The organism is Streptomyces sp. NPDC037242, from assembly GCF_055604165.1.
In genome coordinates this window covers 56,006-110,648 of sequence record NZ_JBVJUY010000027.1, presented here as the reverse complement: position 1 = coordinate 110,648, position 54,643 = coordinate 56,006, and the positions used below count along the sequence as shown (strand labels likewise).

Below are 54,643 nucleotides of genomic sequence, written 5' to 3'. Positions count from 1 at the left end.
CGCGGTCGTCGTCCCAGTGCCGGCGTTCCAGTGTCTTGCCCACGGCCGTGGCGATGTCCACGTCGTCGAGGTTCAGTTCGGCGGCCCGGGCGTCGAAGCGGGAGATCTCCATGAGGTCCTCGACGAGCACGGCGAGTTTGCCGGTCTCGGCGCTGATCAGGCGAAGGGCCTTGGCGGTGTCGGGATCGAGGTGCTCGGCGTCCTCGTCGAGCACCTCGGTGACGGCGAGCATCCCGGCGAGCGGGGTGCGCAGTTCGTGGGAGACGTCGGAGGCGAAGCGGCGGGCCCGGACCTCTGCCTCCCGGAGCTCGCTCACCGACTGTTCGAGGGCGCGGGCCGTCTCGTTGAAGGTGCGGGCGAGTCCGGCGAGTTCGTCGGCGCCCCGGACCTCGATACGGGTGTCGAGGCGGCCCCGGCCCAGCCGCTGGGCGGCCCGGCGCATCTCCCGTACCGGCCGCAGTACGCTGCGCGCGGCCAGCAGGGCCGGGATGACGGCGATGGCGAGGCCGGGTACGGCTCCCTGCTGGGCGGCGTCGACCATGGCGGCGACGGTCCGCCTCTCGTCGATCAGCGGCATGCTGGCGAAGAAGACGGCCCCCGTGGGCTCGCTCACTCCCGCGTGGGTGAAGACGGCCGCGACGCCCACGGTGAGGTACGGCGTGCCGCTGCGGTCGTCGACGCGCTGGAAGGCCCCGTGCTGGCTGCTGCGCACCTTCGCGCGGAGTTCGTCGGTGATCACGGTGGAGGTGGGCTGGGCGAAGTTGGAGGAGACCCGCAGGGTGCCGTACTCGGCGAAGACGTTCCACGGGTGCGGTTTGCCCCGCTTCGCGAGGTCGACGACGATCCGCTTCAACTCCTGCTGGTCGACGGGCAGGTGGATGGCCTGCTGCTCGACCTGGTCCCGCAGGGTGCTGACGGCGGTGTCCTGGCTCTGTCTGAGGACCGCGGTGCGCGCCTGCTGATAGGTGAGCGCGGCGGTGGTCACGGCGCAGATCGCGGCGACCAGCAGGAAGGCCGCGATCAGCCGGGTGCGCAGGCCCAGGGGGGCTATCCGTCTCACCACGCCTACAGGGGGCCGAAGCGGTAGCCGAAGCCGCGCACGGTCTGGATGTAGCGCGGGCCGGAGTCGGGGTCCTCGATCTTGTGGCGCAGCCGGCGGACGCAGGCGTCCACGAGCCGGGCGTCGGCGTGGTAGCTGTGCTCCCACACGTACTCCAGGAGCTGCTGGCGGGAGAAGACCTGCTCGGGCGAGGCCGACAGGTGCAGCAGGAGCTTGAGCTCGCTGGGGGCCAGCGCGATGCGCTCGCTGTTCTTGGCGACGGTGAGCCCGGAGCGGTCGATGGCGAGTTCGCCGTGGAACTCGACCTCGGGACGGCCGACCGAGGTGTCGCTGAGGCGGCGCAGCACCGCCTTGATCCGGGCCTCTATGACCTCGGTGCGGGCGGGCTTGACGATGTAGTCGTCGGCGCCGGCCTCCAGGCCGACGACTATGTCGAAGTCGTCGCCGCGGGCGGTCAGCATGATGATCGGGACCTGGCTGGTCTCGCGTATTCGGCGGCAGACCTGGACCCCGTTCATGCCCGGCAGCATGAGGTCGAGGAGGACCAGCTCGGGGTGGAAGCCGGCCATCAGGGCGAGTCCGTCCTCGCCGGTCTCGGCGGCGCTCACCTCGTGGCCGCGGCGGCGCAGGCCGAGGCCCACCCCCTCCCTGATGGAAGGGTCGTCCTCGATCAGCAGTACGCGTGGCATCCGGTCAGTATCCCAGCATGTTCCGTGGCACCCCTCACACTTGCGGCCGGTCTTCGGCGGGCCCCCGGCCCGCCCTGCGCCGCAGGGAGTCCAGCAGGTCGGTGATCTCCGTCAGGCGCAGCGGCCCGGCGAGGAGGACGACGACGACCGCGAGCGCGGCGGTTCCCGCCCCGACCGCGGCGAAGTTCCCGAATCCGTCGGCGGCGCGCGCCGCGGCGTACCCGGCGGCCGCCGCGGGCAGGCAGGCGATCAGCAGCCGGATGTGGGTGCGCAGGGCCGTGGCCCGGCGCTCGGTACGGGTCCCGGTGCGCGGGCCGAGCCGCCGGGCGAGGGTGTACGCGGTCACGGCCGCGCCCGCGAACAGCGCGACGGAGTACGCCGCGGCCATGCCGGTGACGGCCCAGCGCGCGGGCAGCAGCAGGTACGCGGCGGCCGAGAGCGCGGCGTTCAGCGCGGCGATGACCAGGTTCAGGAAGAACGGGGTCCGGGTGTCGGACAGGGCGTAGAAGCCGCGCGAAAGGACGTACTGCGCGGAGAAGGCGATCAGGCCGGGCGCGAAGGCGATGAGCATGCCCGCCATGACCTCGATGTCGGCGGCTCCGGTGCGCCCGTACTCGAAGACGCTGCCCATCACCCAGGGGGCGAGGGCGGCGAAGAGCGCGGCGGCCGGGATGACGAGGGCGGCGCTGGAGCGCAGCGCGTAGGAGACGTCCCGGCGCAGCGCGCCGAGCTCGCCGTCGGCGGCGGCGGCGCTCATCCGCGGCATCAGGGCGGTGACCAGGGAGACGGTGATGATGCCCTGCGGGACGATCCACAGCTGGTAGGCGTTGCTGTAGGCGGTGTAGCCGGCGCCGCCGGTGAGGCCGTCCAGGGTGGCCTGGCGTCCGGTGGTGGTGGAGAGCCGGGTGACGACCCAGTACGCGATCTGGTTGGTGAGGACGAGCATGACCAGCCAGCCCGCGTTGCGCAGCGGGCGGGCGAGGCCCTGGCCGCGCCAGTCGAAGCGCGGGCGCCAGCGGAAGCGGGCGGCGCGCAGCGAGGGGATCAGGGCGAGGGCCTGGATGACGATGCCGGCGGTGGTGCCGAGGCCGAGGAGCCGGGTCTCGCCGGCGGTCAGGCCGTCCGCCGTGTCGTGGGAGACGTAGAGGAAGAGCCCGAAGACGCCGATGATCACGAAGTTGTTGAGGACCGGGGTCCACATCATCGCGCCGAACCGGCCGCGGGCGTTGAGTACCTGGCCGAGGAGGGTGAACAGCCCGTAGAAGAGGATCTGCGGGAGGCAGTACCGGGCCAGGGCCACGGTGGTGCTCGCCTGGCTCCCCGTGTAGGGGGTGTACGCGGAGACGATCAGCGGCGCGGCCAGCACGGCGACGGCGGTGAGCGCGACGAGCGCCACGGTGCACGCGGTCAGCAGCCGGTCGGTGTAGGCGGCACCGCCGTCCTGGTGCTGCTTGGCCGCCTTGACCAGCTCGGGCACGAAGACGGCGTTGAGGGCGCCGCCGATGAGCAGCATGTACAGGATGTTCGGGACGGTGTTGGCGACGGCGTAGCTGTCGCCGAGCAGTCCGGTGCCCAGTGCGGCGACGACAACCGCGGAGCGGACGAAGCCGGTGGCGCGCGAGACGATGGAGCCGGCGGCCATGAGCGCGCCGCTGCGCAGCACCGAGGTCTTTCCCGGTGCTGCGCCCTGTCCGGCCGAGGGGCCCGTCTCGGCCGGTCTGGTGTCGGTCGTGGTCACCGGCGGGCCAGGTACGCCTGGAAGGCCTTGTAGAGCGCCGTGTTGGCGTATCCGTCCATCGGGGTCTCCCACTCGCCGAGCGTTTCGACGACCTGTCCGCCGGTGCCGAGCTTCCAGCGCAGCAGCCCGAAGGATCGGTCGTCGGGGTCGAGGGTGGAGGGTACCCCGCGCATGTCGTATTCGTCCGCTCCGAGGGCATGTGCGTCACACATCATCCGCCACTGCAGGGCGTTGCTGGGGCGGACCTCGCGGCGGTGGTCGGCGGAGGCGCCGGTCTGGTACCAGACCCTGCGCCCGGCCACGATCATGGTGTGGGCGGCGAGGATCTCGCCCTCGTGGATGCCCAGGTAGAGCCGCATCCGGCCGGGCTCCTCGGCGTTGAGGACCTCGTACTGGCGCTGGTAGTACTCCAGGGAGCGGCCGAGCCTGAAGCCGTCGCGCTCCTCGGTGATGCGCAGCAGCCGGTAGAACTCGGGGAGGTCGGCGGCGCTGCCGAGGACCGTCTCGACGCCGGACTTTGTGGCCTTGCGCACATTGCGCCGCCACTCCTGGTTGAGACCGGACCACAGGTCGTCGAGGGAGCGCCCGGCCAGCGGTACGCGGAAGACGTGGCGGGGCTGGGCGTCGCCGTCGTCCTCGCCGCCGCAGCGCTTCCAGCCGCGGGTGCGCAGGCGGTCGGCGAGGGCCGCGCCGACGGGGTCGACCTCGGTGGCGAGCACGTCGGACAGCTGGCGGCCGGGTCCGGTGCCGGCCTTGACGGCGGCGGCGTCCCAGCGGCGGTAGGCGGGCGTGGGACCTATGCGGACGGCGAAGGCCCCGGCGCCCTTCAGGTGGCGCATGAGCGGGGTCAGCCACAGGTCGATCTGCGGGTCGGCCCAGTCCGCGACGGGCCCTTCGGGCAGGTAGGCGAAATATTTGCGGGTTCCCGGGAATTGGCGATAGAGAACGAGCGCGGCACCCGCCATCCGCCCGCTCGGGTAGTGCCATCCGACCCTTTCCGAGCGCCAAAGGTCCTTGACCTGGGCCCAGGACGGGTACTGGAGGAAACTCGCCCTCCCGTGCCGCGAGAGGAATCCCTGGTACTCCGAGACGGACAGGGAACGCACCTTCAGCTCCTGGTCCTGGTGCCGCTGGGTGGGGTTCACGAGCAGTGCACACACGGCTGATCGGCCTTCCTGTACGTCCGGAACGGGGGATGCACAGGACTCTCACAGGTGTCCATGACCGATGTGAGCGGCGATTGTGACCGGACGATGACCGTTTCGCTGCGGTCCATGTCACAACCGAAAGGAGGAACTCATCGGCGGATTCTGCAACCTAGAGTCGTACCGTTCGCATCTACATTTGCGAACGATCATTACTTGGAGGGGTTTTCGTTGAGCCGCACACGCCGTAACGCACTGCCGCGCCGCCGGAGCCGCCACGCCCTGGTGGCGGGCACCGCACTTCTGGCCGCCGCTCTGACCGCCTGCGGCGGCGGTTCGGGGAGCGCGGACAACGGGTCCAAGTCGGAGATGAAGCAGAAGCAGAAGCCCGACATGGCGATATCCGTGAACCTCACGGGTGATCAGGTCAAGGCGGGCGAGCCGGTCAAGGTGACGATCGCCGACGGCAAGCTGGCGCTGGTGAAGGTGACGGACGCCAAGGGCGGGGAGCTGGCGGGCCAGATATCCGCCGACGGCAAGACCTGGACCTCCGAGCGCAACGCCTCGCCGGGCACCGACTACAAGGTCGACGCCCAGAACACCGACAGCCAGAGCGCGAACGCCCAGTTCAAGACCGGGGCCGCCGACAAGGTCAACAAGATCAAGATCAACGTACCCAAGGGCAGCACGGTGGGCGTCGCGATGCCCGTCTCGATCGTGTTCGACAACCCGGTGGCGAACAAGGCCGAGGTCGAGAAGCAGCTGAAGGTCACCACCTCGAACAACACCGAGGGCTCCTGGGGCTGGTTCAAGGACTACTCGGGCAGCGACCGGGTGGACTGGCGGCCGAAGGAGTACTGGAAGTCGGGCACCGACGTGAAGGTCGACCTGAACCTGAACGGCGTGGACTCCGGCAAGGGCGGCGGCCTCTTCGCCCGCGACTACAACACCGAGTTCAAGATCGGCAAGGACCGCCGGATGGAGGTCGACCTCGACTCGAAGAAGATGTCGGTGAACGAGGGCGGCCAGGTGGTCAAGACGATCCCGATCTCGGCGGGTACGCCGGGCGGCCAGAAGGCCTCCTGGTCCGGGAAGATGGTGCTGATGTCGAAGGAGGGCACCATCCGGATGGACTCCCAGACGGTGGGCCTGGGCGACTCCTACGACAAGATGGTCGACTACTCGATGCGGCTGACCTGGTCGGGCATGTACGTGCACGCGGCGCCGTGGAACACCGCCAACTTCGGCCGCGCCAACACGAGCTCGGGCTGCGTGGGCATGAGCGACGCCAACGCCGCGGACTTCTACGGGCAGGTGCAGGTCGGCGACCCGTTCGAGGTCGTCGGCGGCGGCTCGAAGGGCAACGCCCCGCTCGGCAACGGCTACGGCGAGTGGAACAAGTCCTGGGACGAGTGGAAGCAGCTGAGCGCGGTGGCCGGCGGCGGCGCCCAGACCGGCTGACTATTGTTCAATCGTTACCAGTGCGTAACTTACTGATGGGTTACCCCCAGTAAGCCCCTCCCGTTACCGTCGGGTCACTTTGACACCCGGCGCACGCGAGGAGCGATTGATGGTCCGCACCACCGTCCGCACCACCACGGCAGCGGCGTTGGCCGCCGTGCTGGCCGCAGCCGCCCTGGGCCTGGCCCCCCACCAGGCCCAGGCGGCGCCCACGGCCGCCGCCTCCGCCGCTTCCACCACCTCCGCCGCTGCCGCCGAACTGCGCTTCCACGACATCCCCGGCTCCGGCGGCATCACGCTCAAGGGCAACGTCTTCACCCCCGCCGGCGCCGAGCCCGGCCGCACCTACCCGGTGATCGTGCTCCCCACCAGCTGGGGCATGCCGCAGATCGAATACATCGCCCAGGCCAAGAAGCTCGCCGACTCCGGCTACGTCGTGGTCAGTTACACCTCCCGCGGCTTCTGGCTCTCCGGCGGCGAGATCGAGACCGCCGGGCCGAAGGACATCGCCGACGTCTCCGCCGTCATCGACTGGGCCCTCGCCCACACCCCCGCCGACCCGGACCGCATCGGCCTGGGCGGAGTCTCGTACGGCGCCGGGATCAGCCTGCTGGCCTCCGCGCACGACCCGCGCATCAAGGCCGTGGTCGCACTCAGCGGCTGGGCCGACCTCATCGAGTCCATCTACTCCGGCCGCACCCAGCACCTCCAGGCCGCCGGGCTGCTCGGCGCCGCCGGCTACCTCACCGGCCGCCCCGGCCCCGAACTCCAGCGGCTCCTCGGCGACTTCCTCGGCTCGAACCTGGACCGGGAACAGCAGATGATCGACTGGGGCAAGCAGCGCTCGGCCTCCGAGCAGGTCGACCGGATCAACTCCAACGGCGCCGCGATCATGCTCGGGAACGCCTGGGGCGACACCATCTTCCCGCCCAACCAGTACGCGAAGTTCTTCGAGCGGCTGACCGGCCCCAAGCGCCTGGAGTTCCGCCCCGGCGACCACGCCACCGCCGAGGGCACCGGCCTGCTGGGCCTGCCCAACGACACCTGGACCAACGCCCACCGCTGGTTCGACCGCTACCTCAAGGGCGAGCGCAACGGCGTGGACACCGAGGCCCCGGTGCAGATCAAGTCCCGCAGCAACGACGGCTACGAGGGCTACGCCGACTGGCGGTCGGTCGGCTCCGGCGGCGCCGAGAGGCTCGCCCTCGCCGACAGCGAGCACCTCTTCGCCAATGTCGACTCCGGCGCCGACGGCGGGATCGTCCTCCTGTCCAACGTCCTCGACCAGTTCGCCAAGGCTCCCCCGATCGCCTCCATCCCCCTCCTCCCCCGCGCCTTCGCCGCCGTCTGGCAGTCGCAGCGCTACGACGAGGAGCGCCGGGTGCGCGGCACGGTGAAGCTGCACACCACCGTCACGCCCACCAAGGCGGACGGCACCTTCGTCGCGTACCTCTACGACGTCGGCCCGCTCGGCATCGGCAAGCTGGTCACGAACGCCCCGTACACCTTCCACGGCAAGGCCCCCGGCCAGTCCTTCGGCGTGGACCTGGAGCTCTTCTCCACCGCCTACGACGTGCCCGCGGGGCACCGGCTCGCCCTGGTCGTCGACACCGTCGACCCGCTCTACATCGAGCACAACCCGACCGGCGCGCAGCTGACCTTCTCCTCGCCGCGCTCCGATCCGAGCTACGTCTCGGTGCCGCTGCGCGAGCAGTGATCCACGGCCGCTGCCGGGCGGGTGGCTCTCGGAGCTACAGGAGGGTGCCCGGCAGCACCGTGCCCGGTTCGGCCGGGGCGACTTCGACCGCCTCGGTCTTGGGATTGCGCCGCTGCCGCCGGGCCACCCAGGTGGCGAACCAGGACAGGAGCATGCACATCCCGATGTAGATCGGGGAGATGATCATCACCACGGGGATGAACGGCAGGTCGTAGTCGAGGTTCGAGGCGATCAGCTTGCCCGCGTGCAGGAACTCCTCGTAGGTGATCAGGAAGCCCAGCGAGGTGTCCTTCAGCGCCACGACCAGCTGGCTGATGATGGTGGGCATCATCGCCCGGACCGCCTGCGGGGCGAGGACGTGGGTCATCACCTGGGTCTTGCGCATGCCCAGGGCGAACGCGGCCTCGCGCTGGCCCTTCTCGACCGAGTTGACGCCCGTACGGAAGACTTCCGCGAGCACCGAGCCGTTGTACAGGGTCAGGCCCGCGACCAGCGCGGGCAGCGGCTGCACCTTCAGCGCGACGAAGATGAAGAAGATCATCACCAGCACCGGCATGGCCCGGAAGAACTCCACGCACAGCGTCGCCAGCCAGCGCAGCGGCCGGTGGACCGACAGCCGGCCCGTGGCGAGCACCGCGCCGAGCACGACCGAGAGCACCGAGGCGTACGCGAAGGCCTTGAGGGTGTTCCACAGGCCCTTGAGCAGGAGTTCCTGGATGCCCTCGTACTCGAAGGGGCGCCACTTGGCGGCGGTGAACTGGTGGGTGTCGAAGAGCAGGTAGAGGAGCCAGGCGACGAGGGCGAGGATCACCACCGTCGAGGCGATGCCGTACAGGAAGTGGCGCTGCCGGGCCCGGGGTCCGGGCAGGTCGTAGAGGGCGGTGGACTGCATGTCCCCGTGGAGCGCGTGCGCGGTCATCGGGCGACTCCGAAGCGCTTCTCCAGCACGTTGAAGAGCGCGCTGATGGACAGGGTGATGATCAGGTACCCGACGGCGATCCAGACGAAGGTCCAGATGATGCTGTAGCCCAGCTCGTTGAGGGTCTTGTACGTGCCCAGCAGCTCGGTGACGCTGAAGGCGCCCGCGATGGCCGAGTTCTTCGCGAGGGCGATCAGCGTGGAGCCGATGGGCGGGATCACCGAGCGGAAGGCCTGGGGGAGCACCACCGTGCCCAGTGTCTGTCCGAAGGACATGCCGAGGCTGCGGGCCGCCTCGCCCTGGCCCTTGGGCACCGTGTTGATGCCGGAGCGCAGGGCCTCGCAGATGAAGGCGGAGGTGTAGCAGCCGAGCGCGAGGACCGCGAAGAGCTGGAAGGGCAGCACGAGCCCGAAGCGCGGCAGGCCCAGCAGGACGGCGAAGAAGAGGAGGGTCAGCGGGGTGTTGCGGAGCACGGCGACCCACACGGTGCCGAAGACGCGGAAGGAGCCGACGGGGGCCACGCGGAAGGCGGCCATCAGGAATCCGAGGACCAGGGCGAGGAGCGAGGCGTAGACCGTCAGCTCGACGGTGCCGAGGAAGCCCTTTCCGTAGAGCGAGAAGTTCTTGGTGAGTACGTCCATGGCGGTGCGCTCTCCCCTCAGCCCGCCGGGTAGCGGTCGATGGCGGGCGGTTTCGGGGCCGGCACGCCGGACAGGCCGAGCGTGGCCCCGAAGGCCTTCTTCCAGTTGCCGTCCTTCTCGTTCTCCGCGAGGGCGTCGTCGAGGGCGAAGCGCAGCGCGTTGTCGGAGCGCGGGACGCCGATGCCGTAGGGCTCCTCGGAGAAGGGCCGGCCGACCACCTTGAGCTCATCGGGCACCTTGGCGGCGTAGCCGAGGAGGATGGAGTCGTCGGTGGAGACGGCGTCCACCTGGTAGGTCAGCAGGTTGTCGACGCAGACCGAGTAGGTGTCGTAGGCGACCAGGACCGCCCGGGGGAACTCCTTCTGGAGCCGCTGGTAGGGGGTGGAGCCGGCGGCCGAGCAGACCTTCTTGCCGGCGAGGTCCTCGGGGCCCTTGATGTCCTTCTCGTCCTTGCGCACGAGCAGTGACTGTCCGGCCAGGAAGTAGGGGCCGGCGAAGCCGACCTGCTTCTTGCGGTTGGCGTTGATCGTGTAGGTGCCGACGTAGTAGTCGATCTGGCCGTTCTGCAGCGCCGTCTCGCGGTTGGCCGAGGCGATGGTCTTGAACTCGATCGTCTTGGGGTCGAAGCCGAGCGAGGCCGACATCATCTTGGCGATCTCGATGTCGAAGCCGGAGTAGCGGCCGCTGGCGGGGTCCTTCTCCCCCATGTACGGCTGGTCCTCCTTGGCGCCGACCACGAGGTGGCCGCGGCGCTTGGCCTTCTCCCAGGTGCGCGACTGGGGCAGTTGGAAGCCGGTGTCGACCTTGTACACCGGCAGGTCCTCGGGCTGGGGGCCCTTGACCGGGGGGCTGCCGGACTTTCCGCAGCCGGTGAGGGCGCCGAGGAGCGCGAGGACGAGGAGGCAGGCGGGCAGGAGCGGGCTGCGTGTGCGGGTCATCGGGCCGGCCCCCTCAGTGCTTGAGGATCTTGGAGAGGAAGTCCTTGGCCCGGTCGCTCTCGGGGGCGGTGAAGAACTCCTCCGGGGTCCGGTCCTCGACGATCCTTCCGTCGGCCATGAAGACGACGCGGTTGGCCGCGGAGCGGGCGAAACCCATCTCGTGCGTGACCACGACCATGGTCATGCCCTCGGTGGCGAGCTGCTGCATGACCTCCAGCACCTCGTTGATCATCTCCGGGTCGAGTGCGGAGGTGGGCTCGTCGAAGAGCAGCGCCTTGGGGTTCATGGCGAGGGCGCGGGCGATGGCCACGCGCTGCTGCTGGCCGCCGGAGAGCTGGGCGGGGTACTTGTCCGCCTGGCCGGCGAGGCCGACCCGCTCCAGGAGCTCCCGGGAGCGCTTGTCGGCCTCTTCCCTCTTGCGCTTCCTGACTTTCATCTGCGCGAGGGAGATGTTGGCGAGGACCGTCTTGTGCGCGAAGAGGTTGAAGGACTGGAAGACCATCCCGACCTCGGCGCGCAGCTCGGCCAGCTCCTTGCCCTCCGCGGGGAGCGGGCGTCCGTCGAGGGTGATCGTGCCCGACTCGATGGTCTCCAGCCGGTTGATGGTCCGGCAGAGCGTGGATTTGCCGGAGCCGGAGGGGCCGATGACCACTACCACCTCCCCGCGGCCGACGGTGAGGTTGATGTCTTGGAGGACGTGCAACTGTCCGTAGTGCTTGTTGACGTTCCGCAGCTCGATCAACGGATCGACGGCCATAAGCTGCCCTGCCCACTTGTCGGTGTGTCGAGGTCAGCGCAAACTATCCAGCCGGGAAGGGCACTTCGCCTCGACACGCCCTAAAGGCCACATAAAGCCCACGGGGTGATGAGATCAGCCCTCCGAGGCCTCGGCGTAGGCCTGGCTCAGCTCCGGCGATCCCGTCATGGCCCAGGAAACGCCCGACTCCACCACGTTCAGCTCGCGCCCCGAGGCCAGTCGGATCATCGGCTGACCGTTGGGCCAGACCTGCCAGGCACTGCCCGGGATGGTGCGGATGATCACGGTCCCGAGGTAGAAGCCCGCGTCGTTGCCGAGCCACGGCACCACCTCGGGGTCGCGCCGCCAGCGCGGCATCAGCTGGTCGAGCGCCTCCAATGAGGCCGGGCTCCCGTCGAGTTCCAGCCCGGCCCTCCTCGCCTGGTCGCGCAGCATCTCGCACTCGGAGAACAGCTCGTTGATGCCCTCGGGATCATCCGCGAGGGCGGCGGCGAGCCCCGCACCCAGTTCCGTTTCGTGCCGGTTCAGCCAGTTGGCCAGGAAAGGGATGTTCATACCGCCCAGCCTGGCACCAGGATCCCCCGCTGGCCACAGGACGCGCCTGGATCGGCCGGCGGGGATCATCGGCCCCATGCCGTGTCTAGGGGGTGTCGAGGTCGAGGTCCACGACGACCGGCGCGTGGTCGGATGCGCCCTTGCCCTTGCGCTCCTCGCGGTCGACGTACGCGTCGGTGACGGCCTTCGCGAACGGCGCGTTGCCGTAGACCAGGTCGATGCGCATGCCCCGGTTCTTCGGGAAGGCGAGCATCCGGTAGTCCCAGAAGGTGTACGGACGGTCGTACTTGAGCGCTCGCGGCATGACGTCGGAGAGCCCCGCGGCCCGCAGCGCCTCCAGGGCGGCCCGCTCGGCCGGGGTGACATGGGTGGCGCCCGCGAAGACCGCCGGGTCGTAGACGTCCTCGTCGGTCGGGGCCACGTTGAAGTCGCCGAGCACGGCGAACGGGCGCGGGCCGGCCGCGTCTTCCGCGACCGCGGCGGCGAGGGAGCGGAACCAGTTCAGCTTGTAGCCGTAGTGGTCGTGCTCGACCTCGCGGCCGTTGGGCACGTACACCGACCAGACGCGCACCCCGCCGCAGGTGGCGGAGATCGCGCGGGGCTCCTGTACGCCCTCGTAGTCCGGGCCGTCGGGCAGCCCGAGCATCACCTCGTCCAGGCCCACCCGGGAGATCAGCGCCACGCCGTTCCACCGGCCGGTGGCGTTGACGGCCGCCTCGTAGCCCAGCTCGCGCAGCTCGGCGTGCGGGAACTGCTCAGCGGAGCACTTGGTCTCCTGGACGCACAGGACGTCGGTGCCGGAGCTCTCCAGCCAGGCCAGCAGGCGCGGCAGCCGGGCGGTGATCGAGTTGACGTTGAACGTGGCGATACGCATGCGTCCCAACCTACCGCCCGGCACCGACAGTCACAGGTCCGTGGAGTCCCCCGCGGTGAGTCGGCCGTGGTCGGCGCCCGAGAGGGCGCCCAGGGCGCCGTCGTAGATGGGCCGGGCGATGTCCGAGAGGTAGGCGTCGTGGATGTCGATGGCCCGGCGCGGCTTGACCTCGCGGACGTAGTCGATCACCTCGGAGACCTTGTTCCAGGGCGCGTGCACCGGGATCATCAGCGTGTCCACGGGGGTCCCGGGCACGGTCAGCGCGTCCCCGGGGTGGAAGAGCGAACCTTCCACGAGGTAGCCGACATTGGTGACCCGCGGGATGTCCGGGTGGATCACCGCGTGCAGTTCTCCGTGCACCTGGACGTCGAAGCCGGCGGCGGTGAAGGCGTCTCCGTGGCCCACGGTGTGCACCCGGCCCGGGTAGGCGGGGGCGATCCGCTCGGCGACGCTGCGCAGCGTCCACAGCGCGGCCGCGGGGTTCGCGTCGAGGGCGGCGCGCAGGCGGCCCTCGTCGAAGTGGTCGGGGTGCTCGTGCGTGACCAGCAGGACGTCGGCCCCCAGGCCCGCGTCGGATTCACTGAAGACGCCCGGGTCGATGACGAGCACGCGCCCGTCCTTCTCCAGTTGGACGCAGGAATGCAGCCGCTTCGTGAGCTTCATGATCCCAGGCTAGACGGCTACGGGGTCGCGGTGGAGACCACGTACACCCTGGGGTTGTCGGGGTCGGTGAGGTCCACCGTGATGTCCCGCGTGGGCCGGGGGTTCTCCGGGTCCAGGGTGGTCCCGTACCAGGAGTGCTTCGGGCTCCAGCTCCAGCCCGCGACCGCGGCGTCGTGCGCGGAGATCGAGACCCCGCGGGTCAGCTCGGCCCGGCTGGAGCCGACGTCGTCGAGGAAGTCCTCCAGCAGGGCCGGGGTCACCGCGAACTGCACGTACAGCCGGCTGGTGTGCCAGTTGTTGGTCTCCAGGAACCCGACCCGCCAGGCCTTCGGCGGGATGGGGACCTCGTAGATGCTGCGCTGCACCTTCGACGGCCAGGCCGTGCGCACCTTGGCGGCGCCGACCTTGGCGGCCTTGTCGCGTCCGCTCTGGCGGCTCTGCTGCGCGGAGACGGCCAGGTAGCCTGCCGGGACGCCGACCAGCAGCAGGATGATGATCGCGGTGACCCAGCGGCGCCGGACGACGTGCTTGCGGTCCTCGGCGGGCCGCGCGGAGGCGCCGTCGTCCGGTGCGGAGGCCTGGCGGGGCAGCATGGGGGGCGGTGTCACTGCTGGTCCTGATCCTTGGGGTCCGTGGCGGCGGCCGGGCCGGTGGCGTCGCGCCGGCCCAGCTGCGCGTAGCGCTCGTAGCGCTCGACGCGCCGGCGCGTGGCGCGGCGGAAACGGCGGGCGACGAGCCGGGCGAGGTCGGCGGCGCCGACCATGCCGGCCTCCGGGCCGAGCTGTGCCTTGGCGATACGGGCCTCGGGGCGGTAGCCGCGGCCGGTGAGGTGGCGGCGGAAGGCGTCCCGGGCGGGGCCGATCAGCAGGTCGTCGGCGGCGCTGACGCCGCCGCCGATGACGAAGCACGACGGGTCGAGGGCGGCGGCGAGGTTGGCGATGCCGACGCCGAGCCACTGGCCGATGTCCTGGAGGAGCTCGACGCACATGGCGTCGCCCTCGCGGGCCAGCTCGGTGATGAGCGGCCCGGTGATCTCGTGGACGTTGCCGCCGACCCTGGCGATGATGTTGTACGCGACCGGGGAGTCGGCGGCGGCCAGCTCGCGGGCCTCACGGACCAGGGCGTTGCCGGAACTGTACTGCTCCCAGCAGCCGCGGTTGCCGCAGGGGCAGCGGTGGCCGCCGGGGACGACCTGCATGTGCCCGAACTCGCCGGCCACCCCGTAGCGGCCTCGCTTGACCTGGCCGCCTTCGAGGATGGCCCCGCCGATGCCGGTGCCGAGCGTGATCATGACGAGGTGGTCCTCGCCGCGCCCGGCGCCGAAGCGCCATTCGGCCCAGGCCGCGGTGTTGGCATCGTTGTCGACCATGACGGGGACCGCGAGCCGGGACTGGAGGGCGTCGCGCAGCGGCTCGTCGCGCCAGGCCAGGTGCGGGGCGAAGAGCACGCGGGAGCGGTCGGCGTCGACCCAGCCGGCGGCGCCGATGCCCACGGCGTGCACGTCGTGCCGGTCGGAGAGGTCGAGGACCAGCTCGACGATGGTGTCCTCGACGACCTTGGGGCTCTTGGACTTGTCCGGGGTCTCGGTCCGGATCTTCTCCAGGATGACGCCGTCGGCGTCGACGACGCCGGCCATCACCTTGGTGCCGCCGATGTCGATGCCGACGGTCGGGACGCGCGGGGCGGTCAGGTGCGACCGGCGCTCACGGGTCCCGATGGTCCGCAGGACGGTGCCTCGCGCCGCCCCCCGGTGGGCGAGCGTGAAGTCCCGGTACGTGCTCATCGAGTCGTGTCGTCCCTCATGGTTCGGTGGTGCCGGAAACGGCCTCAGGCCCTGATTCTGCCACTCGCTCCAGTTCGTGGCTCAGCTCGTCCAGCTCCGATCCACCCGCCATCTGGCGGGTGAGCTCGTCCAGCGTGATCGAATCGCGGGTGTGGCCGCCCGCCATCGTGCCGCGCTTGAGGAGGACGAAACGGTCCCCGACCAGGTAGGCGTGGTGCGGGTTGTGCGTGATCAGGACCACGCCGAGGCCCGCGTCGCGGGCGGCCGCGACGTACTTGAGGACCACGCCGGACTGCTTGACGCCGAGGGCGGCCGTCGGCTCGTCCAGTACGAGGACCTTCGCGCCGAAGTAGACGGCGCGGGCGATGGCCACGCACTGCCGCTCGCCGCCGGACAGGGTGCCGATGGGCTGGTCCACGTCGCGCAGGTCGATGCCCATGCGCAGGAGCTCGGCGCGGGTGGTCTCGCGCATGAACTCCACGTCGAGGCGGCGGAAGGGACCGCGGCCCTTGGTGGGCTCGGAGCCGAGGAAGAAGTTGCGCCAGACGGGCATGAGCGGGACGACCGCGAGGTCCTGGTAGACGGTGGCGATCCCGTGGTCCAGGGCGGCGCGCGGGTTGGCGAGGTCCGTCTCCTCGCCCTCGATCTCGAAGGTGCCGGCGTCGTGCCGGTGCAGCCCCGCGATGATCTTGATGAGGGTGGACTTGCCGGCGCCGTTGTCGCCGAGGACGCAGGTGATCTCGCCGGCCGAGACCTCCAGCGAGACGCCCTGCAGGGCGCGGATGTTGCCGTAGTACTTGCTGACCTCGGTCAGCTTCACCAGGGCCGTCACTTGCTCGCCTCCGCCCGCTTGCGGACCCATGCGTTGAGCAGCGTCGCGAGCAGGAGCATCGCGCCGAGGAAGAACTTGAACCAGTCCGGGTTCCACTGGGCGTAGACGATGCCGTTGCTGGTCATGCCGAAGATGAACGCGCCGACCGCCGAGCCGATGGCGGAGCCGTATCCGCCGGTCATCAGGCAGCCACCGATGACGGCCGCGATGATGTACAGGAACTCGTTGCCCACGCCCTCGCCGGACTGGACCACGTCGAACGAGAAGAGGATGTGCTGGCCGGAGATCCAGGCGCACAGGGCGACGCCCATGTAGAGGCCGATACGGGTCTTCACGACCGGCACGCCGGTCGCGCGGGCCGCGTCCGCACCGCCGCCCACTGCGAAGATCCAGTTCCCGGCGCGGGTGCGCAGCAGGATCCAGGTGGCCACCGCGACCAGGACCAGCCACCACAGGATGGTGACCTTGAGGGTGACCGTGCCGATGTTCCACTGCGAGGCGAAGAGCGCCCGGGCGGAGGAGAAGCCCTCCATGTCGGCGATGGTCTTGGTGGAGACCGAGCCGCTGATCAGCTTGGTGAAGCCGAGGTTCAGGCCGGTCAGCATCAGGAAGGTGCCCAGCGTGATGATGAAGCTGGGCAGCTTGGTGCGGGTCAGCATGAACCCGTTGAAGAAGCCGACGGCCAGCGTGACCAGCAGGGACACCAGGACGCCGACCCAGACGTTGGCGGTCATCTGGTAGCTGAACATCGAGCTGAGCAGCGCCGAGGTGGTGACCATGACACCGGCGGACAGGTCGAACTCGCCGCCGATCATCAGCAGCGCCACCGGGACCGCCATGATCCCGATGGTGGAGGCCGAGTACAGGACGGTGCTCAGGCTGGAGGCGCGCAGGAAGCTGTCGGCCGCGAAGGAGAAGAAGACGAAGACGGCGGCCGCGCCGACGACCGCGCCCAGTTCGGGGCGGCCCAGCAGGCGGCGCACCAGCGAGGCGGGGGCGAGCCGTTCGTCGACGGCGGAGGCGGTGCTCATCGGCTGCCCCGCTTGATGTACTCCTCCAGCTTGGCTGCCTCGGCGGCGGTGACGATCTGCGGTCCGGTGAGCACCGGGCGGCCGCCGCCGAGCACGTCGGCGTTGTAGCGGTAGAGCCAGAGCAGGTCGACCGCCTCGTAGCCCTGGAGGTAGGGCTGCTGGTCGACGGCGAAGCCGAGGGCGCCGGACTTCAGGTCGCGGGCGACCGAGGCGTTGAGGTCGAAGGTGTCGACCTCGGCCTTGCTGCCCGCGGCGTCCTTCGCCTTGACGGCGGTGGGGGCGAAGGGCGCGCCGAGGGTGAGGATCGCGTCGATGGACGGGTCCGCCTGGAGCTTCGCCTGGAGGGAGGCCTGGACGGAGGGCATGTTGGTGCCCTCGACGTACAGGTTCTCCATGGTGCCGCCGAAGGCCTTCTTCGCTCCGGCGCAGCGCTGTTCGTGGCCGACGTTGCCCTGCTCGTGCAGGACGCACACGGCGTGCTTCTTGCCGCGCTTGGTGAGCTCGGCGCCGACCGCCTCGCCGGCGACCTCCTCGTCCTGGCCGATGTGGGTCAGGGCTCCGTATTCGGCGGACTGGGCCGAACCGGAGTTGACCGTGACCACCGGGATGCCGGCCTTGACGGCCTTGGCGATGACGTCCTTGAGGGCCTCGGGCTTGGCGAGGCTGACGATCAGCCCGTCGACCTTCTGGTCGATGGCGTTCTGCACGAACTGCGCCTGCTGCTGTGCCTGGTCGTCGTGGGCGTAGACGAAGTTGATGTTGTCCTTCGCCGCGGCCTCCTTGGCGCCCTTCTGGACGATGTCCCAGAAGGTGTCGCCGTCGCCCGCGTGCGTGACCATCGCGAAGGTCCAGCGCGGTGTGGAGACCGCGGGGCGTCCCGCCGCGGCGGCCTTCGCCCGATCCTCGGCCCGCTTGCCGCCCGTACTGCTGCAGCCCACGAGGGAGGCTCCCAGTACCGCCGCGAGCACGGCGCCCACGACGCGTACCCCTGTCCGAACCCTAGCCACGTCTGCCGCGCCTTCCCTTGTCCTGCCGCACTTGCCGGTCTTGAGATGTCCGGCCTTGAGAAATCCGGTCTTGAGAAATGGGTGCATTCCGTTTCCAGCCGCCCAGTATCCGTCACAGTGGACCATGCAAGGCCATCGGGGCCATCGCGAACCATCGTGGCCTTCGGTGGACAGAGCCGGGCAGATTGACAGCTCCCCCGGACGGGGCCACGTTGAGTGCATGCGCATCGGGCTCATCGGGGCGGGCCGGATCGGGTCCTTCCACGCGGCGGCGCTGGCCCGCCACCCGGAGGCGGGCTCGCTCCTGCTCGCGGACGCCGACCCCGCGCGGGCGGCGCGCCTCGCCGACCGGCTCGGGGCCACCGCCGCGCCCACGGTGGAGCAGGTCTTCACCTGGGGCGTCGACGCGGTGGTGGTGGCCTGCTCGACCGACGGGCACGCGGAGCTGGTCGTACGGGCGGTGCGCGGCGGGCTGCCGGTGTTCTGCGAGAAGCCCGTGGCCCCGGACCTGGCCCGGACCCTGTCGGTGCTGCGCGAGGTGGCGGCCGCGGGCGGGGTGCTCCAGATGGGCTTCATGCGGCGCTTCGACGCCGGCTACCGCACCGCGCGGGAACTGGTCCGTTCGGGTGCCCTGGGGCGGCTGCACACCGTACGGACGATGACCGCGGACCCGGCGCCGCCGAGCGCCGAGTACCTGGCTACCTCCGGCGGGCTGTACCGGGACTGCCTGGTGCACGACTTCGACATGGTCCGCTGGGTGACCGGGCACGAGGTGGTGGAGGTGTACGCGGCCGGTTCGGACGCGGGGCCGGTGCGCTTCCGCGAGACGGGCGACATCGACACGGCGGCGGCCGTGCTCACGCTGGACGACGGAACGCTGGTGACGGCGACCGGGACGCGCTGCAACGGGGCCGGCTACGACGTCCGGATGGAGCTGGCCGGGGAGCTGGACCAGGTGTCCGCCGGACTGGACGACCGTACGCCGATCGCCTCGACCGAACCCCAGGGCCCGCCCCCGGCGAGCAAGCCGTGGACGGGGTTCCTGGAGCGGTTCGGTCCCGCGTACGAGGCGGAGCTGACGGCCTTCGTCCGACTGGTCCGCGGCGAGGGCCCCAACGCGTGCGACGGCCGGGAGGCGCTCGCCGCGCTCCGGGTCGCGGAGGCGTGCGAGCTGTCGCGGCGGGAGCGGCGCCGGGTACGCCTGGAGGAGCTGCCGGATCTGCGCGACCCGGGGCTCCCCGACCGGTAAGTGCGCGGGCATGGGGGCCACAGTAGGCCGCCGATCACCGGGCGAGGGCGGTTTTCGACAATCTGTTCAGGCGGCTGCGCGCCGGCCCCAGGCGGTGCCGGCGAGGACCAGGACGACCCCCACGAGTCCGGCGGCCCCGAGGTGCTCCCCGCCGATCGCGATGCCGGCGGCCGCCGCCCACAGGGGTTCGGTGCCCAGCAGCAGGCTGACGCGGGAGGGTGAGGTGCTGCGTACGGCCCACATCTGCACGAAGAAGGCGAAGAGGGTGCAGAAGACGGAGAGGAAGGCGAGGCCCGCCCACTCGGCGGCCCCGAAGTCCGCGGCCACCGACCAGGGCGAGGCCCCCGTCCCCGGCAGGGCGGCGAGTACGGCGAAGACCAGGACGGCGCTGGCGAGCTGGACGGTGGTCAGGGAGAGGGAGTCGGCGTCCTGGACGGCCTTGGTCCGAGACATCAGCAGGACGTGCAGGGTCCGGGCCAGGGCCGCGCCGAGGATGAGCAGGTCGCCGAGGCTGGGGGCGGTGAACCCGGCGCCCTGGGTGAGCAGCACGACTCCGGCCACGGAGACGGCGGCGGCGCCGAGGAAGCCCGCCGAGGGGGCCGTACGCCGCACGGCGGCCTCGGCAAGCGGGGTGAAGATCATGGTCAGGCTGATGATCAGCCCGGCGTTCGTGGCGGAGGTGTGGACGACCCCGTAGGTCTCCACCAGGAAGATCCCGCCGAGTACGAGCCCCAGCACGCCCGCGCCCCGCAGCTGGGCGGGGGTCAGGGCGCGCAGCCGGCGGCGGCCGGCGATCACGAGGACGGGCAGCACCAGCGCGAAGCGCAGGACGAGCACGGCCACCACGGTGTGGGCGGCGGTGATGCCCTTGGCGGCGAGGTAGCTGCCGCCCCACACGACGGCCACGGCGAGGACGGGCAGATCGGCGAGCCAGCCCCTGCGGGGAGCGAGCGCGGGGGCGGGGCCTGCGACGGCGGACGAGGTCACCGGGGGTCCTCCAACGGCGGGAAGCGGGTGGAGGCGTCGGCGGCTCGCACGGGGTGCGGATCACGCTACCGGAGCATGATCACGCCGGTCGAGGGGATTATCCCTTCGGCGGGGACCGCCCGGGTCATTCGAAGGTGCCGAAGGCGGCGCGACCGGCCGGCCGGTAGGTTTGGACGGCCGTTCCGCTCGCCGTGGTGCGCGAGGCGACCAGTTCGCAGGCCGTCGGCAGGCCGCCGGTGGGGAACAATCGCCGCCCCGCCCCGAGGAAGACGGGGAACACCAGCAGGTTCAGCTCGTCGACCAGGTCCCGCGCCAGCAGCCACTGCGCGAGCAGACCGCTGCCGTGCACTTGGAGCTCGCCGTCGAGCGCGTCCTTGACCCGCATGATCTCGCCTTGCAGCTGCTCCCCGTCGATCACCGTGGTCCCGGCCCACCCGGGCTCCTTCAGGGTGGCCGAGGCCACGTACTTGGGCAGTCCGTTGAGCCTGCTCGCGATCGGGTCCGCCGGGTCGGTGACCTTCGGCCAGTAGCCCGCGAAGATCTCGTACGTCCGGCGGCCGAGGAGGAAGGCCCCGGCCCGGTCGAAGACCTCGGTCATGAACTCCCCCATGCCCTCGTCGGCGAACGGCACCAGCCAGCCGCCGTACGCGAACCCGCCGCTGGGGTCCTCGTCGGGCCCGCCCGGGGCCTGCATCACGCCGTCGAGGGTCAGGAAGGTGGTGAGGGTCAGCTTGCCCATGGTTCCGCGCTCCTTGGTCGGTACGTCCTGTCCACGGGTTCAGACTCCCGGGAGCGCCCGGACTCATCGGTGCGGCGCGCGCGAACCCGCGGGCCGATTCCGGCCGGCGCGCAGAAACCCGTACCGGCGTACGGCGTTAGAAGAGTGGACCGGCGCGTGCGCCCGCGCACGGCGTGGTCCCGACGACGCAGGTACGCATACGAATGCGCATACGAGTACGAGGAGCGAGATGACGGACCCGACGCAGGCCTTACGGGGCCGGGCGAGACTGGCAGGCCGTTGTCGGCGGATCACCGAGGACCCTGCGTTCGGGATGACCGTCTTCGCCGTGATCATGCTCAACGCGGGGCTGATGGGGGCGGAGACGTACCACGGGCTGGCCGAGTCGCACCAGCAGGCCCTGCGGGCCCTGGAGGAGTGCTGCCTCGCCCTGTTCACCCTGGAGATGCTGCTCCGCCTGGGCTCCTACGCGGACCGGCCGAAAGCATTCTTCCGGGATCCCTGGAACATCTTCGACCTGCTGATCGTGGCCTCGGCGTTCGTGCCGCTGCTGCGCGAGAACACCACCGTGCTCCGGCTGCTGCGCCTCGCCCGGGTGTTGCGCACCGCCCGCTTCCTCCCGCACCTGCGCATCCTGCTGGTCGCGGTGGGCCGCAGCCTGCCGGGCACCGCCAGTTTCCTCTTCGTCGGCGCGCTGGTGCTGTACGTGTACGCCATGGTCGGCTGGGTCTGCTTCGCGCAGTCCGATCCGCAGCACTTCGGCTCGATCGGACGGGCGGGACTCACCCTGTTCCTCCTCACCACCCTGGACGGCCTGACCGACGCCGTCCGCGCCGGGTTGCAGATCTCCCGGCTCAGCATCCTGTACTACGCCTCCTACGCGCTGCTCGCTTCGTTCGTGCTGGTCAACGTCCTGATCGGGGTGGTACTCAACTCCCTCGACGAGGCGCGGGAGATGGAGGCCGAGGAGGCGCGGGCGCGCAAGCGGGCGCAGGACCCCGGCGGCCCCGCCGAGGAGGTCCGGGACCGGATCGCCGCGGCGCGCCTCGCCCTGGACGCGCTGGAGGCCAGCCTCGACGGCGCCCCGGCCGCGGCGGCCGGGGAGCGGCGGCTCGAACCGGCCGGGCACAGCGGGTAGCGGGCGGGCGGGCCGCCGGGGGCGGCGCTCCCGCGACGCGCCGATGGGGCGCACCGGAATCCGGTGCGCCCCATCGGCGGTTCGCAGGCCCGGGGGTGTCGGCCCCCGGGCCGGGCGGAGGGTGGCGTCAGCCGCCCAGCTCCTGGTGGCGGGCGGCGAGCGCGGCGGCGCCCGTCTCCGTCAGCGAGCCGTACAGGCGCAGACGGGAGAAGCCGCCGTCCGGGAAGATGTCGATCCGGACGTGCGTGCCGACCGCCGGGGCGTCCAGCACGAAGCGGTGGTTGGTGTCGGGCTGCAGGCGGGTGCGCGGCAGGAACTCCGTCCACTCGCCCTCCTCGCCGGTCTTGACGGAGAGGGAGGCCCAGCCGGCCGAGTTGCCCTTGAGGTACGCGGTGTCGATCTCGACGGCGCGGATCTCGGACTCGGCGACGAGCTGGTAGCGGATCCAGTCGTTGCCGTTGTCACGGCGGCGGGCGGTCTCCCAGCCGTCGTCCATCTTGCGGGAGCGGCCCGGGTTGATGGTGTTGGTCGGCGGGGAGTAGAAGCGGTTGGAGGCGTCCTGGACGGAGCCGCCGTTCTCCAGCGCCACCACGTCGAAGGAGCCGAGCGCCGCGAGCCACTTCGGGTCGGGCAGGACCTCGCCGTAGACGCGCAGGCGGGCGATGCCGCCGTCGGGGTGCTGGTTGACGCGCAGGTGGGTGAAGCGCTGTTCGACGGTGACCTCGAAGCCGTTGGCCGCGTGGCCGCCGACCGGGGTGCGCGCGACCAGCGTCGTCCACTTGACGTCGTCGCCCTGGAGCTCCTCCGGGGTCGGCGCCAGGGCGCCCTCCCAGTTGGTGCCCTCGATGGAGACGGCCTGCGGCATGTTGCCGCGGAAGTGGGCGGTGTCGACGACGATGCCGCGGATCACGCCGGGGGCGCCCAGGCGTACGAGCGCCCAGTCGTGGTCGTCGGCGGTCGGCCAGGGCTGGGTGGCGGAGACGCCACGGCGGCGGCGGGTCTCCCAGCCGTCCATGATCTTGCCCTTGTGGCCGAAGTGCTCGGGGTCGAAGTGTCCGGCCTCGGCGATGAGGAGGTTCTCGCGCTGGGCGAAGAACTCGTCGTTGGCGGCGATGACACCGGCGCCCAGCTCACGGGCGGCGAGGTTGGCGTACTGGGTGAACGGGAAGTCCGCGGTGCGGTAGTCCGCGTACGGGTCGCCGCCCCCGTACGGGTTCGCGTTGCCGGTGAAGGATTCAATCGCCACTGTCAGTTCTGCCTTTCGAGAAGTCGGCCCGTGGGCTCGGTCGGGGTGCCGTGGTCGGCGATCTGCGTTCCGCGCAGCCAGGTGGACTTCACGACGCCGTGCAGGGTCTTGCCCGCGTACGCCGTGACCTGGTTGCGGTGGTGCAGTTCCGCGGGGTCCACGGTGAAGGTCTCTTCGGGGGCCAGGACGGCGAAGTCGGCGTCGCGGCCGGCCTCGATCGCGCCCTTCTGCGCCAGTCCTGCGAGGGCTGCCGGGGCGGCGGACATCCAGCGCACGACGTCCTCCAGGCTGTGGCCGCGCTTCTTCGCCTCGGACCAGATCGCCGGGAGTCCCAGTTGCAGGGAGGAGATGCCGCCCCAGGCGGTGGCGAAGTCCGCCGTCTTCAGGTCGGCCGTGGAGGGCGAGTGGTCGGAGACGATGCAGTCGATGGTGCCGTCGGCGAGCGCGTCCCACAGCAGGTCCTGGTTGGCGGACTCGCGGATGGGCGGGCAGCACTTGAACTCGCTGGCGCCGTCCGGCACTTCCTCGGCCGTCAGGGTGAGGTAGTGCGGGCAGGACTCGACGGTGATCTTGACGCCCTCGGCCTTGGCGGCGGCGATCAGCGGCAGCGCGTCGGAGGAGGACAGGTGCAGGACGTGGACGCGGGCGCTGAGCCGCTTCGCCTGGGCGATCAGGTTGCCGATGGCGGTGTTCTCGGCGTCGCGCGGGCGGGAGGCCAGGAAGTCGGCGTACTTCGGGCCGGGGGTCTGCGGCGCGGACTCCAGGTGGTGCGGGTCCTCGGCGTGCACGATCAGCAGGCCGCCGAAGCCGGTGATCTCGGCGAGCGAGGTGGCCAGCTGCTCCTGGTCGAGCTCGGGGAACTCCTCCACGCCGGAGGGCGAGAGGAAGGCCTTGAAGCCGAAGACGCCGGCGTCGTGCAGCGGGCGCAGGTCCTTGACGTTGGACGGCAGGGCGCCGCCCCAGAAGCCGACGTCCACGTGCGCCTTGGCCCGGGCCACGTCCTGCTTGACCACGAGGTTGTCGGTGGTGGTGGTCGGCGGCAGGGAGTTGAGCGGCATGTCGAGGATCGTGGTGATGCCTCCGGCCGCGGCGGCGCGGGTGGCCGTCCAGAAGCCTTCCCACTCGGTGCGGCCGGGGTCGTTCACGTGGACGTGGGTGTCGACCAGGCCGGGGAGGAGCACGTCGTCCCCGAAGTCCTCCAGCCGGGCTCCGGCCGGCACCTCGGCCTCGTACGGCAGCACGGCCGCGATCTTCCCGCCGGCGACGGCCACCGAAGCGGCGCGCGTCCCCTCGGGGGTGATGACGCGCGTCGAGCGCAGTACCAGTTCCACAGCCAGGTCGGACACCGGAACCTCCCCATCTACTTCCACAGAGCGAAATTCAACGTTCTGTTGACGGAGTCTTCCCGCGGATCCGGGGCCAGTCAAGAGCGCCCGGACGGACCACCGACGCGCCTTCATCGCAATTGGATGTTTCCACAGGATGGAATTAAGATTTCGCTCTACAGAATGTAGCTACCACCACCGGAAACCGAACGGCCAACTTCCCGAGGCCGTCCGCCGCCGGACAAACCGCCTCTGACCGGCGGAGACGACGGTCCCCGGCTCTAGGGCCGACGCCGACCGACCGGTAGGCTGCTTGCTTGCCTGCCAGCACCGAAAGGACCGCGCCGTGCCGACGTCCAGCGCCAGCACCACCGACGCTTCCGCCAAGCCCACCGCCGCCAGCGGTGGCGTCCAGTCCCTTGAGCGCGCCTTCGATCTGCTCGAACGCATGGCCGATGCCGGGGGCGAAGTCGGCCTCAGCGAGCTCTCCACAGCCAGCGGCCTGCCGCTGCCGACGATCCACCGTCTCATGCGCACCCTCGTGGCGTGCGGCTACGTCCGCCAGCAGCCCAACCGACGGTACTCCCTCGGACCCCGGCTGATCCGCCTCGGCGAGTCCGCGTCGCGGCTGCTGGGCACCTGGGCCCGCCCCTACCTCGCCCGCCTGGTCGAGGAGACCGGCGAGACCGCGAACATGGCACTGCTCGACGGGGACGAGATCGTCTACGTCGCCCAGGTGCCGTCCAAGCACTCCATGCGCATGTTCACCGAGGTCGGGCGCCGCGTGCTCCCGCACTCCACCGGCGTGGGCAAGGCCCTGCTCGCCTACACCCCCGCGGACGAGGTACGGGCCCTGCTCGCGCGCACCGGGATGCCGGCCGCGACCGAGAAGACCATCACCACGCCCGAGGGCTTCCTGGAGGCCCTGGAGCAGGTGCGCAAGGTCGGCTACGCGGTCGACGACAACGAGCAGGAGATAGGAGTTCGCTGCCTCGCCGTGTCGGTGCCGAACTCGCCGACCGCCGCCGCGATCTCCATCTCGGGCCCGGCGGGCCGGGTCACCGAGGCCCTGACCGACTCCATCGTGCCGATCCTCCAGGGCATCGCGGACGAGCTGTCGGTGGCCCTGCAGAGCCAGAACCCGGCGTAGGTCCGTACGTACGAAGGCCCCGGCCCCTCCCGCTGCGGAAGGGGCCGGGGCCTTCGTACGTACGGGACTCAGACCGCCGGGACGGCCCGCGCCGCGGTCTCGGTCTCGGTCTCGGTCAGGCGGCCGTCCGTCATGGTCACCGTCCGGTCCATGCGCTCCAGGTGGGCGTGGTCGTGCGTGACCAGGACCGTGGCGGTGGCGCGCTCCCGGGTGAGGGTGACCAGCAGGTCGAGCACCGCCGCGCCCCGCTCGTGGTCCAGGGCGCTGGTCGGCTCGTCGACCAGCAGCACCCCGGGCTCGTTCATCAGGGCGCGCGCGATGTTGACGCGCTGGCGCTGCCCGCCGGAGAGCTGGTGGGGGCGCCTGTCCGCCTTGTCGGCCAGGCCCACCGCGTCCAGCAGGTCCAGGGCCCGGCGGCGCAGGACGCGCGGCGGGCGGCCGGAGAGGTGCGCCATCACCAGGAGCTGCTCGGCGGCGGTGAGGGAGGCCAGCAGGTTCGGCTGCTGGAAGACGATGCCGATCTTCTCCCGGCGCAGGGCCGACTTCTCGGCCGCGCCGAGCCGCGCGGTGTCCTGCCCCGCGACGACCACCCGCCCGGAGTCCGGGGTGACCAGGGTGGACGCGACGGCGAGCAGGCTGGACTTGCCGGACCCGGAGGGTCCTATCACCGCGGTCAGCGTGCCCGCGGGGACCTCCAGGCACACGGAGTCGAGGGCGGTCAGCCGGCTCTCGCCGTCCGGGTAGGTGAGCGTGACGTCGTGGACGAGCAGGGTCATCGGACGCTCCCGAGGGCGGTCAGCGGGTCTACGGCGGTGATGCGCCGGATGGACAGGGCCGCGCCCAGCGCGCCGAGCGCGATCATGATCGCGGCGGGCACCAGCACGGTGGCGGCGTCGAGCACGAAGGGGACGTCGCCCCCGCTGATCAGGGCTCCGAAGCCGGCCGCGAGCGCGGTACCGGCCCCGGTGCCGATCGTGAGCATGACCACCGCCTGGCCGAGGGCGTCCTTGAGCAGGTAGCCGGTGGAGGCACCGAGTGCCTTCAGGACGGCGATGTCCCCGCTGCGCTGGATCGTCCACACCGTGAAGAAGGCCCCTATGACCAGGGCCGAGATGGCGAAGAGGAAGCCCCGCATCAGCTGGAGCGAGCCGTTCTCGGCCTGGTAGGAGCCTATGGCGCCGAGCGCCTCGTCGACGGTCTGGGCCTTGGTGCCCGCGGCCCGGTCCGCGGCGGCGAGGTCCACGCCGCTGCCGGACACGGCGACCACGGTGGCCAGCGTGTCGATGGAGGTGCCGGGGTTGCCGATGCGCTGCCAGTCGTTGAGGTCCATCCAGACGACCGGGGTGTGGCTGTAGGAGGCGCTGCCGGACACGGCGGCCACGGTCAGTTCGAGCGTGCCCGCCTTGAGCTTGGCGCCCGCGCCGAGGCCGCCGAGCTCCTTGGCGGCCTTCTCACTGAGGACGACCTGGCCCTGGGTGAGGCCCGCGCCCCGCGGGGCGAGCTTCCCCGCCGGCTCCACGCCGAAGAGGGAGACGGCCGCGGTGCGCTCACCCGAGACGGCGTTCGTCGTACGGATGCCGAGCGGTTCGGCGGACTTCACCCCGGGCTGCTGCCGCCAGGCGAGCCAGGCCTTCTCGGGCACCTGCGAGTTGGTGAAGGACACCTTCTGGTCCCCGGTGGGCGCGGCGAAGGCGAAGCGGGTGGCGGGCAGGCCGGTGATGGCCGAGATGTTCTCCCGGGCCAGGCCGGAGGTGAGTCCGGACAGCAGGCCGACCAGCAGCGTGATCAGCAGTACGACCGAGCCCATGAGGGCGAAGCGGCCCTTGGCGAACCGTAGATCTCTCCATGCGACGAACATGTCCCCCACCTTGGTCCTCCGCGTGGACGCAAGGCATCGCGCCACGGTAGCGATCCTCGTATCGAAGGACCCATGCGGACATCAAACTTTCGATTGACCGGGGGTGGCCTGGGCCCACTTACGCTGGTCAGGTCATGACTGCTCCGGATGCCCGTCCCACCCGCCCTGCCCGTCCCACCCGTCCCACCGGCCCCGACCGGCCCGGCCGCCCGCTGACCCCCGTCTCGCGCGTCCTGCGGCTGTGCCTGCACGCGCTGCTGTTCGGGCTGCTGGCCCTGGCCGCCGGGCGGGCCGTCGCCGACTCCGCGCCCCGGCCGGGGTGGGTGGTCGCCGCGTGCGCGGTGCTGGCCGCCGTGTACCTCGCCGGGGTGCTGGCCCCGGTGGTGCACCGCTCGCCGCGCGCCGGGGCCGTGTGGCTCGCCGGGCTCGGCGCCGCCTGGGGCGCGCTGCTGGTGGTCTCCCCCGACGGGCTGTGGATCGCCTTCCCGCTGTACTTCCTGGAGCTGCACCTGCTGCGGCTGCGCTGGGGCGTCGCCGCCGTCGCCGTGACGGCCTGCGCGGCCATCGGCGGCTTCCTCGCGCACAGCAGCGCCGTGACCCCCGGGGCCTTCCTCGGGCCGCTGCTCGGCGGGGCCGTGGCGGTGGCGACCGTACTGGGCTACCAGGCGCTGTACCGGGAGAGCGAGCGGCGGCGCGAGCTGATCGAGGAGCTCATCACCACGCGGGCCGAGCTCGCGGCGGCCGAGCGGGGCGCCGGGATCCTGGCGGAGCGCGAGCGGCTGGCCCGGGAGATCCACGACACCCTGGCCCAGGGCCTGTCCTCCATCCAGTTGCTGCTGCGTGCCGCCGAGCGGGGGCTGGCGCCCGACGCTCCCGCGCTGGAGCACATCGGCCGGGCCCGGGAGGCCGCCCAGGAGAACCTCGCCGAGGCACGCAGGTTCGTACGGGCCCTCACGCCGCCGGACCTGGAGCACGGGTCGCTCGCCGCCGCCCTGGAGCGGCTGTGCACGGCGGCGCCCGGGCCGCGGGTCCGCTTCTGCCTGAGCGGCCCGCCGCGGGTGCTGCCCACCCCGTACGAGGTGGCCCTGCTGCGGATCGCGCAGTCCGCCCTGGCCAATGTGGTGCGCCACGCCCGGGCCGGGCGCGCCGAGATCACCCTGACCTTCATGGACGCCTCGGTCACCCTGGACATCGTGGACGACGGGACCGGCTTCGACCCCGGCTCGGCGCCGTCCGACGACGACGGAGGCGGCGGCGGTTTCGGCCTGCCGGCGATGCGTTCGCGGGCGGAGACGCTGGGCGGGCTGTTCACCGTCGAGTCCGCCCCGGGCCAGGGCACCGCCGTGGCCGTCACCCTTCCGCTGCCCGTGGAGGCCCCCTGATGACGATCCGGCTGCTCCTCGCCGACGACCACCCGGTGGTCCGGGCCGGGCTGCGGGCCGTCCTGGACACGGAACCGGACTTCGCGGTGGTCGCCGAGGCCGCCACCGCGGAGCGGGCGGTGGAGCTGGCCGCCTCCGAGCCGGTGGACGTGGTCCTGATGGACCTCCAGTTCGGCTCCGGGATGCACGGATCCGCGGCCACCCGCCTGATCACCGCCTCGGAGCGGGCCCCGCGGGTGCTGGTCCTGACCACCTACGACACCGACGCGGACATCCTGGCGGCGGTGGAGGCGGGCGCCTCGGGCTACCTGCTCAAGGACGCCCCTCCGGAGGAGCTGGCGGCGGCGGTCCGCACGGCCGCCGCGGGCCAGTCGGCGCTCGCGCCGGCGGTGGCGCTGCGCCTGATGGACCGGATGCGGACGCCCGCGGAGGCGTTGACCAAGCGCGAGCTGGAGGTGCTCCAGCTGGTCGCGGACGGCCTGTCGAACCAGCAGATCTCCAAGGAGCTCTTCCTGAGCCAGGCCACGGTCAAGTCCCACCTGGTCCACATCTACGCCAAGCTCGGCGTCGACTCCCGCACGTCGGCCGTGGCCGCGGCCGCCACCCGCCGCCTGATCCGCACGCCGTAGGGCCGCCTTGATGGGCTAGGGGGCGTCTGACGGATGCCCGCGGCGTCGCGGACACCCGGCAGACACCCGCTAGGCCACCCAGTGCGGGCGGTCCACCGCCGACGGCAGCGGGACCCCGTCGTGGAAGGCGCTCGCGAGGCGCCGTACTCCCTCGTCCAGCCGGTCGGCGGGCAGGGTGAACGGGATCCGCAGCCGGTGTTCGAAGGTTCCGGGGTCCACCCCGAACCGGGCCCCGCGGCCGAGGTGCACCCCGGCGGCCGAGGCCCGCTCGGCCAGGGCGGAGCTGACCGGCTCGCCCAGGTCGACCCAGAGCGAGAGCCCGCCCGGCGGGAGCTGCCAGGACCATTCCGGGGTGTGCCGCTGGAGCGACCGGACCAGGGCCTCGCGCTGGACGCGCAGCTGTGCGAGCCGCGCCGGCAGGGACCGGTCCAGGGCCTCCATCAGCGGGAGCGCGACCACCTGGTCGAGGACCGAGCCGGTCATGTCGGCCGAGACCCGTACGGCCGTCAGCTCGGTGATCATCTTCGCGGTGGCCCGGATCCAGCCCACCCGCAGGCCGCCCCAGTGGGTCTTGCTGAGCGAGCCGATGGTGATGACGTGCTCCGCGCCGCCGCGCGGGGCGAGCGAGGCCAGGGGCGCGGGCGCGGGGACGTCCAGCGCGATGTCGGCGATGGTCTCGTCGACCACCAGCCAGGCCCCGGTGGACCGGGTCGCGGCGAGCAGCCGCAGGCGCTGCTCCGGCGGCATCAGCGCGCCCGTCGGGTTGTGGAAGTCGGGGATCACGTACGCCAGCCTGGGCACGGTCTGGCGCAGCGTGGACTCGGCGATCTCCATGTCCCAGCCCGCGTCGGAGACGGCGATGGACGCGGTGCGCAGCCGGGCGTGCCGCAGGGCGTCGAGGGCGTTGGCGTAGGTGGGGTTCTCGGTGACGACCCGGTCGCCGGGCCGGCAGAGCAGGCTGACGACCAGCGAGAAGGCCTGCTGGGCGCCGGCGGTGACGAGGATCTGCTCGGGGCGCGTGGGCAGTCCGCGCCGGGTGAACCGGTCGGCTATCGCGGTGCGCAGGTCGGGCAGGCCGAAGGGGTGGTAGCCGGGGTTGCGGGCGAGTGCGGGCAGCCGGGGCGCGGCCCAGGCGAAGGCCTCGGCGAGGCTGCCGTCGGGGGCGCCCATGGCGGCGATGGCGAGGTCGATGCCGGGGTCGCCGTCGGGCCGGCCGCCGGTGCCGCCGCCGAGGATGGCGGGCGAGCCGACCGGCAGGTGGCCGTCGGGGAGCTCGGTCCAGGTGCCGGAGCCGCGGCGGCTGCGGACGTAGCCGCTCTCGCGGAGCAGGTCGTAGGCGCCGGTGACGGTGGCCCGGCTGGCTCCGACCGCCTCCGCCAGCTCGCGTTCGGCGGGGAGCCGTACGTGCAGGGGGATCCGGCCGTCCAGGACCAGGGTCCGCACGGCGTCGGCGAGGCCGCGGTAGCCGGGGCGCGCCAGCACCTCGGCGGGGAGCAGCGCCGCGAGCTGGCGGCTGCCGATCGTCCTGTCCGCCGTATGGACCACTCGCCCGTTTGCCATGCCAACCTCCCCCGATTGGCTCTGCCAGCCAGGCCAATCAAGGTCCAGACTCGCTGCATTGGCCCTCGATTGGCAAGGAGATGCGGACGTGTTCACCGACCGTGACGAACGAGCCCTGCTGGCAGCCGCCGAGAACCGGATCGCCGCGCCCCTGCGGATCGGGGCCGCGCTGGCCGCCGTACGCCGGGTCCTGACGCGGGCTTCGGCGCAGGAGCGAGAATCGGTGGCATGCCAGCCCACACCTCTCCCCCTCCCGCCCCCGCCGCTGCGCCCGTGATCGCCGGCCTGCTCCTGGCGGCCGGCGGTGGCCGCCGGCTCGGCGGGCGGCCCAAGGCCCTGCTCCCCTACCGCGGCCGCCCGCTGGTCGAGAACGCCGTACGGGTGCTGCGCGAGGCCGGCTGCGGCCCGGTGCACGTGGTGCTCGGCGCCTCGGCGGCCGAGGTCCGCGAGCGCGCCGACCTGAGCGGGTGCGTGGTGACCGACAACCCGGACTGGGCCGAGGGCATGGGCTCGTCCCTGCGGGTCGGCCTCGCCTCACTGGCCGGTACGGGCGCCCGCGCGGCCCTGGTGTCGCTGGTGGACCAGCCGGGCATCGGGCCGGCGGCGGTGGCCCGGGTCCTGGAGGCGTACCGCTCCCCGGCGAGCCTGGTGGCGGCGGCCTACGAGGGGGAGCGCGGGCATCCGGTGCTGTTCGGGGCGGACCGCTGGGCGGACATCGCGGCGACGGCCACGGGTGACAAGGGCGCGCGAGTGCACTTGAGCACACACGCGGCGGAGCTCACGCTGGTCGAGTGCGGGGACGTCGCGGAGGCTTTCGACATCGACACGCCGCCCGACCTGGCACGTCTGGCTTGAGCGGGACTCGGGTCCGGCCTGAGCAGGGCGTAACGGGCATGGCACTGAGGGCCACCGGGCATCGGAATCTGTCGACCCGGAGAATCTCGATATCAACAAACCATTGAACTTCCACCATGAGGAAATTACTATCCACTGGTCAGAAGCGCCCTGAACCCCAAGACGGCGCCCGCGACCGTATCCCGGAACTCTCCACACCCGACGGCACTGCGTGCCGTCTCGCGCGAGCATTCCCCCGCGGACGCAAGGCACCGCCGCTGAAGGAGTGACAGATATGTCCGCACCAGCGCCGTCCCCGCTGGCCATCGTCGACGCCGAGCCCCTGCCCCGGCAGGACGAAGTCCTCACCGATGCGGCCCTCGCCTTCGTGGCCGAGCTCCACCGGCGGTTCACCCCCCGCCGCGACGAGCTCCTCGCCCTCCGGGCCGAGCGGCGCGCCGAGATCGCCCGCACCTCCCACCTCGACTTCCTCCCGGACACCGCACAGGTCCGCGAGGGCGACTGGAAGGTGGCGCCGGCGCCGGCCGCGCTGAACGACCGCCGCGTGGAGATCACCGGTCCGACGGACCGCAAGATGACCATCAACGCCCTGAACTCGGGCGCCAAGGTCTGGCTCGCAGACTTCGAGGACGCCTCGGCTCCCACCTGGGAGAACGTGGTCCTCGGCCAGCTCAACCTCATCGACGCCTACGAGCGCCGCATCGACTTCACCGACCCCCGCTCGGGCAAGTCCTACGCCCTCAAGCCCGCCGAGCAGCTCGCCACCGTCGTGATGCGGCCGCGCGGCTGGCACCTGGAGGAGCGCCACCTCCAGGTCGACGGCCGCTCCGTGCCGGGCGCGTTCGTGGACTTCGGCCTGTACTTCTTCCACAACGCCCAGCGCCTGATCGACCTCGGCAAGGGCCCGTACTTCTACCTGCCGAAGACCGAGTCGCACCTTGAGGCCCGCCTCTGGAACGAGATCTTCGTCTTCGCCCAGGACTACGTCGGCATCCCGCAGGGAACCGTCCGCGCGACGGTCCTGATCGAGACCATCACCGCCGCCTACGAGATGGAAGAGATCCTCTTCGAGCTCAAGGACCACGCGGCGGGCCTGAACGCGGGCCGCTGGGACTACCTCTTCTCCATCGTCAAGAACTTCCGTGACGGCGGCGAGAAGTTCGTCCTGCCGGACCGCAACGCGGTGACGATGACCGCCCCCTTCATGCGGGCGTACACCGAGCTGCTGGTCAAGACCTGCCACAAGCGCGGCGCGCACGCCATCGGCGGCATGGCGGCCTTCATCCCGTCCCGCAAGGACGCCGAGATCAACAAGGTCGCCTTCGAGAAGGTCAAGGCCGACAAGGACCGCGAGGCGGGCGACGGCTTCGACGGCTCCTGGGTCGCGCACCCCGACCTGGTGCCGATCGCGATGGCCTCCTTCGACGCGGTCCTCGGCGACCGGCCGAACCAGAAGGACCGGCTGCGCGAGGACGTCGCCGTGGCCCCGGGCGACCTGATCGCGATCGACTCCCTGGACGCCCGGCCCACCTACGAGGGCCTGCGCAACGCCGTCCAGGTCGGCACCCGCTACATCGAGGCCTGGCTGCGCGGCCTGGGCGCCGTCGGCATCTTCGGCCTGATGGAGGACGCGGCCACCGCCGAGATCTCCCGCTCGCAGATCTGGCAGTGGATCAACGCCGGCGTCGTCTTCGAGAACGGTCTGACGGCCACCGCGGACCTGGCCCGCAAGGTCGCCGCCGAGGAACTGGCCGCCATCCGCGCCGAGGTCGGCGAGGAGGCATTCGCGGCCGGAAAGTGGCAGCAGGCCCACGACCTCCTGCTCCAGGTCTCCCTGGACGCGGACTACGCGGACTTCCTCACCCTCCCTGCGTACGACCAGCTCATCGGCTGAGACCCCACCCCCGGCTGAATCGCACAGCAGCCGGAGACCGACAGCTCCGCCCCCGCGGCCCAAGGCCCCGGGGGCGGAGCTGTATTCGCGTACGGGAACTCCTGGGCGCAGGGCGGGATTCGCCCGGCGCCCGTCATGGGATAGCCGCGGTATAGGCACTCGAAGAACCCTCGGACTCGACCACGGGGCCACTCGGTGGCCGAACGACCGATCGGTTGTTACTTGTTCGTAACTTGCCTGTACCTAGCGGTAACAAGCGGCGGCGTGTCACCTTTCCGGTTGCCACCGGCCGGAGGTACCCCCACTTCCCCAGCCATGCGGCGGAGTTGTTCCCGACTCCCGCATGGCCAACAGCAGGAGTTCCGCAGTGATCGGATTCCGCAACGACAGCAACAGCCCGACCCGCAGTCGAGTGCGACGACTGGCCGGGGCCGGGATGGTCGTACCGCTCGCCGTCAGCGCGCTGCTGGCCGGCGGGGCCGGCACTTCCGCCGCCAGCCCCGGGACGGGACCCACGGCCGTGGTGTCCATGGGCGACAGCTACATCTCCGGCGAGGCCGGGCGCTGGAAGGGCAACAGCCTCACCAACACCGGCAACCGGACCGGCACCGACCGGGCATGGGTCAGCGGCAGCACCTACGACCCCGGCAAGGTGTACGGGACCACCGTCGGCGGGTGCCACCGCTCGGACTCCGCCGAGGTGAAGAGCGCCGGGCCCATCGCCGATGTCGCCGTGAACCTGGCCTGCTCCGGGGCGACTTCGGAGAACGTCTTCCGCGCCTCCAACGGCGGCGTCGCCTACAAGGGCGAGGCCCCGCAGGCCGACCAGCTCGCCGCCGTGGCCGCGAGCCACAACGTGAAGGTCATCGCGCTGTCCATCGGCGGCAACGACCTCGGCTTCGCCGACATCATCAAGGACTGCGCGCTCGACTTCATCATCTGGAACTCCTACTGCTACGACGACCAGCAGGAGGGCGTCGACGCGAAGATCGACGCCGTGATGGGCAAGGTCGGCAAGTCCGTGGACGAGATACGGACGGTCATGCGCGGGGCAGGCTACAGCGACTCCTCGTACCGCATCGTGCTGCAGTCCTACCCCTCGCCGATCCCGCGCGGGGCGGAGAACCGCTACACGCAGAGCGACTGGAGCCGCCTGAACACCGGCGGATGCCCGTTCTGGAACCGTGACTCGGACTGGGCGCGGGACTCGCTGGTACCGCAGCTCGCGAACCGCCTCAAGGGGGTCGCCGCGAGCAAGGGCGTCCAGTTCATGGACCTGCGGGACATGATGCAGGGGCGCGAGGTGTGCGCCAAGGCGAGCAAGCAGGTCACCACCTCGGCGCCCGCGTCGGCGCAGACGAGCGAGTGGGCGCGCTGGATCGACAGCAGCGAGACCCAGAGCCTGATCCAGGAGTCCATGCACCCGAACTACTTCGGGCAGCTCGCGGCGGGCCGCTGCCTGGCGCTGGTCACGGCCCAGCCGGCCACGTCCAGCTTCGGCTGCAAGAACACGCCGGGCACCGACCAGACGGGCATGTTCCTGACGCCCGTCGGCTAACCGTCCGCTTCGGCGGCGCGACCCTGTCGCGCCGCCGAAGCGACGCTGGGCCCGGACGCCGGACCCGGACGCAGGATCTATCCGTCCAGCACGGACAGGACGTTGCCCGCCGGGTCCTTGAACCAGGCGATGTTGGGCATCTCGCCGTCCCCGTGGACGATGCCCTTGGCGTCCATCTCGAAGCCCTCGTACCGCTCGAAGCCGACACCGCGCGCGCCGAGCTTGTCGACGGCCCGCTCCACGTCCGCCACCTGGAAGTTGAGGATCGTGAAGCTCGCGGGCTCGTGGTCGTCCTTCGGGTAGACCAGGACCTTGGTGTCGCCCGCGAGGTGCAGGAACAGCATGCCCTTCTCCTCCGAGACGCGCAGGCCGAGGGTGTCGCCGTAGAACTCCTTGGCCCTGCCGATGTCGTCGACCGAGAATCCGCTGAATGCCTTGGCGTCTTCGAACATGACCATTCCTTCGGTCGGACGCGCCCCCGCTACCATCCTCCCCCCAGCCGCGCCGCCCGGCGACCGGAAAATCCGTGGGCCGGGGCGGCGCCGGCTGACATGCTCTGGCCCATGGCAGCCCGTACCGCACGTCCCAGTCTCTACATCTCCGTCGACATCGAGGCCGACGGACCGATCCCCGGACCGTATTCGATGATCAGCTTCGGGGCCGCCGTCGCCGGGCGGCAGGACGGCGCTTCGTATACGGCCGCCGATCCCGAACAGCGTACCTTCTACCGGGAGTTGCGGCCGATCAGCGAGGAGTACGTGCCCGAGGCGCTGGCCGTGAGCGGCCTGGACCGGGACCGGCTGCTGCGCGAGGGCGCCCACCCGGCGGCGGCGATGGCGGAGTTCCGCGCCTGGGTACGCAAGGTGTCCGCCGGGGCGCAGCCCGTCATGTGCGGATACCCGGCCTCCTTCGACTGGACCTTCCTGTACTGGTACTTGATCCGGTTCGGCGGGGACAGCCCCTTCGGCCACTCCGGCTGCCTGGACATGAAGACCCTCTACGCCTCCAAGGCGCGGGTCCCGCTGCGCGCGGCCGTCAAGGGCCGGATGCCGCGCCAGCTCCTCTCCCGCCGCCCGCACACCCACCACGCGCTGGACGACGCGATCGAGCAGGCCGAGCTGATGAGCAACCTGATGCTCTGGGACCCGCAGGCCGACACCGGGGCCTGATCCGGCCACGCTGCCTGGAGCGATGCGGCGGTGCGTACGCCACACCCGCAGTGGGTGGCGTACGCACCGCCGCACGATCCGCACCTCCGGGCGCCGGAGCGCCGGTCAGTGCACCGGCACCGGATCCGGGCCGACGGCCGCGGCCGCGCCCTTCTTGGCGCCGAGGTGGTTGAAGGCCAGGTTCAGCACGATGGCCACCACGCAGCCGGTGCTGATGCCCGAGTCGAGGACGACGAGCAGGTCCTTCGGGAAGGCGTGGTAGAAGTCCGGCGCGGCGATCGGGATCAGGCCGATGCCCACCGAGGCGGCGACGATCAGGGCGTTCTCGCCCCGCTCCATGGCTGCGCCCGCCAGGGTCTGGATGCCGCTGGCCGCGACCGAGCCGAAGAGGACGATGCCCGCGCCCCCGAGGACCGGCAGCGGGACCACGCCGATGACGGAGGCGGCCATCGGGCACAGGCCCAGCAGGATCAGGATGCCGCCGCCGGCGGCGACGACGAAGCGGCTGCGGACCTTGGTCATCGCCACGAGCCCGATGTTCTGGGCGAAGGCGCTGCACATGAAGCCGTTGAACAGCGGGCTGAGCGCGCTGCCGAGGGTGTCGGCGCGCAGGCCGCCCTCGATGATCTTCGCGTCCGCCGGACGGCCGACGATCTTGCCGAGCGCCAGGATGTCGGCGGTGGACTCGGTCATGCAGACGAGCATGACGATGCACATCGAGACGATGGCGGCGACCTGGAACTGCGGGGCGCCGAAGTGGAACGGGGTCGGGAAGCCGACGAGGGACGCGTTGCGCACGGCGTCGAACGAGGTCATGTCCAGCGGTATCGCGATGAGCGTGCCGGCGACCAGGCCGAGCAGGATGGAGATCTGCTGGAGGAAGCCGGTCAGGAACTTGCGCATCAGCAGGACGATCACCAGGGTGACGGCGGCCATGCCGATGTTCTTCATCGAGCCGTAGTCGGTGGCGGTCGGGGTGCCGCCCTGCGACCAGTTGAAGGCCACGGGCAGGAGCGAGACGCCGATCAGGGTGATGACCGTGCCGGTGACGACCGGCGGGAAGAAGCGGACGAGTTTGCCGAAGTAGGGGGCTGCGAAGAAGCCGATGGCTCCGGCGACGATGATCGCGCCGAAGATGACGGGGATCGCGTCCGCCCCCTCCCCCTTGCCGATCGCGATCATCGGGGTCACGCCGGCGAAGGAAACGCCGTTGACGAAGGGGAGCTTGGCGCCGATCTTCCAGAATCCGAGGGTCTGGAGGAGGGTGGCGAGTCCTGCGGTGAAGAGCGAGGCGCCCATCAGGAAGGCGGTCTCGGTGGCGGAGAGTCCGACGGCGGGGCCGACGATCATGGGCGGGGCAACGACACCCGCGTACATGGCGGCCACATGCTGGAGACCGCTCGTGAACATCTTCAGAGGAGGCAGGGTCTCATCGACCGGGTGCTTCTCCTCCGGTACTGCGACAGCGTCTTTGCGAAACCTGGGCGCCATGGCCACGGCTTCCTCCGGTCGGGTAACACGTCGGCAGGGACGTGGGTGTCTTGGAGGTGGTGCGAAAGCTGTGCGAGTCGGGCTCTTGTTCAGTTGTGAGGGCATGCGGAAACGACTCGCCCGAGTCGTTTCGTCAAAGGCGTTCCGTCAGAGGCGTTTCGGCAGAGGAGAGCAAGCAGTGGCACGAGTCACCGCTCCCGGGGGCGCCCTCGGATTTCCTCAGGCGCTACCCGGGAACAGCTGCCGCGGACCCCGCTCGGGTCCGCGGCCGCCGGCCGGGGGCCGTCCCCCCCGGCCGGACTCACTGGGATCAGGCCTGCGCGGAGATCCGCGCGAGGCGCTGGGCCTCTTCCCGCGTGGACACGGCGATGGCGTCCTCGTCGGCGAAGAGCAGTCGGTTGTTCTCGACGATCTGCTTGCCGTTGACGAACGAAGCCGTCACGGGGGCCGCGGCGCCGAAGACCAGCGCGGTGACCGGGTCGGCGATCGAGGAGTGCAGGAACGTGCTCAGGTTCCACATCACCAGGTCGGCGCACTTGCCGACCTCCAGCGAACCGATGTTGTCGGCGCGGCCGAGGACCTGGGCGCCCCCGTACGTACCGAGGCGCAGGGCCTGGCGGGCGTTGAGCGCGCGCTCGCGGTGGACCGGGTTCAGGCGGTTGATCAGCAGCGCGTTGCGCAGCTCGGTGTGCAGCTCGCCGGACTCGTTGGAGGCGGTGCCGTCCACGCCGAGGCCGACCGGCACGCCGGCGGCCAGCATGTCCGGGACGCGGGCGATGCCGGCGGCCAGACGGGCGTTGGAGGACGGGCAGTGCGCGACACCGGTCTTGGTACGGGCGAACGCGGCGATGTCGGAGTCGTTCATGTGGACGCTGTGCGCCATCCACACGTCCTCGCCGAGCCAGCCGGTCGACTCGAAGTAGTCGGTCGGGCCCATGCCGAACAGTTCCTTGCAGAACTGCTCTTCCTCGACGGTCTCGGAGCCGTGCGTGTGCATGCGCACACCCAGGCGGCGGGCCAGCTCGGCGCCCTGCTTCAGCAGCTCGGTGGAGACCGAGAAGGGGGAGCACGGGGCGACGGCGACCTGGGTCATCGCGTCGAAGGAGGCGTCGTGGTACTTCTTCACGGTCGCCTCGGTGTCGGCGAGCGCACCTTCGAGGGTCTCGACCGCGTGGTCCGGCGGCAGGCCGCCGTCCTTCTCGCTGCGGTCCATCGAGCCGCGGGCGAGGGTGAACCGTACGCCCATCTCGGACGCGGCGCGGATGATCGAGCCGGAGAGGTCGCCGGAGCCCTTGGGGAACACGTAGTGGTGGTCCATGGCGGTGGTGACGCCGCCCTTGGCCATCGCGGCGAGCGAGCCCTGCGCGGCGGTGTAGGTCATCTGCTCGTCGATGCGCGCCCACGTCGGGTACAGCGCGACGAGCCAGTTGAAGAGGTTGTGGTCGGTGGCCAGACCGCGGGTGATCCACTGGTAGAAGTGGTGGTGGGTGTTGACCAGACCGGGGGTGACGAGGTGACCCGTGCCGTCGATGCGGCGGACCACGTTGTCGAGCTTCTCGGGGGCTTTGCCCGCACCGATCGACTCGATCTTGTTGCCGGCGACGACCACGTAGCCCGAGGCGTACTCGGTGTCGTTCGCGTCGACGGTCGCAATCGCACAGTTCTCGATGACGATGCGCTCTACGGCGCTGTCATGGGCTGCCGATGCTGCCATGGGACTTCCTCGTGCTTTCAGTGGCGGTGCGGGCACGGCAAAGCCCTGGGGATTTGAGTGCCGGAGCCGGGGGCCTTGACAGCTGACAGTACTGCCGCCCCGTGCGTTGCGTCCGGGTGCCGATTCAGGAAGTTGAGGGTGTCGCGCGTCCCGGGGCCACTGCGGAGCCCCGGGACGCGCGTGCCGCGTCAGAGGTTGGTCATGTCCACGGGGATACGGGCGTCGACGCCGTCGCGGAGGACCGTCGCCTCGATCAGACCGTACGGGCGGTCCGCGGCGAAGTAGACCTCATTGTCGTTCTTGAGGCCGAAGGGCTCGAGGTCGACCAGGAAGTGGTGCTTGTTCGGGAGCGAGAAGCGGACCTCGTCGATCTCCGAACGGTGGTTGATGATGCGCGAACCCATCTGGTACAGGGTCTGCTGCAGCGACAGGGAGTAGGTCTCCGCGAAGGCCTGCAGCATGTGCTTGCGGGTCTCGGCGTAGGACTTCTCCCAGTTGGGCATCCGCTGCTCGTCGTCCGACCAGTTGAAGCGCCAGCGAGCCGACACCTGGGTGGCCAGGATGCGGTCGTAGGCCTCCTTCAGCGTCGTGTACTTGTCCTTCACGTAACCCCAGAACTCGGAGTTCGTGGAGTTCATGACGACCAGGTCCTTGAGGCCGGAGATGACCTCCCAGTTCTGACCGTCGTACGTGATCTGGGTGACGCGGGTCTCCATGCCCTGGCGGACGAAGGAGTGGTTCACCTCGTCGGAGCCGATGAACTTGGAGTTGGCGTCCGAGGTGGCGATCCGGGACCAGGAGTACTCCTCGATCCGGATGCGGGCCTTCTGGATCGGCTCCTGGCTGTTGACGAACCAGCGCGCCAGGTGGATGCCGAACTGCTCGGCCGACTCGATGCCGTACTCCTTGGCGAACGCGTACACCGTGTTCTTGGTGGTGTCCGTCGGAAGGACGTTGGCGTTCGAGCCGGAGTAGTGGACGTCGTCCATGTCGCCCGAGAGGGCGACCGAGACGTTCAGGTCCTTGATGTGGTGCGTGTCGCCGTCCCGCGTGATCTTTACGACGCGGTTCTCTGCTTTGCCGTACTGGTTCTGGCCCAGAATCGTGGCCATGCTAGCTCCCTCGGTAAACGGAGTAGCCGAACGGGTTGAGCAGCAGCGGTACGTGATAGTGCTCGCCCGGGTTCACCGCAAAGGTGATGGTGACCTCGGGGAAGAACGCACCGCTGTCCCTTACGCGGGGGGCGTCCTGCTGCGCCTCGGCTTGCTTCTTGGAGAAGTACGTCTCGGTCTCGAAGTCGAGGCGTACGTGGGTGGTGCCTTCCGGCAGGGCCGGCAGGTCCTTGCAGCGCCCGTCCGCATCGGTGGCGGAGCCGCCCAGGGCCGCCCACTCGCCGTCCAGGCCCGTACGGGCCGACAGCGAGATGGCGACGCCCTCGGCGGGCTTGCCGATGCTGGTGTCCAGGATGTGCGTGGACACCGAATTTCTCGGCGATGCCGCGGTCTCAGTGCTCATGCTCACGCTCCTTCTGCGAGTTCCACGAGGCGGGTAAGGCGGATCTTGTTGATCTTGACGAGCTCGCCGCGGGCGATTTCGCGCTCCTGCTCCGGCGAGTGGTCGATCCGGACCTTGACCGCGTCCCGCATGAACTCACCGGTCGCACCGGTGGCGCAGATGAGGAAGACGTGGCCGAACTTCTCCTGGTAGGCCAGGTTCAGTTCCAGGAGCTCGTTCTTGAGCTCCTCCGAGGCACCGGCCATGCCCCGCTGCTCGCGGGCTGAGGTCGGGTCTCCCGGCTTCGGCCGGCCGATCGGCGCGTGGCCCCCCATCGCCTCGCCCAGGTCCTCGGCGGTGAGCTCCGCCATGGCGGACTCGTTGGCCGAGAACAGGGCTTCGGCGCTGGCGAAGGGGCGCTGGGCGAGGACTTTGCTCCCCCATGCCGAGCTGGCGCACACCTCGTGGAGCTCGGCCGTGGCCGCGCTGTCGTCCAAGGCGTTGAACCGGGTGAGACCCGGGGTCGGACTCGAAGTCACGGTAGGCCTCCGTGGCCTGTTGTTGCTTTGACGGGCTGCGCATAGCTAACGCCCTCGACAACACGGCGTCAACACTTTGTTGAAACTTCCCGTACACAAAAGCCGCCGCCCGGGTGAATTGGGCGGCGGCTCGTCACAGTGGGTCAGAGTGGCTTCACTCTTGGTTGGTTTTGGCGGGTCCTTTGGGAGTGTTTGAGTCCCTGTTCAAGTAGTTGTAGACCGTGAAACGGCTGACACCCAGGGCTCCCGCGACCGTCTCCACTCCGTGCCGGACCGAGAAGGCGCCGCGCGCCTCCAGTATCCGCACGACGTCCTGCTTGGACTTCCGGTCGAGCTGCGACAACGGTACGCCGTGCCGGCGCTCCAGCGCCGCCAGGATGTGGTCCAGCGAGTCGGACAGCTGCGGCAGCCGTACGGCCAGCAGGTCCTGGCCCTCCCAGGCCAGCACCACGTCGTCGGGCTGCGCCAGCGCCGGATCCATCAGCTCGCCGCCCATCGCGTCCACCAGCGGCTTGACCGCGGTGACGAACGGGTGGTCACGGGGCTCGGTCATGGGGTGTCCTCCCCGATCACGTTGACCTGGAGCGAGACGCGCGTGGCCCCGGACTCCAGCGAACGGCGCAGCAGCGCGGCCACCGCGGTCAGCACCTCGTCGGCGCCACCCTCGGCGGTGTTGCCGAACGGGCCGACATCCACCGCGTCCAGCTGCGCCTTCTGGATGACCTCGCGAGCGGCCACGGCATGGGCGGGGGCCTCTTCGAGATCGAAGGGCTCGGTCGTGAACTCCACTCTCAATCGCACGCTGGTCAAGCTACCTCCCGGTCACGTTTTTCCGGCAGTCCGCACTTGACATCCAGGACAAGCCCGATGCAGTCTTCCATCAAGCAGAAACTAACTTCCGCAATACGGAAGGAGCGCACACCCCTCATGGGATACACGGACCAGCGCTTCGATGTGAACCTTTCGATCCTCTTCACGGAACTCCCGCTCCTGGAGCGCCCCGCGGCTGCCGCCGCGGCGGGCTTCACGGCGGTCGAGCTGTGGTGGCCCTGGATCGAGACCCCCACCCCCGCTCAGGCGGAGCTCGACGCCCTCAAGAAGGCTCTTGAGGACGCCGGCACCCAGCTGGTGGGCCTGAACTTCTACGCCGGCCAGCTGCCGGGCCCGGACCGCGGTGCGGTATCGGTTCCCGGCGAGGAGTCGGAGCGCTTCAACGCCAACATCAACGTGGCCGCGGACTTCGCGGCCTCGGTCGGCTGCAAGGCGCTGAACGCCCTGTACGGCAACCGCGTCGAAGGCGTGGACCCGGCCGTCCAGGACGAGCTCGCGCTGAAGAACCTGGTCGTGGCGGCTCAGGCCGCGGACCGCGTCGGCGCGATCCTCCTGATCGAGACCCTCAACAAGCCCGAGTCGCCGCTCTACCCGCTGGTGAGCGCCCCGGCCGGCATCGAGGTAGTGGACAAGGTGAACGAGGCCACCGGCCTCGGCAACGCCAAGTTCCTGCTCGACCTGTACCACCTGGCGATGAACGATGAGGACCTCTCCGAGGTCATCGAAAAGTACGCCGCCAAGACCGGGCACGTCCAGATCGCGGACAAGCCCGGGCGCGGTGCCCCCGGCACCGGCGAGCTGCCCCTGGAGGAGCTGCTCGACCAGCTGAAGAAGGCCGGATACGAGGGCTACGTAGGCCTGGAGTACAAGGCCGCCGACGCTGCCGCCTCCTTCGCGTGGCTGCCGGCCGAGGCCCGCGCCGCCAAGTAAGCGGACAAAGTCCAGGCGATCAGCCAGGCACGTCACGAACTTTTCGTACAAAGCATTAAGAGAAGGACCCTCATCATGAGCACCCTCCCCAAGATTGCCTGGATCGGTCTCGGAATCATGGGCTCCCCCATGGCCGAGAACCTCCTGAAGGCCGGCTACTCGGTCACCGGCTTCACGCTGGAGCAGGACAAGCTGGACCGCCTGGCCGCCGCCGGCGGCTCCGCGGCCGGCTCGATCGCCGAGGCCGTCAAGGACGCCGACGTCATCATCACGATGGTTCCCGCCTCCCCGCAGGTCGAGGCCATCTCCTACGGTGAGAACGGCATCCTCGAGAACGCGAAGTCCGGCGCGCTGATCATCGACATGTCGTCGATCACCCCGCAGACCTCGATCGACCTCGCGAAGAACGCCGCCGCCAAGGGCATCCGCGTCATCGACGCCCCGGTGTCCGGCGGCGAGGCCGGCGCCATCGAGGCCGTGCTGTCGATCATGGTGGGTGGCGAGCAGGCCGACTTCGACGAGGCCCTGCCCGTCCTGGAGGCCCTCGGCAAGACCATCGTCCTGTGCGGCCCGCACGGCTCCGGCCAGACGGTGAAGGCTGCCAACCAGCTCATCGTCGCGGTGAACATCCAGGCGTGCGCCGAGGCCGTGGTCTTCCTCGAGAAGTCCGGCGTGAACCTCCAGGCCGCCCTGGACGTCCTCAACGGCGGTCTGGCCGGCTCCACGGTCCTGACCCGCAAGAAGGACAACTTCCTGAACCGCGACTTCAAGCCCGGTTTCCGGATCGACCTGCACCACAAGGACATGGGCATCGTCACCGACGCCGCCCGCAACGTCGGTGCCGCCCTTCCGGTCGGCGCGGTCGTCGCCCAGCTGGTCGCCTCGCTGCGCGCCCAGGGTGACGGCGGCCTGGACCACTCGGCCCTGCTCCGTGCCGTCGAGCGCCTCTCCGGCGCCCAGGTCTGAGCACCCCCTCCCCCTGCTATCCGGGGGGCCTGAGTTTCCGGATGGTGCCGGTGCTGACACCTGTCCTGTCGCGCCCAAGCGCCGGCACCGTCCGGATCACCTCTCCGCCATCTTTCATTTCAACAAACTGTTGACGATGCGTTCATGCCGAAATTAGGCTGTTCCGCATGACGGAAGACGATTTCCGTCAGCAGTTCCCCGTACGGAAGGTCACCATGTCGAAGCGCACGCTGACGACCGAGTCTGGCGCCCCGGTCGCCGACAACCAGAACTCCGCTACCGCCGGCGTCGGTGGCCCGCTCCTGGTCCAGGACCAGCAGCTCCTCGAGAAGCTCGCCCGGTTCAACCGCGAGCGCATCCCGGAGCGCGTGGTGCACGCCCGCGGTTCCGCCGCGTACGGCCACTTCGAGGTGACCGACGACGTCACCGCGTACACCAGCGCCGCGTTCCTGAACACGGTCGGCAAGAAGACCGAGACCTTCCTGCGGTTCTCCACCGTGGCCGACTCGCTGGGTGGCGCGGACGCGGTCCGCGACCCGCGCGGCTTCGCGCTGAAGTTCTACACCGAAGAGGGCAACTACGACCTCGTCGGCAACAACACCCCGGTGTTCTTCATCAAGGACCCGATCAAGTTCCCCGACTTCATCCACTCCCAGAAGCGCGACCCCTTCACGGGCAAGCAGGAGCCGGACAACGTCTGGGACTTCTGGGCGCACGCCCCCGAGGCGACGCACCAGATCACCTGGCTGATGGGTGACCGCGGTATCCCGGCGTCGTACCGCCACATGAACGGCTACGGCTCCCACACGTACCAGTGGACCAACGCCCAGGGCGAGGCCTTCTTCGTCAAGTACCACTTCAAGACGAACCAGGGCATCCGCTGCCTGTCGGGCGAGCAGGCCGCCGAACTCGTCGGCTCCGACGCCAACTCGCACCAGACCGACCTGCTCCAGGCCATCGAGCGCGGTGTGAACCCGAGCTGGACCCTCTACGTCCAGATCATGCCCGCCGCCGAGGCCGCGGACTACCGCTTCAACCCGTTCGACCTCACCAAGGTGTGGCCGCACAGCGACTACCCGCTGCAGCGCGTGGGCCGCCTGGTCCTCGACCGCAACCCGGACAACGTCTTCGCCGAGGTCGAGCAGTCCGCCTTCTCCCCGAACAACTTCGTCCCGGGCATCACCGCCTCGCCGGACAAGATGCTCCAGGGCCGTCTCTTCGCGTACGCCGACGCCCAGCGCTACCGCCTCGGTGTGAACCACACCCTGCTGCCGGTCAACGCCCCGAAGGCGACGAAGGCCGAGAACTACGGCCGCGACGGTGTCATGGCGCTGCGCAACGGCTCGCGCCACGACAAGAACTACGAGCCCAACTCGTACCAGGGCCCGGCCGAGACCGGTCTGGCCCTCGGCGCCCCGAAGGCCGTCTCCGGCTACACGGGCACCCACGAGGCCCCGGCCCACACCAAGGACGACGACTTCTTCCAGGCCGGTGAGCTCTACCGCCTGATGTCGGAGGCCGAGAAGCAGCGTCTGGTGGCGAACATCGCCGGCGGTCTGTCTCAGGTCACCCTCGAAGACGTCATCGAGAAGAACCTGGCTCACTTCCACGCCGCGGACGCCGACTACGGCAAGCGCGTCGAGGAGGCCGTTCGCGCCCTGCGCGACGCCTGAGAGCCCCAAGCTGCGCCGGGAGCCTGACGGGAGGTCAGGCTCCGGGTGCTGAGCCCGAGCTGCGGACCCGGATGAGGGGTGGTACGCGGTAAGGGCAGGACGAGGACCGTGGCGAGCGTGCGAGCCAGTGCGGTGGTAATGGGTTCCGAGGCCCGTCTCTTGACCTGAGGGAGACGAAGCCGGAGTTCTCGTCGCCGCCCGCCACGGTCCCAGCCAAATCTCCGTCCCCGTGTCCAGGGGCTACGCACAGAGCCCCCTGTACAGAGGGACGGAAACCTCTCCACAGTCTCCGCCCGGCGGTGCGAACGTCCTGTCGCGCCAGCCTCGCTCCGTCGGGCGGTAACAGCACGACCCATCCCCACAGACCAGAGCGCCGAGTCACGGACGGTCCCGTGACTCGGCGCTTTGTCATGTCCGGCTTGACCGACGGGCCGCGATGGCCTGCGGGTCCCAGCCGGGCCCCGGTACGGAGTCCAGGAGCAGTCGCGTGTACGCGTGCTCCGGGGCCGCCAGCACCGAGGCCGTCGGGCCCTGCTCGACGATCCGGCCGGAGTTCATGACCACCAGGGAGTCGGTCACCGCCCGTACGACGCCCAGGTCGTGCGTGATGAACAGGTACGCGATCTCCGTGCGGGCCCGGATGCCGGCCAGCAGGTTCAGGATCTGCGCCTGCACGGAGACGTCCAGGGCCGCCACCGCCTCGTCCAGCACCAGCACCGCGGGCTCCACGGCCAGGGCCCGGGCGATGGCGACGCGCTGGCGCTGGCCGCCGGAGAGTTCGCGCGGGCGCGCCGCCGCTTCCCGTTCGCCCAGGCCCACCTGGTCCAGCAGCTCACGTACCCGCGGGCGCGGGTCGCGGTCCGGGAAGTGCAGCCGCAGGGTCTCCCGCAGCACCTCTCCCGCTGGCACCCGAGGATCCAGGGAGAGCAGCGGGTCCTGGAAGACCAGCTGGACCTCCCGCGCCCTGCGCAGCCGGGCGGCGCGGCCGCGGGCAGCGGGCTCGCGCACGGTTCCCCGTACGCGCACCTCGCCCGCATCCGCCCGTTCCAGGCCGGTCACGATGCGGGCCGTGGTGGTCTTGCCCGAGCCGGACTCGCCGACGATGCCCAGCGAGCCGCCCGCCGGGACGGTGAAGGACACGTCGTCCACCGCGCGCGTGGCGCCGTACGCGCGGCGAAGGCCGCGGACTTCCAGTGCCGGGTTCATCGCGGGACCTCCGAGTGGTGGCAGGCGACGCCCGCGCGCGCGGCCGGGACCTCGGCGCCGCACAGGTCGGTGGCGCGGGCGCAGCGCGGGGTGAACGCGCATCCGGTGAGGACCGTACGCAGGTCCGGCGGCCGGCCGGGGATCGCGGGGAGCGGGCCGGGCGGGGCCTCCAGGCGCGGGGTCGCGGCCAGCAGGGCGCGGGTGTAGGGGTGGCGGGGGTGCTCGAAGAGGGTCGCGGCCGCGCCGGTCTCGACGATGCGGCCGGCGTACATGACGTAGACGCGGTCGCTGATGGCGGCGGCGAGTTCGAGGTCGTGGGTGACGAAGAGCAGCCCGCAGCCCTCGCGTTCGCGGAGCCGGGCCAGCAGGGCGATGGTCTCGGCCTGGGTGGTGGTGTCGAGGGCGGTGGTGGGTTCGTCGGCGAGCAGCAGCCGGGGGCCGGGCAGCAGGGCTGCGGCGATCATGACGCGTTGCAGCATGCCGCCGGACAGCTGGTGCGGGTACTGGCGCAGGATGCGCGGGGGCAGGCCCACCGCGTCGAGGAGTTCGGCGAGTCGGCCGTCGGGCGCCTTCGCGGAGGCGTACCGCACGCCCTCGGTGAGGAAGTCGCCGAGGCGGCGCAGCGGGTCCATGGCCGCCCGGGGGTCCTGGAAGATCATCGAGGCGGTGCAGGCGCGGAGGCCGCGCAGCCGGTCCGGGGCCATGGCCAGTACGTCCTCGCCGGCCACCCGTACGGTTCCGGTGGCCGTCGCGCCGGGCGGCAGCAGGCCGAGGGCGGCGCGGGAGGTGAGGGACTTGCCGGAGCCGGACTCCCCGACGAGGGCCACGGTCTCGCCGGCCCGGACGGTGAGGTCGACCCCGGCCAGGACGGGGCGCGGCAGGCCCGGGAGGGTGAGGTGGAGCGACTCCACCTCCAGCACGGGGGCGGGGCTCGTGCTCATGCGGTCCTCCCTGCGACCCGGTCGGCGAAGCGCTCGCCGACGACGTTGAAGGCGACGACGGTGAGGATCACCGCGAGGCAGGGGGCGAGCGCGGAGAGCGGCGCCCCTTCGAGGATCGCGGACTGGCCGTCGTTGATCATGGCTCCCCAGTCGGGGGTGAGCGGTGGCACGCCGAGGCCGAGGAAGGACAGGGCGGCGAGGTCGAGGAGCGCGTAGCCGAAGTTGACCGTGGACTGGGCGAGGACGACCGGGGCGATGTTCGGGACGAGGTGGCGCACGCAGATCCGCAGCCCGGAGAAGCCCTGGACCCGGTACGCCGCGAGGTACGGCTTGCCCGCCTCGGCGAGCGCGAGGGTGCGCGCGAGCCGGCTGACGAAGGGGGTGTACGCGAGGGACAGCGCGACCACCGGGGCGATCAGCCCGCGCCCGTAGAGGGAGACGAGCAGCATCGCCAGCAGCAGTCCGGGGAAGGCGAGCAGCAGTTCGCTGGTGCGGGAGAGCAGGGTGTCGAGCCGGCCGCCGCGCCAGGCGGCGGTGACCCCGATGGCCACGCCGAGCAGGGTGGACAGGGCGACGACGCCGAGCGGGCCGAGGAGCGAGGTGCGGGCGCCGGTGATCAGGCGGGACAGGGTGTCGCGCCCGCTGATGTCCCCGCCGAGCAGAAGATCGGGCGTGGGGTTGGCGAGGGAGGCCGCGAAGTCGACGGCGTTGGGGTCGTGCGGCGCCAGCCAGGGCGCGGCGAGGGCGGTCAGGACGACGAGCGCGGCGAAGCCGAGGCAGGTGCGGTGGAGCCAGGAGCCGCCGCTTGGGGCCTTGCGGACCGGTCTCGTGGTGGAGCGGAGCAGCAGAGCGGTCATTCGGAGCTCCTCGCGCCGAGCCGGACCCGGGGGTCGATGAGCGGGTGGACGAGGTCGACGGCGAGGTTGACGAGGACGAAGAGGCCGATGGTGAGGAGGGAGATCGCCTGGACCACCGGGAAGTCCTTCACGGTCACGGACTTGGCGAGGAACTCGCCGAGCCCGCCGAGGCCGAAGGCCGACTCGACGAGGATCGTGCAGACCATCAGTCCGGAGATGGCGAGCCCGGCCTGGGTGACGACCGTGCCGAGCGCGCCGCGCAGCACGTGGCGGCGTACGACGGTCCGCTCGGGCACGCCCCGGCTGCGGGCGACGGTGACGTGGTCCTGGGCGAACTGCTCCAGCAGGGCCGCCCTGGTGACGCGGGCGAGGACCCCGACGAAGGGCAGGGCCAGCGCCACGGCCGGCAGGGCGAGGTGGTGGAGGGTGGAGAGGAAGCCGTCTCCGCTGCCGAGTACGGGGAACCAGCCGAGCCGCACCGAGAAGAGCGACAGCAGCAGGATCGCGGCGATGAACGACGGCGTGGCGACGGCGACCGAGGTGGCGACGAGGACGGCGCGGTCGGTGCGGCCGCCGCGGACGGCGGCGAGCAGGCCGAGCAGCAGCCCGCCGGCGATGACGAGGGAGGCTGACATTCCGATCAGGGCGAGGGTGACGGGGATGCGGGCCGAGACCAGCTCCAGGACATCGCTGCGGTACTGGACGGAGGTGCCGAGGTCTCCGGTGACGGCCCCGGCGAGCCACTTCCCGTACTGCACGAAGAACGGGTCGTCGAGGTGGTAGTGCTCGCGGATGGCGGCCAGGGCCTGGGGGTTGGCCCCGCGGCCGCCGAGGAGGAAGGTCTCGGGCCGGCCGGGGGCGAGACGGATGGAGGCGTAGACGAGGAACGAGGCGATGAGCAGGGTGGCGAGGAGCTCGCCGAGACGTCTCAGCAGGAAGCGGATCAGGCCCGTGTGCATCAGGAGGCCCCCACTTCCGCGGCCCACGGGGAGTACATGTACGAGATCGTCGTCGGGGCGCCGGTGATGCGCTTGTTCAGGAAGACGGTGCCCGGGTATTCGGCGACGGGCAGGCACACGGCTTCGTCGGCGGCCATCCTGGCGAGCCGGGCGGTGACGGCCCCGCGCTTCGCCGGGTCGTATTCGGCGCTCGCCTCGTCGACGACGGCGTCGTACTCCGGGTTGCTGTAGCCGCCGTAGTTCTCGAACTGGTCGGTGCGGAAGTTGGAGTACAGGCTCAGCGGGTCGGTGATCGAGAAGTAGTAGGTATAGGGGAAGAGGTCGAGCCCCTTGCGGGCCTCGGCGTCGGAGAACAGCGCGGTGAAGGCGTCGGGCGCGATGGTGCGGATCTCCACGTCCAGGCCGATCCGGCGGCCGGCGTCCTGGACCGCGATGGCGAGGAGCGAGACGTCCGGGCCGACCGGGCTGGAGGCGACGGTGACCTTCCTGCCGCGCGCACCGGCCTCCTCGACGAGGCGTTTCGCCTGCTCCAGGTCGCGGTGGACCGGTGGCAGCGCGGCGAGTTGGCCGGCCACCTGCTCCGGCGGGACTCCGCGCCAGGTCTCCTTGGCCACCAGTGAGCCGGTGGGCGAGGCGGCGCCGCGCATGGCGCCCTTGGTGAAGCCCTCGCGGTCCAGGGCCAGCATCAGGGCGCGGCGGACCCGGACGTCGCCCAGGGTTGCGCCGAGGTCGGCGACCGCGAGGTTGACGGTGGTGAGGCCCTCCCCGGCGTAGAGCCGGCCGTTGTCGGCGGCGCGCAGCCGCGACAGGGACTCCGGCGGGACCGCGAAGGAGCCGTCCACCTCGCCGGTGAGCAGGGCGTTGGTACGGGCGGCGGAGTCGGGCAGGAAGTTGAAGGTGACGTGTCCGGCCTTGGCGCGCCGGCCCCAGTAGCCCTCGAAGCGGTCCAGGCGCAGGGATTGGCCCTGCTCCCACTCCCCCAGCCGGTACGGGCCCGTGCAGTCGAGGCCGCCGTCGGCGGTGCCGAAGGTCTCGCCCTGCTCCGCCATCGTGGCGGCATGGGCGACGGTGCCCGCGGAGTTGGCCATGGCCTGCGCGAACAGCGCGTCGGGGCGCTTGAGGTGGACGGTGACCTGCAGCGGGCCGGTCTTCTCGACGGAGTCGACGTTCTTGAAGTCCTCGGTCCAGTACGAGCCCAGCTCGGGGTCGAGGTGCCGGTTCAGGCTGGCCACGGCGTCGTCGGCGGTGAGGACGGCACCCGAGTGGAAGCGCACGTTCGGGCGCAGGTCGTAGACCCAGGTGGTGGGGTCGGGGTTCGTGGCCTGCTCGGCGAGGCCAGGCTCCATGGTGAGCTGCGGGGTCCAGCGCATCAGGGATTCGCAGACGTTGGCGAGGACGGTGTTCTGCGGGTAGTCGAAGGCGTAGATGTAGTCGAGGACGGGCGGTTCGGCGTAGAGGGCCCAGGTGAAGCCGTCGATGTCGCCGCGGGCGGGGGGTGTGGCGGTGGAGAGGTGTGTTCCGGTGGTGCCGGCGCCACCGGCCGGGGCCGCGCAGCCCGCGCCCGTGAGGATCAGGGCGAGGACTGCGGCGGCGGGACCGGCCAGGCGGTGCCGTGAGGGGATCGGCATGCACGCTCCTTGGCAAAGGGGCCCCGGGTGGGGCCTGGAGGGCCGGGGCCCTACGGGGCTAGGGGGTGTCTGACGGATGTCCGTGGGGAAGGAGCGGCGTCCGGTGCGTGCTCTCGGCGTGCCGACCGGAAGCCCGCGTACTGGACGTACTTGGGCTTTCGGTCGGTGCGGCGAGAGCACGTGCCGGGCGCCGCGACGCCGCGGACATCCGTCAGACACCCCCTAGTGGCTCGGTGAGCTGGCCGTACAGCTCGGGGCGGCGGGTCTGGAGGAGGCCGAACTCCAGCCAGTCGCGACGCTGGTCGAGGTCGAGGTCGGCGACGAGTACGGCGGGGCGGTCCCGGGGCCCGCGCAGCACGATGCGGCCGTAGGGGTCGGAGATGAAGGAGGAGCCGTAGAAGGTGGAGCGGCCCTCGGTGCCGACGCGGTTGGGCACGATCATGAAGAGGGCGTTGGCGAGTCCGTTGGCGCTGATGGCGTGTTCCCACAGGGGCCGGGTGTCGAAGTCCGGCAGGTCCACCTCGGAGCCGATGGCGGTGGGGTGCACCAGGATCTCGGCCCCGTGCAGGGCGTAGGCGCGGGCGAGCTCGGGGAACCACTCGTCCCAGCAGGTGGGGAAGCCGAACCGGGCCCCTTCGTGGGAGACCACCGGGAATCCGCTGTCGCCGGGGCGGAAGCACAGGTCCTCGCGGTAGCCGGGGAAGGCGGGGATGTGGTTCTTGCGGGTCCGGGCGATCAGCTTGCCGTCCCGGTCCACGCAGATGGCGGTGTTGTAGCCGAGGCCGCCGTCCTCGGCGCGCTCGTAGAGGGAGGCGTGGACGGTGATGTCGAGCTCGGCGGCGAGGCCGGCGGCCAGCCGGGCGGTGGGCCCGGTCTCCAGGTCCTCCAGGTACCGGGCGGCGCCGTCGGCCATCGGGTCGTCGGTGTTGCAGAAGTACGGGCTGCGGGTCAGTTCCGGGAGGCAGACGACCTTGGCGCCTTCGGCGGCGGCCAGCCGGGCGCCCTCGCGCAGCCGCTCGTCGTGCTCGTCCGCGTCGGCGTACCAGCGCATCTGGACGAGGCCGACGCGCAGCGGGGCGCGCTCGGCGGGCTCCATGCGGGCCGGTGAGCCGAGCGGGGAGCCGTAGGAGGTGAGGAGTTCGTACGTGCTCACGCGCGGGCCGCCTTCGGGAGCTGCTGGGTGATGCAGTGGATACCGCCGCCGCCGTAGGCGAGGACGGGGGTCGGTACGCCGACCACCTTGCGGCCGGGCAGGGCGGCGGCGATCACGGCGAGGGCCGCCGCGTCGGTCTCGGACCGGCCGTCGTCGGCGCCGCCGACGGGGACCACGCAGCCGCCGTTGGCGAGGTAGAAGTTGAGGTAGCAGACCTCGACGGGGGTGCCCGCCACCTCCCCGTACGCGGTCTGCGGTACGGGGACGACCTCCAGGGCGCGGCCGCGGGCGTCGGTGGAGGCCTCCAGGACGGCGAGGTTGGCGCGCATCCGGGCGTAGTCGGGGTGCGCGGGGTCCTCGGGGAGGGAGACGACCACCTTGGCGGGGGCGACGAAGGCGGCGACGCCGTCCACGTGGCCGTCGGTCTCGGTGTCCTCCAGGCCGCCGTACGGCAGCCAGATGACCTTCTCGATGCCGAGGCGGCGCCGCAGCTCGTCCTCCATCTCGGTGCGGCTCATGCGCGGGTTGCGGTTGGGGTGCAGCAGGCACTGCTCGGTGGTGATGAGCGTGCCCTCGCCGTCGACGGTGAGGGCTCCGCCTTCGAGGATCATCGAGGAGTGGACGCGTTCCACGCCGAGGCGGTCGAGGAGGAGCGAGGCGAGCTTGTCGTCGGCGGTCCAGGGGTAGTGCTTCTCGCCCCAGGCGTTGAAGCGGAAGTCGACGCCGACGCGGTTGCCCTGCTCGTCGTGGGCGAAGATCGGGCCGGAGTCGCGCAGCCAGGAGTCGTCGACCGGCAGTTCGATGACCTCGACACCGTGGCCCTCGGCCGCGGCGTCGCCGAAGGCGGTGCGGGCCTCGTCTGCCAGGCCGGGCGCGGCGATCATGATCACGTGCTCGAAGCCGGCGACGGCCAGGGCCACGGCCGCGTACTCCCGCTTGGCCGCCTCGTAGGCCGGCCCCCACAGGGACGCGCGGGTCGGCCAGACCATCAGGCAGGCCTCGTGCTCGGCCCACTCGGCGGGCATGTGCGTGGACTTGGACATCGGGGGTGGCTCCCTTGGTGCGGTCGGGGCGGTACACCCACCACCCTGGCAGCCTGACTGAAATTTCAGTCAGGACCAGATGGACTGAAAATCCAGTCAGGTGGTCGGTGGGAGCTATCGTGGGACCTGACTGAAAGATCAGTCAAGGGGTATCCGACCGAAAGGTGCGAGCCGGCGTGGCCGATCGTCAAACGTTGATCTTGGAAGCAGCGGTACGAGTCATCGCGCGCAGCGGCGTCAGAGGGCTGCGGGTGGAGGAGCTGGCCGCGGAGGCCGAGGTCTCCACCGCACTGCTCTACTACCACTTCAAGGACCGCGCCGGCCTGATCCAGCGCACCCTCGCCTTCATCAGCGACCGCGCCACCGGCTACACCGACGAGGCCGTGTCCGACACCGAGGACGCCCGCACCGTCCTGCTCCAACTGCTGCTGAGCGAGCTCCAGGACACCGACCGGGTCCGCGAGAACAGCATCGCCTGGGGCGAGCTGCGGGCCAGCGCCATCTTCGACACCGAGCTGCGCGCGACCCTGGCCGAGTCCACCCGGAGCTGGACCCAGGACACCGCCGAGGCAGTCTCGGACGCCCAGGCCGCCGGCCTCGCCGACCTGCGCGTGAGCCCGCTCGACGCCGCGGACCGGCTGACCGCCCTGGTCGAGGGGCTGAGCGAGC

Annotated in this window: 54 protein-coding genes (2 of these 54 cut by a window edge); 16 read left to right on the top strand and 38 right to left on the bottom strand. The window is 70.9% G+C overall.

What is annotated here, in order from left to right; translation table 11 throughout:
* The 4 genes in view from ACZ7GJ_RS28075 to ACZ7GJ_RS28060 are tightly spaced (at most 34 nt apart) and all read right to left on the bottom strand, a layout consistent with a single transcriptional unit that may run on beyond the window.
* Positions 1 to 1,060, bottom strand: the 5' portion of a protein-coding gene (locus ACZ7GJ_RS28075; protein WP_470755688.1) for an ATP-binding protein. It extends 398 nt beyond the left edge of the window; only the first 1,060 of its 1,458 coding nucleotides appear in the window; its start codon is at positions 1,058 to 1,060; its stop codon lies off the left edge, out of view.
* 5 nt (positions 1,061 to 1,065) lie between these two features.
* Positions 1,066 to 1,749 (bottom strand): response regulator, encoded by a 684-nt coding sequence (locus tag ACZ7GJ_RS28070; RefSeq protein WP_470755680.1) that lies wholly within the window; start codon positions 1,747 to 1,749, stop codon positions 1,066 to 1,068.
* Between the two features lie 34 nt (positions 1,750 to 1,783).
* The gene (gene murJ / locus ACZ7GJ_RS28065) at positions 1,784 to 3,487 is read right to left on the bottom strand and encodes a murein biosynthesis integral membrane protein MurJ (RefSeq protein ID WP_470755679.1); all 1,704 of its coding nucleotides are present in this window, start codon (positions 3,485 to 3,487) and stop codon (positions 1,784 to 1,786) included.
* A complete protein-coding gene (locus ACZ7GJ_RS28060; RefSeq protein WP_470755687.1) occupies positions 3,484 to 4,593 on the bottom strand; it encodes a lipid II:glycine glycyltransferase FemX in 1,110 nt (369 codons plus the stop codon). The genes murJ and ACZ7GJ_RS28060 overlap by 4 nt, the downstream gene beginning before the upstream one ends.
* A gap of 270 nt (positions 4,594 to 4,863) precedes the next feature.
* Between ACZ7GJ_RS28060 and ACZ7GJ_RS28055 the strand changes: the two genes are divergently transcribed.
* Together ACZ7GJ_RS28055 and ACZ7GJ_RS28050 are read left to right on the top strand one after the other, a co-directional pair.
* Positions 4,864 to 6,093 carry a L,D-transpeptidase gene (locus tag ACZ7GJ_RS28055; protein WP_470755678.1) on the top strand — a complete coding sequence of 410 codons (1,230 nt, stop codon included), beginning with the start codon at positions 4,864 to 4,866 and terminating at the stop codon, positions 6,091 to 6,093.
* Between the two features lie 109 nt (positions 6,094 to 6,202).
* Positions 6,203 to 7,810, top strand: coding sequence for an alpha/beta fold hydrolase (locus ACZ7GJ_RS28050; RefSeq protein ID WP_470755677.1), 1,608 nt, complete (start codon positions 6,203 to 6,205; stop codon positions 7,808 to 7,810).
* 34 nt (positions 7,811 to 7,844) lie between these two features.
* Here the strand turns inward: ACZ7GJ_RS28050 and ACZ7GJ_RS28045 are convergent, their stop codons facing one another.
* The 12 genes from ACZ7GJ_RS28045 to ACZ7GJ_RS27990 form a co-directional block, all read right to left on the bottom strand.
* A complete protein-coding gene (locus ACZ7GJ_RS28045; RefSeq protein WP_470755676.1) occupies positions 7,845 to 8,729 on the bottom strand; it encodes an amino acid ABC transporter permease in 885 nt (294 codons plus the stop codon).
* Positions 8,726 to 9,370, bottom strand: coding sequence for an amino acid ABC transporter permease (locus ACZ7GJ_RS28040; protein ID WP_470755675.1), 645 nt, complete (start codon positions 9,368 to 9,370; stop codon positions 8,726 to 8,728). The genes ACZ7GJ_RS28045 and ACZ7GJ_RS28040 overlap by 4 nt, the downstream gene beginning before the upstream one ends.
* 17 nt (positions 9,371 to 9,387) lie before the next feature.
* Positions 9,388 to 10,308: a glutamate ABC transporter substrate-binding protein gene (locus tag ACZ7GJ_RS28035; protein ID WP_470755674.1), complete on the bottom strand. Its 921-nt coding sequence runs from the start codon at positions 10,306 to 10,308 to the stop codon at positions 9,388 to 9,390.
* A 13-nt stretch (positions 10,309 to 10,321) separates the two neighbouring features.
* Positions 10,322 to 11,065, bottom strand: coding sequence for an amino acid ABC transporter ATP-binding protein (locus ACZ7GJ_RS28030; protein WP_470755673.1), 744 nt, complete (start codon positions 11,063 to 11,065; stop codon positions 10,322 to 10,324).
* A 114-nt stretch (positions 11,066 to 11,179) separates the two neighbouring features.
* A complete protein-coding gene (locus ACZ7GJ_RS28025) occupies positions 11,180 to 11,620 on the bottom strand; it encodes a DUF6278 family protein (RefSeq protein WP_470755672.1) in 441 nt (146 codons plus the stop codon).
* Between the two features lie 85 nt (positions 11,621 to 11,705).
* Positions 11,706 to 12,494, bottom strand: a complete 789-nt coding sequence (locus ACZ7GJ_RS28020) for an exodeoxyribonuclease III (protein ID WP_470755671.1) — start codon at positions 12,492 to 12,494, stop codon at positions 11,706 to 11,708.
* A gap of 30 nt (positions 12,495 to 12,524) precedes the next feature.
* Entirely contained in the window at positions 12,525 to 13,157 is a 633-nt protein-coding gene (locus tag ACZ7GJ_RS28015; protein WP_470755670.1) for an MBL fold metallo-hydrolase, read from the bottom strand.
* A 17-nt stretch (positions 13,158 to 13,174) separates the two neighbouring features.
* Positions 13,175 to 13,750 carry a hypothetical protein gene (locus tag ACZ7GJ_RS28010; protein ID WP_470755686.1) on the bottom strand — a complete coding sequence of 192 codons (576 nt, stop codon included), beginning with the start codon at positions 13,748 to 13,750 and terminating at the stop codon, positions 13,175 to 13,177.
* Between the two features lie 11 nt (positions 13,751 to 13,761).
* Positions 13,762 to 14,940 (bottom strand): ROK family glucokinase, encoded by a 1,179-nt coding sequence (locus ACZ7GJ_RS28005; protein WP_470755669.1) that lies wholly within the window; start codon positions 14,938 to 14,940, stop codon positions 13,762 to 13,764.
* Positions 14,941 to 14,956: 16 nt separating this feature from the next.
* Entirely contained in the window at positions 14,957 to 15,802 is an 846-nt protein-coding gene (locus tag ACZ7GJ_RS28000) for an ATP-binding cassette domain-containing protein (RefSeq protein WP_470755668.1), read from the bottom strand.
* Complete coding sequence (locus ACZ7GJ_RS27995; RefSeq protein ID WP_365925595.1) at positions 15,769 to 16,803, bottom strand: ABC transporter permease; 1,035 nt, start codon at positions 16,801 to 16,803, stop codon at positions 15,769 to 15,771. The genes ACZ7GJ_RS28000 and ACZ7GJ_RS27995 overlap by 34 nt, the downstream gene beginning before the upstream one ends.
* Positions 16,800 to 17,810: a sugar ABC transporter substrate-binding protein gene (locus ACZ7GJ_RS27990; RefSeq protein ID WP_470755667.1), complete on the bottom strand. Its 1,011-nt coding sequence runs from the start codon at positions 17,808 to 17,810 to the stop codon at positions 16,800 to 16,802. The genes ACZ7GJ_RS27995 and ACZ7GJ_RS27990 overlap by 4 nt, the downstream gene beginning before the upstream one ends.
* A 220-nt stretch (positions 17,811 to 18,030) precedes the next feature.
* On the opposite strand from ACZ7GJ_RS27990, the gene ACZ7GJ_RS27985 reads away from it, so the two are divergent.
* The gene (locus ACZ7GJ_RS27985) at positions 18,031 to 19,059 is read left to right on the top strand and encodes a Gfo/Idh/MocA family protein (protein WP_470755666.1); all 1,029 of its coding nucleotides are present in this window, start codon (positions 18,031 to 18,033) and stop codon (positions 19,057 to 19,059) included.
* A 66-nt stretch (positions 19,060 to 19,125) separates the two neighbouring features.
* Here ACZ7GJ_RS27985 and ACZ7GJ_RS27980 read toward each other — a convergent pair whose 3' ends face one another.
* Both ACZ7GJ_RS27980 and ACZ7GJ_RS27975 read right to left on the bottom strand, forming a co-directional pair.
* Positions 19,126 to 20,046, bottom strand: coding sequence for a DMT family transporter (locus ACZ7GJ_RS27980; RefSeq protein WP_470755665.1), 921 nt, complete (start codon positions 20,044 to 20,046; stop codon positions 19,126 to 19,128).
* A 124-nt stretch (positions 20,047 to 20,170) separates the two neighbouring features.
* Positions 20,171 to 20,785: a dihydrofolate reductase family protein gene (locus ACZ7GJ_RS27975; protein ID WP_470755664.1), complete on the bottom strand. Its 615-nt coding sequence runs from the start codon at positions 20,783 to 20,785 to the stop codon at positions 20,171 to 20,173.
* 229 nt (positions 20,786 to 21,014) lie between these two features.
* Between ACZ7GJ_RS27975 and ACZ7GJ_RS27970 the strand changes: the two genes are divergently transcribed.
* Entirely contained in the window at positions 21,015 to 21,923 is a 909-nt protein-coding gene (locus ACZ7GJ_RS27970) for an ion transporter (RefSeq protein WP_470755663.1), read from the top strand.
* Positions 21,924 to 22,050: 127 nt separating this feature from the next.
* On the opposite strand, the gene alc is transcribed toward ACZ7GJ_RS27970, so the two are convergent.
* Together alc and allB are read right to left on the bottom strand one after the other, a co-directional pair.
* The gene (alc, locus tag ACZ7GJ_RS27965; protein ID WP_470755662.1) at positions 22,051 to 23,169 is read right to left on the bottom strand and encodes an allantoicase; all 1,119 of its coding nucleotides are present in this window, start codon (positions 23,167 to 23,169) and stop codon (positions 22,051 to 22,053) included.
* A gap of 2 nt (positions 23,170 to 23,171) precedes the next feature.
* A complete protein-coding gene (gene allB, locus ACZ7GJ_RS27960) occupies positions 23,172 to 24,515 on the bottom strand; it encodes an allantoinase AllB (protein ID WP_470755661.1) in 1,344 nt (447 codons plus the stop codon).
* A gap of 325 nt (positions 24,516 to 24,840) precedes the next feature.
* On the opposite strand from allB, the gene ACZ7GJ_RS27955 reads away from it, so the two are divergent.
* Entirely contained in the window at positions 24,841 to 25,644 is an 804-nt protein-coding gene (locus ACZ7GJ_RS27955) for an IclR family transcriptional regulator (protein WP_365925579.1), read from the top strand.
* A gap of 68 nt (positions 25,645 to 25,712) precedes the next feature.
* Here the strand turns inward: ACZ7GJ_RS27955 and ACZ7GJ_RS27950 are convergent, their stop codons facing one another.
* A complete protein-coding gene (locus ACZ7GJ_RS27950; RefSeq protein WP_470755660.1) occupies positions 25,713 to 26,420 on the bottom strand; it encodes an ABC transporter ATP-binding protein in 708 nt (235 codons plus the stop codon).
* On the bottom strand, positions 26,417 to 27,502 hold the full coding sequence (locus ACZ7GJ_RS27945) for an ABC transporter permease (protein WP_470755659.1): 1,086 nt from the start codon (positions 27,500 to 27,502) through the stop codon (positions 26,417 to 26,419). The genes ACZ7GJ_RS27950 and ACZ7GJ_RS27945 overlap by 4 nt, the downstream gene beginning before the upstream one ends.
* A gap of 134 nt (positions 27,503 to 27,636) precedes the next feature.
* Between ACZ7GJ_RS27945 and ACZ7GJ_RS27940 the strand changes: the two genes are divergently transcribed.
* A complete protein-coding gene (locus ACZ7GJ_RS27940) occupies positions 27,637 to 28,884 on the top strand; it encodes a sensor histidine kinase (RefSeq protein WP_470755658.1) in 1,248 nt (415 codons plus the stop codon).
* Positions 28,884 to 29,513 (top strand): response regulator transcription factor, encoded by a 630-nt coding sequence (locus tag ACZ7GJ_RS27935; RefSeq protein ID WP_365925572.1) that lies wholly within the window; start codon positions 28,884 to 28,886, stop codon positions 29,511 to 29,513. The genes ACZ7GJ_RS27940 and ACZ7GJ_RS27935 overlap by 1 nt, the downstream gene beginning before the upstream one ends.
* A gap of 69 nt (positions 29,514 to 29,582) precedes the next feature.
* Here the strand turns inward: ACZ7GJ_RS27935 and yczR are convergent, their stop codons facing one another.
* On the bottom strand, positions 29,583 to 31,073 hold the full coding sequence (gene yczR, locus ACZ7GJ_RS27930; RefSeq protein WP_470755657.1) for a MocR-like transcription factor YczR: 1,491 nt from the start codon (positions 31,071 to 31,073) through the stop codon (positions 29,583 to 29,585).
* Positions 31,074 to 31,161: 88 nt separating this feature from the next.
* On the opposite strand from yczR, the gene ACZ7GJ_RS27925 reads away from it, so the two are divergent.
* From ACZ7GJ_RS27925 to ACZ7GJ_RS27910, 4 genes are all read left to right on the top strand, one after another.
* A complete protein-coding gene (locus ACZ7GJ_RS27925; RefSeq protein WP_470755656.1) occupies positions 31,162 to 31,350 on the top strand; it encodes a hypothetical protein in 189 nt (62 codons plus the stop codon).
* Positions 31,302 to 31,928: a nucleotidyltransferase family protein gene (locus tag ACZ7GJ_RS27920; RefSeq protein WP_470755655.1), complete on the top strand. Its 627-nt coding sequence runs from the start codon at positions 31,302 to 31,304 to the stop codon at positions 31,926 to 31,928. Before ACZ7GJ_RS27925 ends, ACZ7GJ_RS27920 begins: the two co-directional genes overlap by 49 nt.
* Positions 31,929 to 32,202: 274 nt before the next feature.
* Entirely contained in the window at positions 32,203 to 33,822 is a 1,620-nt protein-coding gene (aceB, locus tag ACZ7GJ_RS27915) for a malate synthase A (RefSeq protein ID WP_470755654.1), read from the top strand.
* A gap of 367 nt (positions 33,823 to 34,189) precedes the next feature.
* Positions 34,190 to 35,380: a GDSL-type esterase/lipase family protein gene (locus ACZ7GJ_RS27910; RefSeq protein WP_470755653.1), complete on the top strand. Its 1,191-nt coding sequence runs from the start codon at positions 34,190 to 34,192 to the stop codon at positions 35,378 to 35,380.
* Between the two features lie 77 nt (positions 35,381 to 35,457).
* Here the strand turns inward: ACZ7GJ_RS27910 and ACZ7GJ_RS27905 are convergent, their stop codons facing one another.
* Positions 35,458 to 35,832, bottom strand: coding sequence for a VOC family protein (locus tag ACZ7GJ_RS27905; protein WP_470755652.1), 375 nt, complete (start codon positions 35,830 to 35,832; stop codon positions 35,458 to 35,460).
* Between the two features lie 111 nt (positions 35,833 to 35,943).
* Here ACZ7GJ_RS27905 and ACZ7GJ_RS27900 point away from each other — a divergent pair, with 111 nt between their 5' ends.
* Positions 35,944 to 36,549 (top strand): 3'-5' exonuclease, encoded by a 606-nt coding sequence (locus ACZ7GJ_RS27900; protein ID WP_470755651.1) that lies wholly within the window; start codon positions 35,944 to 35,946, stop codon positions 36,547 to 36,549.
* A gap of 105 nt (positions 36,550 to 36,654) precedes the next feature.
* Here ACZ7GJ_RS27900 and ACZ7GJ_RS27895 read toward each other — a convergent pair whose 3' ends face one another.
* The 7 genes from ACZ7GJ_RS27895 to ACZ7GJ_RS27865 all read right to left on the bottom strand — a co-directional run bounded on the left by ACZ7GJ_RS27895 (position 36,655) and on the right by ACZ7GJ_RS27865 (position 42,588).
* Positions 36,655 to 38,040, bottom strand: coding sequence for a nucleobase:cation symporter-2 family protein (locus tag ACZ7GJ_RS27895; RefSeq protein ID WP_470755650.1), 1,386 nt, complete (start codon positions 38,038 to 38,040; stop codon positions 36,655 to 36,657).
* Positions 38,041 to 38,350: 310 nt separating this feature from the next.
* Complete coding sequence (locus tag ACZ7GJ_RS27890) at positions 38,351 to 39,754, bottom strand: 8-oxoguanine deaminase (protein ID WP_365925558.1); 1,404 nt, start codon at positions 39,752 to 39,754, stop codon at positions 38,351 to 38,353.
* A gap of 188 nt (positions 39,755 to 39,942) precedes the next feature.
* A complete protein-coding gene (gene pucL, locus ACZ7GJ_RS27885) occupies positions 39,943 to 40,866 on the bottom strand; it encodes a factor-independent urate hydroxylase (RefSeq protein ID WP_470755649.1) in 924 nt (307 codons plus the stop codon).
* Position 40,867: 1 nt separating this feature from the next.
* On the bottom strand, positions 40,868 to 41,269 hold the full coding sequence (uraH, locus tag ACZ7GJ_RS27880; RefSeq protein ID WP_384232113.1) for a hydroxyisourate hydrolase: 402 nt from the start codon (positions 41,267 to 41,269) through the stop codon (positions 40,868 to 40,870).
* 2 nt (positions 41,270 to 41,271) lie between these two features.
* Complete coding sequence (gene uraD / locus ACZ7GJ_RS27875) at positions 41,272 to 41,787, bottom strand: 2-oxo-4-hydroxy-4-carboxy-5-ureidoimidazoline decarboxylase (RefSeq protein WP_470755648.1); 516 nt, start codon at positions 41,785 to 41,787, stop codon at positions 41,272 to 41,274.
* A 154-nt stretch (positions 41,788 to 41,941) separates the two neighbouring features.
* Positions 41,942 to 42,340 carry a helix-turn-helix domain-containing protein gene (locus ACZ7GJ_RS27870; RefSeq protein ID WP_470755647.1) on the bottom strand — a complete coding sequence of 133 codons (399 nt, stop codon included), beginning with the start codon at positions 42,338 to 42,340 and terminating at the stop codon, positions 41,942 to 41,944.
* Positions 42,337 to 42,588: a thiamine-binding protein gene (locus tag ACZ7GJ_RS27865; protein ID WP_365925550.1), complete on the bottom strand. Its 252-nt coding sequence runs from the start codon at positions 42,586 to 42,588 to the stop codon at positions 42,337 to 42,339. The genes ACZ7GJ_RS27870 and ACZ7GJ_RS27865 overlap by 4 nt, the downstream gene beginning before the upstream one ends.
* Positions 42,589 to 42,714: 126 nt before the next feature.
* Here ACZ7GJ_RS27865 and ACZ7GJ_RS27860 point away from each other — a divergent pair, with 126 nt between their 5' ends.
* The 3 genes from ACZ7GJ_RS27860 (at position 42,715) to ACZ7GJ_RS27850 (ending at position 46,187) form a co-directional block, all read left to right on the top strand.
* Positions 42,715 to 43,548, top strand: a complete 834-nt coding sequence (locus ACZ7GJ_RS27860) for a TIM barrel protein (RefSeq protein ID WP_215145737.1) — start codon at positions 42,715 to 42,717, stop codon at positions 43,546 to 43,548.
* Positions 43,549 to 43,623: 75 nt separating this feature from the next.
* Entirely contained in the window at positions 43,624 to 44,514 is an 891-nt protein-coding gene (locus ACZ7GJ_RS27855) for a 2-hydroxy-3-oxopropionate reductase (protein ID WP_470755646.1), read from the top strand.
* Between the two features lie 215 nt (positions 44,515 to 44,729).
* On the top strand, positions 44,730 to 46,187 hold the full coding sequence (locus ACZ7GJ_RS27850; RefSeq protein WP_365925640.1) for a catalase: 1,458 nt from the start codon (positions 44,730 to 44,732) through the stop codon (positions 46,185 to 46,187).
* A 408-nt stretch (positions 46,188 to 46,595) separates the two neighbouring features.
* Here the strand turns inward: ACZ7GJ_RS27850 and ACZ7GJ_RS27845 are convergent, their stop codons facing one another.
* The 7 genes from ACZ7GJ_RS27845 to ACZ7GJ_RS27815 form a co-directional block, all read right to left on the bottom strand.
* Entirely contained in the window at positions 46,596 to 47,393 is a 798-nt protein-coding gene (locus tag ACZ7GJ_RS27845; RefSeq protein WP_470755645.1) for an ABC transporter ATP-binding protein, read from the bottom strand.
* On the bottom strand, positions 47,390 to 48,334 hold the full coding sequence (locus ACZ7GJ_RS27840) for an ABC transporter ATP-binding protein (protein ID WP_470755644.1): 945 nt from the start codon (positions 48,332 to 48,334) through the stop codon (positions 47,390 to 47,392). The genes ACZ7GJ_RS27845 and ACZ7GJ_RS27840 overlap by 4 nt, the downstream gene beginning before the upstream one ends.
* Positions 48,331 to 49,191 (bottom strand): ABC transporter permease, encoded by an 861-nt coding sequence (locus ACZ7GJ_RS27835; protein WP_470755643.1) that lies wholly within the window; start codon positions 49,189 to 49,191, stop codon positions 48,331 to 48,333. Before ACZ7GJ_RS27835 ends, ACZ7GJ_RS27840 begins: the two co-directional genes overlap by 4 nt.
* On the bottom strand, positions 49,188 to 50,150 hold the full coding sequence (locus tag ACZ7GJ_RS27830) for an ABC transporter permease (RefSeq protein ID WP_470755642.1): 963 nt from the start codon (positions 50,148 to 50,150) through the stop codon (positions 49,188 to 49,190). Before ACZ7GJ_RS27830 ends, ACZ7GJ_RS27835 begins: the two co-directional genes overlap by 4 nt.
* On the bottom strand, positions 50,150 to 51,778 hold the full coding sequence (locus ACZ7GJ_RS27825) for an ABC transporter substrate-binding protein (protein ID WP_470755641.1): 1,629 nt from the start codon (positions 51,776 to 51,778) through the stop codon (positions 50,150 to 50,152). Before ACZ7GJ_RS27825 ends, ACZ7GJ_RS27830 begins: the two co-directional genes overlap by 1 nt.
* A gap of 211 nt (positions 51,779 to 51,989) precedes the next feature.
* Positions 51,990 to 52,874: a nitrilase-related carbon-nitrogen hydrolase gene (locus tag ACZ7GJ_RS27820; RefSeq protein WP_470755685.1), complete on the bottom strand. Its 885-nt coding sequence runs from the start codon at positions 52,872 to 52,874 to the stop codon at positions 51,990 to 51,992.
* A 53-nt stretch (positions 52,875 to 52,927) separates the two neighbouring features.
* Positions 52,928 to 53,974 carry an agmatine deiminase family protein gene (locus ACZ7GJ_RS27815; RefSeq protein WP_470755640.1) on the bottom strand — a complete coding sequence of 349 codons (1,047 nt, stop codon included), beginning with the start codon at positions 53,972 to 53,974 and terminating at the stop codon, positions 52,928 to 52,930.
* Positions 53,975 to 54,150: 176 nt separating this feature from the next.
* Here ACZ7GJ_RS27815 and ACZ7GJ_RS27810 point away from each other — a divergent pair, with 176 nt between their 5' ends.
* On the top strand, positions 54,151 to 54,643 hold the 5' portion of the coding sequence (locus tag ACZ7GJ_RS27810) for a TetR/AcrR family transcriptional regulator (protein WP_470755639.1). The gene runs 89 nt beyond the window's last position; the window shows 493 of its 582 coding nt (coding positions 1-493); it begins with the start codon at positions 54,151 to 54,153; its stop codon lies beyond the right edge, outside the window.

What these genes read in the sequence shown, in the direction of transcription:
- ACZ7GJ_RS28010 (WP_470755686.1), bottom strand. Translation starts at nt 13,750, where the DNA reads ATGCTGCCCCGCCAGGCCTCCGCACCGGACGACGGCGCCTCCGCGCGG.
- ACZ7GJ_RS27825 (WP_470755641.1), bottom strand. Translation starts at nt 51,778, where the DNA reads ATGCCGATCCCCTCACGGCACCGCCTGGCCGGTCCCGCCGCCGCAGTC.
- ACZ7GJ_RS28005 (WP_470755669.1), bottom strand. Translation starts at nt 14,940, where the DNA reads ATGAGCACGTACCGGGACTTCACGCTCGCCCACCGGGGGGCGGCGCGA.
- ACZ7GJ_RS27920 (WP_470755655.1), top strand. Translation starts at nt 31,302, where the DNA reads ATGCCAGCCCACACCTCTCCCCCTCCCGCCCCCGCCGCTGCGCCCGTG.
- ACZ7GJ_RS27970 (WP_470755663.1), top strand. Translation starts at nt 21,015, where the DNA reads ATGACGGACCCGACGCAGGCCTTACGGGGCCGGGCGAGACTGGCAGGC.
- ACZ7GJ_RS28025 (WP_470755672.1), bottom strand. Translation starts at nt 11,620, where the DNA reads ATGAACATCCCTTTCCTGGCCAACTGGCTGAACCGGCACGAAACGGAA.
- ACZ7GJ_RS27835 (WP_470755643.1), bottom strand. Translation starts at nt 49,191, where the DNA reads ATGACCGCTCTGCTGCTCCGCTCCACCACGAGACCGGTCCGCAAGGCC.
- yczR (WP_470755657.1), bottom strand. Translation starts at nt 31,073, where the DNA reads ATGGCAAACGGGCGAGTGGTCCATACGGCGGACAGGACGATCGGCAGC.
- ACZ7GJ_RS28070 (WP_470755680.1), bottom strand. Translation starts at nt 1,749, where the DNA reads ATGCCACGCGTACTGCTGATCGAGGACGACCCTTCCATCAGGGAGGGG.
- ACZ7GJ_RS27830 (WP_470755642.1), bottom strand. Translation starts at nt 50,150, where the DNA reads ATGCACACGGGCCTGATCCGCTTCCTGCTGAGACGTCTCGGCGAGCTC.
- ACZ7GJ_RS27945 (WP_470755659.1), bottom strand. Translation starts at nt 27,502, where the DNA reads ATGTTCGTCGCATGGAGAGATCTACGGTTCGCCAAGGGCCGCTTCGCC.
- ACZ7GJ_RS27840 (WP_470755644.1), bottom strand. Translation starts at nt 48,334, where the DNA reads ATGAGCACGAGCCCCGCCCCCGTGCTGGAGGTGGAGTCGCTCCACCTC.
- aceB (WP_470755654.1), top strand. Translation starts at nt 32,203, where the DNA reads ATGTCCGCACCAGCGCCGTCCCCGCTGGCCATCGTCGACGCCGAGCCC.
- ACZ7GJ_RS28045 (WP_470755676.1), bottom strand. Translation starts at nt 8,729, where the DNA reads ATGACCGCGCACGCGCTCCACGGGGACATGCAGTCCACCGCCCTCTAC.
- ACZ7GJ_RS27820 (WP_470755685.1), bottom strand. Translation starts at nt 52,874, where the DNA reads ATGGAGCCCGCCGAGCGCGCCCCGCTGCGCGTCGGCCTCGTCCAGATG.
- ACZ7GJ_RS27895 (WP_470755650.1), bottom strand. Translation starts at nt 38,040, where the DNA reads ATGGCGCCCAGGTTTCGCAAAGACGCTGTCGCAGTACCGGAGGAGAAG.
- ACZ7GJ_RS27940 (WP_470755658.1), top strand. Translation starts at nt 27,637, where the DNA reads ATGACTGCTCCGGATGCCCGTCCCACCCGCCCTGCCCGTCCCACCCGT.
- ACZ7GJ_RS27855 (WP_470755646.1), top strand. Translation starts at nt 43,624, where the DNA reads ATGAGCACCCTCCCCAAGATTGCCTGGATCGGTCTCGGAATCATGGGC.
- ACZ7GJ_RS27905 (WP_470755652.1), bottom strand. Translation starts at nt 35,832, where the DNA reads ATGTTCGAAGACGCCAAGGCATTCAGCGGATTCTCGGTCGACGACATC.
- ACZ7GJ_RS27975 (WP_470755664.1), bottom strand. Translation starts at nt 20,785, where the DNA reads ATGGGCAAGCTGACCCTCACCACCTTCCTGACCCTCGACGGCGTGATG.
- ACZ7GJ_RS27995 (WP_365925595.1), bottom strand. Translation starts at nt 16,803, where the DNA reads ATGAGCACCGCCTCCGCCGTCGACGAACGGCTCGCCCCCGCCTCGCTG.
- ACZ7GJ_RS28000 (WP_470755668.1), bottom strand. Translation starts at nt 15,802, where the DNA reads ATGGGTCCGCAAGCGGGCGGAGGCGAGCAAGTGACGGCCCTGGTGAAG.
- ACZ7GJ_RS27850 (WP_365925640.1), top strand. Translation starts at nt 44,730, where the DNA reads ATGTCGAAGCGCACGCTGACGACCGAGTCTGGCGCCCCGGTCGCCGAC.
- ACZ7GJ_RS28040 (WP_470755675.1), bottom strand. Translation starts at nt 9,370, where the DNA reads ATGGACGTACTCACCAAGAACTTCTCGCTCTACGGAAAGGGCTTCCTC.
- ACZ7GJ_RS28020 (WP_470755671.1), bottom strand. Translation starts at nt 12,494, where the DNA reads ATGCGTATCGCCACGTTCAACGTCAACTCGATCACCGCCCGGCTGCCG.
- ACZ7GJ_RS28050 (WP_470755677.1), top strand. Translation starts at nt 6,203, where the DNA reads ATGGTCCGCACCACCGTCCGCACCACCACGGCAGCGGCGTTGGCCGCC.
- uraH (WP_384232113.1), bottom strand. Translation starts at nt 41,269, where the DNA reads ATGAGCACTGAGACCGCGGCATCGCCGAGAAATTCGGTGTCCACGCAC.
- ACZ7GJ_RS27845 (WP_470755645.1), bottom strand. Translation starts at nt 47,393, where the DNA reads ATGAACCCGGCACTGGAAGTCCGCGGCCTTCGCCGCGCGTACGGCGCC.
- ACZ7GJ_RS27950 (WP_470755660.1), bottom strand. Translation starts at nt 26,420, where the DNA reads ATGACCCTGCTCGTCCACGACGTCACGCTCACCTACCCGGACGGCGAG.
- pucL (WP_470755649.1), bottom strand. Translation starts at nt 40,866, where the DNA reads ATGGCCACGATTCTGGGCCAGAACCAGTACGGCAAAGCAGAGAACCGC.
- ACZ7GJ_RS27860 (WP_215145737.1), top strand. Translation starts at nt 42,715, where the DNA reads ATGGGATACACGGACCAGCGCTTCGATGTGAACCTTTCGATCCTCTTC.
- ACZ7GJ_RS27890 (WP_365925558.1), bottom strand. Translation starts at nt 39,754, where the DNA reads ATGGCAGCATCGGCAGCCCATGACAGCGCCGTAGAGCGCATCGTCATC.
- ACZ7GJ_RS28030 (WP_470755673.1), bottom strand. Translation starts at nt 11,065, where the DNA reads ATGGCCGTCGATCCGTTGATCGAGCTGCGGAACGTCAACAAGCACTAC.
- ACZ7GJ_RS27900 (WP_470755651.1), top strand. Translation starts at nt 35,944, where the DNA reads ATGGCAGCCCGTACCGCACGTCCCAGTCTCTACATCTCCGTCGACATC.
- ACZ7GJ_RS28035 (WP_470755674.1), bottom strand. Translation starts at nt 10,308, where the DNA reads ATGACCCGCACACGCAGCCCGCTCCTGCCCGCCTGCCTCCTCGTCCTC.
- ACZ7GJ_RS27985 (WP_470755666.1), top strand. Translation starts at nt 18,031, where the DNA reads ATGCGCATCGGGCTCATCGGGGCGGGCCGGATCGGGTCCTTCCACGCG.
- ACZ7GJ_RS27815 (WP_470755640.1), bottom strand. Translation starts at nt 53,974, where the DNA reads ATGTCCAAGTCCACGCACATGCCCGCCGAGTGGGCCGAGCACGAGGCC.
- ACZ7GJ_RS28015 (WP_470755670.1), bottom strand. Translation starts at nt 13,157, where the DNA reads ATGAAGCTCACGAAGCGGCTGCATTCCTGCGTCCAACTGGAGAAGGAC.
- ACZ7GJ_RS27935 (WP_365925572.1), top strand. Translation starts at nt 28,884, where the DNA reads ATGACGATCCGGCTGCTCCTCGCCGACGACCACCCGGTGGTCCGGGCC.
- ACZ7GJ_RS27870 (WP_470755647.1), bottom strand. Translation starts at nt 42,340, where the DNA reads ATGACCGAGCCCCGTGACCACCCGTTCGTCACCGCGGTCAAGCCGCTG.